Origin of the sequence: Stenotrophomonas sp. GD03930, from assembly GCF_029839665.1 — a bacterium.
Classification (GTDB): Bacteria; Pseudomonadota; Gammaproteobacteria; order Xanthomonadales; family Xanthomonadaceae; genus Stenotrophomonas; species Stenotrophomonas forensis.
Genome location: NZ_JAOCAV010000001.1, coordinates 1,327,501 through 1,385,171 on the forward strand (window position 1 = coordinate 1,327,501; position 57,671 = coordinate 1,385,171).

Sequence of the window (57,671 nt, forward strand, 5' to 3'; positions counted from 1 at the left end):
CTCATATGTATCCTCTCGGGGGTAGAGCACTGTTATGGCTAGGGGGTCATCGCGACTTACCAAACCATTGCAAACTCCGAATACCGAGACGGACTGTATGGGAGACACACGGCGGGTGCTAACGTCCGTCGTGAAAAGGGAAACAACCCAGACCCACAGCTAAGGTCCCAAATTTTGTGCTAAGTGGAAAACCATGTGGAAAGGCACAGACAGCCAGGAGGTTGGCTTAGAAGCAGCCACCCTTTAAAGAAAGCGTAATAGCTCACTGGTCGAGTCGGTCTGCGGGGAAGATTTAACGGGGCTAAGCACAGAACCGAAGCTTGGGGTGCATAACTTTGTTATGCGCGGTAGAGGAGCGTTCCGTAAGCCGTTGAAGGTGGATTGAGAAGTCTGCTGGAGGTATCGGAAGTGCGAATGCTGACATGAGTAACGATAATGCGGGTGAAAAACCCGCACGCCGAAAGCCCAAGGTTTCCTTGCGCAACGTTAATCGGCGCAGGGTGAGTCGGCCCCTAAGGCGAGGACGAAAGTCGTAGTCGATGGGAAGCAGGTTAATATTCCTGCACCTCGCGTAAGTGCGATGGAGGGACGGAGAAGGTTAGGTGTACCAGGCGTTGGTTGTCCTGGGGAAAGGCGGTAGGTTTGGATCTTTGGCAAATCCGGGATCCTTCAAGACCGAGCACCGAGACGAGCCTTTATGGCGAAGTCACTGATACCACGCTTCCAGGAAAAGCTCCTAAGCTTCAGCTTACGCAGACCGTACCGTAAACCGACACAGGTGGGTAGGATGAGAATTCTCAGGCGCTTGAGAGAACTCGGGTGAAGGAACTAGGCAACATGGCACCGTAACTTCGGGAGAAGGTGCACCCTTTTTGGTGGCTCGTGCGAGCTATAGCTGAAGAGGGTCGCAGTAACCAGGCCGCTGCGACTGTTTATCAAAAACACAGCACTCTGCAAACACGAAAGTGGACGTATAGGGTGTGACGCCTGCCCGGTGCTGGAAGGTTAATTGATGGGGTCAGCCGCAAGGCGAAGCTCTTGATCGAAGCCCCAGTAAACGGCGGCCGTAACTATAACGGTCCTAAGGTAGCGAAATTCCTTGTCGGGTAAGTTCCGACCTGCACGAATGGCGTAACGACAGCGGCGCTGTCTCCACCCGAGACTCAGTGAAATTGAAATCGCTGTGAAGATGCAGCGTTCCCGTGGCAAGACGGAAAGACCCCGTGAACCTTTACTATAGCTTTACACTGAACGTTGAGTTCGTCTGTGTAGGATAGGTGGGAGGCTATGAAACTGTGGCGCTAGCTGCAGCGGAGCCATCCTTGAAATACCACCCTGTCGTGCTTGACGTTCTAACCTGGGCCCATTATCTGGGTCGGGGACCGTGTATGGTGGGTAGTTTGACTGGGGCGGTCTCCTCCTAAAGAGTAACGGAGGAGCTCGAAGGTACGCTCAGCGCGGTCGGACATCGCGCACTGTGTGCAAAGGCATAAGCGTGCTTGACTGCAAGATCGACGGATCAAGCAGGTAGGAAACTAGGACTTAGTGATCCGGTGGTTCTGTATGGAAGGGCCATCGCTCAACGGATAAAAGGTACTCCGGGGATAACAGGCTGATACCGCCCAAGAGTTCATATCGACGGCGGTGTTTGGCACCTCGATGTCGGCTCATCACATCCTGGGGCTGTAGTCGGTCCCAAGGGTATGGCTGTTCGCCATTTAAAGTGGTACGCGAGCTGGGTTCAGAACGTCGTGAGACAGTTCGGTCCCTATCTGCCATGGGCGTTGGAGATTTGAGAGGGGCTGCTCCTAGTACGAGAGGACCGGAGTGGACGAACCTCTGGTGTTCCGGTTGTCACGCCAGTGGCATTGCCGGGTAGCTATGTTCGGAAGCGATAACCGCTGAAAGCATCTAAGCGGGAAGCGCGCCTCAAGATGAGATCTCCCGGGGCACAAGCCCCCTGAAGGAACCATGTAGACTACGTGGTTGATAGGTCAGGTGTGTAAGTACAGCAATGTATTGAGCTAACTGATACTAATGATCCGTGCGGCTTGACCATATAACCTCAAGTTGCCTTGGCTTTACGACAGCGTCGTAAGAGCATCCAAGTGCACGCTACGTCACAAGAACTATGCGAGGCTGGCGCCTTGTCCCATCGGGACGAGTGCGACTCTCCAAAAGCCTCCCTGGTGAAATTAGCGCTGTGGAACCACCCGATCCCATCCCGAACTCGGAAGTGAAACGCAGCTGCGCCGATGGTAGTGTGGCTCAAGCCATGCGAGAGTAGGTCATCGCCAGGGTTTACACCCAAAACCCCGCTGCTCACGCAGCGGGGTTTTTCTTTGTGCGCAGGAAAATGCATTGGCCGGAATGCACCGGTAGATCCACGCCACATGTGGAGTGCTGCCGACCATGGTTGGCGGCTACCGATGAGATGGTCCGTGCGGGGTACCTCGTGGTGGCTGTCGGTAGACCCACGCCATGCGTGGCTGTGTGACGTGGGCCTGCGCAATGCGCATGCCGTGGTTGCCGGCCAGCGGCCGGTACTACCGATGGATCGATGCCGTCCTGCGACGCCCATCGAACGGGCCCTTCCCGTGATCCGTCACGCAGAGCACTTAAAAAAAAGACGGCGCCCTGCGGGCGCCGTCTCCAATCGATCCGGTTGCACGTTCCTATCAGGCGACCAGAGCGACCTCGCGCGCTTCCTGCTGGCGGAACACCGAGACCGCCTCAGTCAGCGTTCCCGCCTGCGACCGCAGTTCACGCGCGGCAGCAGTGGCTTCCTCCACCAGTGCCGCGTTCTGCTGCGTGGCCTGGTCCATCTGCACCACGGTCTGGTTGATCTGCTCGATGCCGATCGACTGTTCCTGCGAAGCGGCTGAGATCTCGCGCATCAGGTGGCTGACGCTCTCGACACCACCGACGATGCCCCGCATGCGCTGGCCAGCATCGGCCACCAGCTGCGCACCTTCACCCACCTGGCGGCCGGCTTCGTCGATCAGTTTCTTGATTTCCTGCGCAGCTGCGGCGGAACGCTGGGCCAGCACGCGCACCTCGCTGGCCACCACCGCGAATCCGCGGCCCTGCTCGCCGGCCCGCGCAGCTTCCACCGCTGCGTTCAATGCCAGGATGTTGGTCTGGAACGCGATGCCATCGATGACGCCGGTGATATCGCCGATCCGCTTCGACGCGCCCTCGATCGCCTGCATGGTGTCGACCACCCGCTGCATGGCGGTGTTGCCGTCACTGGCGGCATTCTGCGTGGAGGCGGCCAGCTCACTGGCCTGGCGGGCATGGGCCGCGTTCTGGCGAACGGTGGCAGTCAGTTCCTCCATGGATGCTGCAGTTTCCTGCAGGTGCGCGGCCTGGCGCTCACTGCGTTCGGACAGCGCGCCATTGCCGGCGGCGATCTCGCTGGCGGCGGTACTGATCGAGATGGAGCACTGCTGGATGCGGCCGACCATGCGCGCCAGTTGCCCGGCGGTGGCGTTGGCATCACGCTGGATCGCGGCGAAGGCGCCTTGGTATTCGCCGTGCATGCGCCGGTCCAGATCGCCATTGGCCAGCGCAGAAAGCATCTGTCGCACTTCGTCGACGGTGCTGCCCAGCGTATCGAGCAGCTGGTTGATGCCACCGGTCAGACCCTCCAGGAAGCTGGCACCTTCGCCCGCTTGCAGACGCTGGTCGAGATCGCCTGCGGCGGCGGCGGCAACGATGCCGGCTACAGCATTCTCAAGCGACAGTTCGTGCGTACGGTCATGCCACTCCACGGCGAAACCGAGGCGCACGCCCTGTGCATCGAACACCGGCGTGACCACCTGGGCGAAATGCACCGGGCCGATCTGCACCTTGCCGTTGTGCGTGACCTGCAGGCCATTGAGGATCGCGCGGATGCGGTCCGGATTGGCGTGGAAACGATGGATGCTGCTACCAACGAGGCGTTCGGCGTCGAAGTCAGGGAAGGCCTGGCGCAGCGTCGCCTGCTGGTTGCGCAGCAGGGCCACCACCGAACGGTTCACGTAGCGGATCACGTGGTCGTTGTCGGCAATCATCATCGCGGTGCGCGAGGCGTCCAGGGCCTGGCGGATCTGCGCGTTCTCGGCATGCGCTTCAGCCTCGCGCCCGCGCTGGGCCTGCACGTGGCGGGCGGTATCGGCCAGCGCATGGGCCAGCGAGCCCGGTGCAAAGGCCGCGGTATCCGCATGCGCGCCCAGATCGGCACCGGTGGCGATATCGCGGGCCAATGCTGCGAGGCGGCGTGGGCCGTGGCCGAGCGCCTCGGTCTGCTGGCGCAGGCGCAACGCGACCTGGCCGAGGAACAGGGTCAGGCCGGCAAACAGCGTTGCCTGCAGCAGCGTTGGCCCGGCCGCGGCACCTTCCAGCAGCGGCTGCAACAGCGCGAGCGTGCCAACGCCACCGGCCAGCCATACCGGCAGGCGATCGCGGTGGCTGAGCAGCACGCCCAGCAGTACCGCGATCGGCAATGCCGGCGACAGGCCGACCATCGCGCACAGCAATGCCAGTTGCAGCGGCAACAGCAACGCCAGGCCATTGCGCGCGAGGCTGTGACCCGCCTGTGGGCCGGCCAGCCAGATGGCCGGCAGCACGGCGGCCGCAGCCAACGCGGCACCCGGCACGTGGGGCCCACGCAGGGCCAGAACCAGGCCAGCCACGGCCAGCGCCGCGCTGCCGATCAGCAGTCGGCGATCAGCACGGCGGGCGAGCTGCTGCAGATGCGGCAGCCGGGCGGTATCGGGGGGGCGGGAGGATGCAGCGGACATCGGCGACTCCTGGATCAACAGACGGCAGCGGCCACGCCGCGACGCACGCATGAGCGCGTGGCCTGGGCGTGGACCGGGAATTCGGGGAATGCGACGTCATCAACGCCGCGGAGACAGCGCGCCGTGACCCCATCCTGTGGGTGACGGTGCAGTAGAGCGGGCATGCGGACTTCCTTGCAGAACCAGACACACGCCGCAGGCCCGACCGGGCCCGCGTGCTGCGGACGCAGGGGCCCGCAACTGATGTATCGGCCGCAAACGCGCGGAGTGAAGCGCGCGGAGGCGCGGACTCAGTCGGCGTTGTCGTTGCTGAAGAAGTGCAGGATCACGTCGGCAACCTGTGCCGGGTCTTCCATGTGCAGGTGATGGTTGCCGGGAAACACTGCCAGTCGTCCATCGCACAGGTGCCGCAGGCGATCGCTGCGCATGGGCTCGGGGTAATAGGACTGCGCTGGCGTGGCGTAGATCACCTGCGTGGGGCAGGCGATGGCCTGCAGCAGATTGTCGATCTGGCCTTCGCTGAGGCGGATCGCGGTGGGCAGCATCAGCCGTGGATCACTGCACCACCGGTAGCCGCCTTCGACCGGTTCCACGCCACGCTCAACCAGCAGGCGTGCGCAGCCTTCGCTGAGCTGGTTGGTCATCATCCGCGCACGGATCGGCGCAGCGAGGTCGGGGAACACACGCAACTGCTTGCGTGCGAGCGCACGCGTGGCATTCACATGCTCGCGCAGGCGATGCGCGGTTTCTTCCTCCGGCCCACGCAGGCCGCCGAGTGCTTCGATCGCCACCAGCCGTTCGATGCGGTCGCTGACCGAGGCGGTGAGGCTGGCGATGCCGGCGCCCATCGAATGGCCGAGCAGGCTGAAACGGTCCCAGCCCAGTGCATCGGCCACATCAAGCACGTGGCAGATCGCGGCGGGCGTGGTGTAGCTGGCGCCGGCCGGCAGATGCGCGCTGTGGCCATGGCCGGGCAGATCGATGGCGACCAGCTGCAGCGAGGACAGGTGCGGGGCCAGTGGCACGAAGCTGGCGGCGTTGTCGAGCCAGCCGTGCAGGGCCAGCACGCGCGGACCCTCGCCGTGGTTGCGCAGGCCGGCGACGCGTGCGCCACCGACCTCGAGTTCAAACGGATGCAGGCTCATGCCAGTGAGGCCACAGCCAGCCGCGCCAGGGCGCGTGCGTGTTCCGGTTCGGCGTTGAGGCAGGGGATGTAGCGCATCGTCGCGCCGCGTTCGGCCAGCGTTTCGGTAAAGCCCATTGCCACTTCCTCCAGCGTTTCCAGGCAGTCGGTGGCGAAGCCGGGGCAGACCACGTCGATCTGCCTGACCCCGGATTCGGCCAGCGCCCACAGGCTGGGCTCGGCGTACGGCTGCAGCCAGCGCTCGCGGCCGAAGCGCGATTGATAGCCCATCTGCCATTCGTCCCTGCCCAGGCCCAGCGCGTTGGCAATGGCCTGGGCGCTGGCCTCGCACCGCTGCGGATACGGATCGCCGCCATCGGCCAGGCGTTGCGGGATGCCGTGGAAGGAGAACATCAGCTTCTGGCCACGTCCGTGCTGTTCCCAGTAGCGCTGGATGGAACCGGCAACGGCCTCGACCCAGCCCGGGTCGACCGAATAGTCGCGCACCAGGCTGACCGTCACGCCGGGGTTGCGGCGCTGCCAGGCATCGACGCGGTCTTCGACCGAGGCGGTGGTGGTGGTCGAATACTGCGGATACAGCGGCAGCACCACGATGCGACGTGCGCCTTCGGCGGCCAGGCGGTCGAGCTCGCCAGCCAGCGCCGGTTCACCGTAGCGCATCGCATGGCGAACCCTGAGCGTCGGCAGCAGTGCCTGCATGGCCTGCGCCAGTTGGCGCGTATGCACCATCAACGGAGATCCGTCGGGCAGCCAGACCTGGGCGTACTTGGCCGCCGAACGGCTGCTGCGCAGTGGCAGGATCAGCCCGCGCAGCAGTGGCTGCCACAGCAGTGCCGGAATCGAGACCACGCGGGGGTCGGACAGGAATTCAGCCAGGTAACGGCGTACGGCGGGGGCCGTCGGCGTCTCGGGCGTGCCTAGGTTGACCGCCAGCACGGCGGTATCGGGTGCGTCGAGCATGGGATGTATTGTCGCCGATCCGGTGCCGCGCCGGCATGCAGGGTTCGGATCGCGGGCATAGCGGGCATCTATATGAGCAGGCAACGCTCATTGGCGATTCATGGCAACACTACTAATTTCAGTCACTTGCTATATCTTCCTATGGACTGACTTCTGGAGCCTGCCATGCGTCGCCCGATCCAAGCCCTGCTGATCGCCGCCAGTCTGCTGTCCAGCCAGGCCATGGCCGGACCGCAGGAAGACCAGCGCGCCCGCAACGCCGTGCGTGTGCTGGCCGAAATCCAGGGAATCCCTGAACAGGGCATTCCGGACAAATTGCTCGACGAAGGCCGCGCGGTCATCGTCATTCCCGACACGATCAAGGCCGGCCTGGTCATCGGTGGTCGTCGCGGCCATGGCCTGATGTCGGTGCGCATGGCCAATGGCGCCTGGTCCAACCCGGTGTTCGTCAAGCTCACCGGTGGCAGCATCGGCTTCCAGGCCGGCGTGCAGTCCTCGGACGTGGTGCTGGTGTTCCGCAACGACCGCAGCCTGGACAACCTGGTCAACGGCAAGTTCACGCTGGGCGCCGATGCCGGCGTTGCTGCCGGCCCGGTCGGTCGCAACGCCGCCGCCGCCACCGACGGCCAGTTAAAGGCCGAGATCTGGTCGTGGTCGCGTGCCCGTGGCCTGTTCGCCGGCGTCGCCCTGGACGGTGCGGTGCTGCAGATCGACGATGCCGCCAATCTGGACGCCTACGGCAGCAACACCACGCCGCGCATGATCTTCGAAGGTCGCGCCGGTGGTTCGCCGTCGATGGATGTGGTCGCCTTCCGCGATCGCCTGGAAGAGGCCACCTACGCCGCGCGCAACAACCGCAACGGCAACGGCGGCAATGCGCCGCGTCCGGCAGCGGCTCCGGCGGTCGCCCCGGCGCCTGTTCAGGCAGCGCCGGCCGCCCCGGCCGAGGCCACCACCGCGCCGCTGCAGAACGTGCCGCAGACCCCGACGCCGCAGCAGCAGGGCTTCCAGCCGGTCAACGACGGCGAGATCCGCACGGAAACGCTGGGCGGAAACTGACTTTCGTCACGCGCGCCGGCTAACAGCCGGTGCGCTATGCTCGACAGCCTGATCACTAACGTAACGAGCGTCTTTATGGGCAGTTTCAGCATCTGGCATTGGTTGGTCGTGCTGGCCATCGTCCTGCTGGTGTTCGGCACCAAGCGCCTGACCAGTGGCGCCAAGGACCTCGGTTCGGCGGTCAAGGAATTCAAGAAGGGCATGCGCGACGAGGACAAGCCGAACGCGCAGCTGGGCGACGAGTCGCGCAGCCAGGACGCCTCGCGCACCGCGCAGGACGAGCACGACCGTAACGCTCGCTGATCCGGAGCGGTTGCGGTGTTTGATATCGGCTTCAGCGAACTGCTGGTGATTGCGGTGGTCGCCCTGGTGGTGCTCGGTCCCGAGCGCCTGCCCAAGGCGGCCCGCTTCGCCGGCCTGTGGGTGCGTCGTGCCCGCAATCAGTGGGATTCGGTGAAACAGGAGCTGGAGCGCGAACTGCAGGCCGAGGAGATCAAGCGGCAGATGCAGGACGTGCGCCAGGGCATGCAGGACACCGAGAACCAGCTGCGTGCCAGCGGCGAAGCGATCCGTCGCGAAGCCCAGCAGGCGCAGCAGCAGGGCGACGATCTGGCGCAGGAAGTCCGCGCGCCGGCACCGGCCGACCTGCCGCCGCACCTGGGCCAGCCGGTTGCCGCGGACCAGGCACCGGCACAGGGCGTCGCTGCGGTAGCGCCCAGCGCCGCCACGGCCACTGAAACCACTGCGACGCCGCCGGCGCAGAACACGGAGCGCCCCTCATGAGTGAGCAGGATTTCGGCGAAAGCTCGCTGGTTGAACATCTGGTGGAACTGCGCGGCCGCCTGGTGCGCGCATTGCTGGGCCTGGGCGTGGCGCTGCTGGCGTTGCTGCCATTCACCCAGAAGCTGTACAACGCGCTGGCCGAGCCGCTGGTCTCGCAGCTGCCCAACGGGCAGACGATGATTGCGACCAACCCGGCCGGTGCCTTCTTCGCGCCGTTGAAGCTGACCTTCTTCGTCGCCCTGTTCGTGGCGGTGCCGTGGCTGCTGTACCAGCTGTGGGCGTTCGTTGCCCCGGGCCTGTACGCGCGCGAAAAGCGCCTGGCGGTACCGCTGCTGGTGTCGTCGGTGGTGCTGTTCTACACCGGCTGTGCGTTCGCCTACTTCCTGGTGCTGCCGGCGGTGTTCCACTTCCTCACCACCTTCAGCCCGGACGTAATTGCGATCACCCCGGATGCGAACGCCTACCTGGACTTCGTGCTGGCGATCTTCTTTGCCTTCGGCGGCAGTTTCGAACTGCCGGTGGCGATGGTGATCCTGGTGCTGCTGGGCTGGGTGACGCCGCAGCAGTTCAAGGAAGGCCGCGGTTACGCGATCGTCGGCATCTTCGTGGTGGCCGCCGTGCTGACCCCGCCGGACGTGGTCTCGCAGCTGATGCTGGCCATCCCGATGTGCCTGCTCTACGAGCTGGGCATCCACGCCGCACGCTGGCTGGTGCCGTCGTCGGTAGTGAAGAAACCCGCCGCCTGAAAGAAAAAAGGGGACGGAGGGGATTAAGTCGTTAAAGGCACAAACGACTTAATCCCCTCCGTCCCCTTTTTCCGTCAGGCGTGGAAGATGTCGCTGGAGGTCGGGGTGGTCGGGATCGGCGGTGCGGCGCGGCTGCCGCGGTGCACGAACATCTGCTTCCACGCGGCATAGACCGCGCCGACGTACAGCGGCATCAGTACCGTGGTCAGTACCAGCTGGGCGATGAAGGCCGCGGCCAGCGGGCCGCCGATCAGCATCGCGATCTGGATCACGATCACGAACAGGATGTACATGCAGAACGCGGCGATCAGGCCGAGCACGGCGAACACGATCATCGCGCCGATGTTCTCGATGCAGCCCTGCAGGCTCAGGCGCAGCGCGTGCATGCCGCTCTGCTTGTCGAACACCACCAGCGCCGGCTGGGTGAACATCGCCAGTGACAGCGCGACCGCACTCAGGAACACCAGCAGCATCCACAGCGCGATGCGCTTGGCCGGCAGGTTGGCGACCAGCGCGGCGGCATCGTCCGGCTTGATCTGCTGACCACTGCGGCTGATTTCTTCCATCTTGGTCATGACTTCGCTGAAGGCGGTGAAGCCTTCGCGGCCGATCATCATGAACAGCAGCGCGCCCAGCAGCAGCACCGCCAGCACCTGGATCGCCAGCGGCACCAGCAGGTGGCTGACGCGGTGGTCGCGGATCGGCTGCAGCAGGTGCGAGGCCAGGCCCGGGCGGCCTTCGTCGATCTCGCCCACGGCATACAGCATGCCGCCGAACATGATTGGCGAAATGGCCAGGGTCATCAGCTGCACGGCCATGCCGGCAGCGCCGGGAATCAGCGTCGACAGCAGGGTCACCACCCAGCTCACCAGCAGCCAGGTCAGGCCGATCCGGGCCAGCTGCAGCGGCGCACGCCGGTACAGGGAGAACGTATCCAGCAACCACTGGGCGCCCGCCGAAGCCGGCAGCTTGCGAATCTCTTTCATGGACATCCGGGAAGGGACAGGAGGGGCCGGGCGGCTGCCCGTGGCGCCGATTATCCCTGTTTTGCCGCCGGCTGGGCTGAAGACAGCCGCGCCTGGCGGACGAAGCGGCGCAACAGCTGGCGGGCCAGCGGTGCGGCGCTGACCGCGCGCTCGATGCTGCGGGCACAGCCGCCGTGGCGGCCGATGCAGTCGGCGCGGGCACGCACGTAGCCACGCATGTGGTGGGTGGCGAATTCCGGATGGAACTGCACGCCCCATGCCTGGCGCCCCCAGCGGAAGGCGTGGCAGCCATCCAGCGGCGAGCGGGCCAGCACTTCGGCACCGTCGGGCGCGCGCAGCACGGTCTGCAGGTGGGTGGCGTGGGCGGCGAAGTGCTGCGGCAGCCCCTGGAACAGCGGGTCCTGCGCGGCCTGCGGCTGCAGTTCCAGCTCGATCGTGCCGGACTCGCGGCCGGCCGGGTTGTAGGCCACTTCACCGCCCAGCGCGTGCGCCAGCAGCTGATGGCCGTAGCAGATGCCGAACACCGGCAGGTCGTCGTGGGCGGTCTGGCGCAGCCACGCCGCGCTGCGCTCGCTCCACTCGGCGTGGTCGGTGACGAAGGCGGCCGAGCCGGTCACCAGCACGCCGGCGAAGCCGTGCGGATCGGGCAGGGCGCCACCGTGTTCGACATCGACCACCACTGTCTCGTGTTCTTCCAGCCCGGCGGCAACACGGATCCAGTGCGGGAAGCGCCCGTAGCGGCGCAGCGACGGCACCGGGCGGCCGGTTTCAAGGATCAGGAACGGAGCTGGGTTCATCCGGGGGCGGCAGCACTGACAGGACTTCCTCGATTGTAGTCAGCCCCTGCGCCACCTTTTCAAGCCCGGCCTGGCGCAGGGTTCGCAGCCCTTCAGCCCGCGCGGCGCGGGTGAAACCGGCCAGGTCCATGTCGCCGCGGATCTGCCCGCGCAGCCGCGAGCCCAATGGCAGCAGCTCATACAGGCCGATGCGGCCGAGGAATCCGGTGCGCCGGCACTCCAGGCAACCGACCGGCCGACAGGGCGTGGCGGCATCTGGATATGCAGCATGGCTATCAGCCAGCACCGCCCAGTCGGCGGCGCCAAGGCTGTGCGGCTGCTTGCAGTGCGGGCACAGGGTGCGCACCAGGCGTTGGGCGAGGATGCCGTTGAGGGTGCTGGCCAGCAGGTAATGCGGCACGCCCAGGTCGAGCAGGCGGGTGACCGCCGAGGGCGCATCGTTGGTGTGCAGCGTGGATAGCACCAGGTGGCCGGTCAGCGAGGCCTGCACCGCCATCTGCGCGGTTTCCAGGTCGCGGATCTCGCCGATCATGATGATGTCCGGGTCCTGCCGCAGCAGGGTGCGCACGCCACTGGCGAAGTCCAGGTCGATGTTGGTCTGCACCTGCATCTGGTTGAACTCGGGCGCGATCATCTCGATCGGGTCTTCCACCGTGCACACGTTCACGTCCGGTGTGGCCAGCCGCTTCAGCGTGGAATACAGGGTGGTGGTCTTGCCCGAGCCGGTCGGGCCGGTGACCAGCACGATGCCGTGCGGGCGCTCGACCAGTGCATTCCAGCCGGCGGCCTCCTGCGGGCTGAAACCGAGCTGGTCGATGCTCTTGAACGCGGCATCCGGGTCGAAGATGCGCATCACGCACTTCTCGCCGAAGGCGGTGGGCATGGTCGACAGGCGCATCTCGACTTCGCGGCCACCCGGCGAGCGGGTCTTGATGCGGCCATCCTGCGGGCGCCGGCGCTCGGCCAGGTCCATGCGGCCGAGCACCTTGATGCGGCTGACCACGGCGGTCATCACCGCCGGCGGCACCTCGAACACCTTGTGCAGCACGCCGTCGATGCGGAAGCGCATGCGTCCCATCTCGCGGCGCGGCTCCAGGTGGATGTCCGAGGCGCGCTGCTCATAGGCGTACTGCAGCAGCCAGTCGACGATGTGCACGATGTGCTGGTCGTCGGCGTTGACGTCGCCGGCACGGCCCAGCTCGACCAGCTGTTCGAAGCTGGGCAGGGTGGTGCTGGCCTCACCGCGCACATCGCCGCGGGCGCCACGCACCGAACGGGTCACCCCGTAGAACTCCATGGTGTAGCGGTGCAGGTCCAGCGGATTGACCACCGCCAGCTCGATGCGGCGCCGGGTCAGGTGCTGCAGGTCGCGGCGCCATTCCTGCACCAGCGGCTCGCTGGTGGCCACCAGCACGCGCTCGGCATCCACCGCCAGCGGCAGGAAGCGGTGGCGGCGGGCATAGGCATGCGACACCAGGGCCGTGACCGCGGCGACGTCGACCCGGGTCGGGTCGATGCGCAGATAGCGGCAGCCGGTACGCTGCGCCAGCCATTCACTGAGGCGTTCCAGGGTCAGTTCGCCGCCGCCGGTGGCCGCCAGCTTGAGGTTGGACAGCAGCACCAGCGGATGCACTTCGCTGGCGTTGCGCGCCCCCTGTGTGGAGAACCGCATGCGCTCGCGGTCCTGCTCGGCCACCAGGCCATCGGCGATCAGGGCCGCGGCGATCTGCTCGAAATGCAGGCGGCCCCAGGGCAGCGGAACGCCGCCCGACTCGCCGGGCGTGCCCACCGGCAGCCGATGTTCCATCTGCCTGCTCCTCCCGGGTACGGAATGCCCCGCAGGTCGGCCGTTATACTAGCGCACCCCCCTTGCCGGCCAAGAATCGTCCGCATGTCCGCGACCCCGACCGTTCCGATCACCTTCCAGGGCCTGATCCAGACCCTGAACCAGTTCTGGGCCCAGCAGGGCTGCGTGCTCATCCAGCCGCTCGACCTGGAGGTGGGCGCCGGTACCTTCCACCCGGCCACCTTCCTGCGTGCGATCGGTCCGGAAGGCTGGAACGCGGCCTACGTGCAGCCCTCGCGCCGCCCGACCGACGGCCGCTACGGCGAGAACCCGAACCGCCTGCAGCGCTACTACCAGTACCAGGTGGCGATGAAGCCGGCACCGGACAACATCCAGCAGCTGTACCTGGATTCGCTGAAGGCGCTGGGCATCGATCCGCTGGTGCACGACCTGCGCTTCGTCGAGGACAACTGGGAATCGCCGACGCTGGGTGCCTGGGGCCTGGGCTGGGAAGTCTGGCTCAACGGCATGGAAGTGACCCAGTTCACCTACTTCCAGCAGGCCGGTGGCCTGGAATGCCGCCCGGTGCTGGGCGAGATCACCTATGGTCTCGAGCGCCTGTGCATGTACCTGCAGAACTGCGACAACGTCTACGACCTGGTCTGGACCTACGGCCCGGACGGCCAGCCGGTGACCTACGGTGACGTCTACCACCAGAACGAGGTGGAGCAGAGCACCTACAACTTCGAATATGCCGACGTGGACGAACTGTTCCACCGCTTCGACGCCTGCGAGCGCGAAGCGCAGAAGCTGGTGGAAGTGAACCTGCCGCTGCCGGCCTACGAGCAGGTGATGAAGGCCAGCCACACCTTCAACCTGCTCGATGCGCGCCGCGCGATCAGCGTGACCGAGCGCCAGCGCTACATCCTGCGCGTGCGCGCGCTGGCCCAGGCGGTGGCCAAGGCCTATTACGAGCAGCGCGAGAAGCTGGGCTTCCCGGGCGCCAAGAAGGCCTGACCGCCGCTCTCCCCCTTACTCCGGGGCGCCGGACGCGTCGCGCGCTGCGCCCCCACCACAGGATTGAAACGATGAGCCAACTGTCCCCCCTGCTGATCGAACTGGGCACCGAGGAGCTGCCGGTCAAGGCGCTGCCGGGCCTGGCCCAGGCCTTCTTCGATGGCGTTGTCGACGGCCTGCGCAAGCGCGGCGTCGCGCTGGAGCTGGGCGATGCACGCCCGTTGTCGACCCCGCGCCGGTTGGCCGTGCTGCTGCCGGGCGTTGGCCTGGAACAGCCGGAACAGCACAGCGAAGTGCTGGGCCCGTACCTGAACATCGCGCTGGACGCCGAAGGCCAGCCGACCAAGGCCCTGCAGGGCTTCGCCGCCAAGGCCGGGATCGACTGGACCGCGCTGGAGAAGACCACCGACAACAAGGGTGAGCGCTTCGTGCACCGTGCGGTGACGCCGGGCGCGAGCACCGCCAGCCTGCTGCCGGAGATCCTGCGCGAGGCGATCGCGGCGATGCCGATTCCCAAGCCGATGCGCTGGGGCGACCACGCCTGGGGCTTTGCGCGCCCGGCGCATTGGCTGGTGCTGCTGCACGGTGGCAACGTGGTCGAGGCCGACCTGTTCGGCCTGCAGGCCGGCCGTGTCAGCCGTGGCCATCGTTTCCACCACGACCAGGCCGTGTCGCTGGCACAGCCGCAGGATTACGTGGAAGCCCTGCGCGCCGCGTTCGTGCTGGTCGACCCGAGCGAGCGCCGCGCGCGCATCGTCGCCGAGGTCGAAGCCGCTGCGGCCAAGGCCGGCGGCAGCGCCCGCATCACCGAGGACAACCTGGAGCAGGTGGTGAACCTGGTCGAGTGGCCGTCGGCGGTGCTGTGCAGCTTCGAGCGCGCGTTCCTGGCGGTGCCGCAGGAAGCGCTGATCGAGACGATGGAGATCAACCAGAAGTTCTTCCCGGTGCTGGATGACAGCGGCACGCTGACCGAGAAGTTCATCGGCATCGCCAACATCGAATCGAAGGACGTGGCCGAAGTGGCCAAGGGCTACGAGCGCGTGATCCGCCCGCGCTTCGCCGATGCCAAGTTCTTCTTCGACGAAGACCTGAAGCAGGGCCTGGCGTCGATGGGCGAGGGCCTGAAGACGGTGACCTACCAGGCCAAGCTGGGCAGCGTGGCCGACAAGGTCGCCCGCGTGGCCGCCCTGGCCGAGGTGATCGCGCCGCAGGTTGGCGCCGACGCTGCGCAGGCACGGCGTGCCGCCGAACTGGCGAAGAACGACCTGCAATCGCGCATGGTCAACGAATTCCCGGAACTGCAGGGCATCGCCGGCCGCCACTACGCCGTGGCCGGTGGCGAATCGGCCGAGGTCGCGCTGGCCATCGACGAGGCCTACCAGCCGCGCTTCGGTGGCGATGACATCGCGCTGTCGGCGCTGGGCAAGGTGCTGGCGATTGCTGAACGCGTGGACACGCTGGCCGGTGGTTTCGCCGCGGGCCTGAAGCCGACCGGCAACAAGGACCCGTTCGCCCTGCGCCGCAATGCGCTGGGCCTGGCCCGCACGATCATCGAGAGCGGCTTCGAGCTGGACCTGCGCGCGCTGCTGGCCAGCGCCAACGCCGGCCTGGCCGCGCGCAACGTGCAGGCCGACGTCGGCGAGCTGTACGACTTCATCCTCGACCGCCTGAAGGGCTACTACGCCGACAAGGGCGTGCCGGCCACGCATTTCAATGCGGTGGCCGAGCTGAAGCCGGCCTCGCTTTACGACTTCGACCGCCGCCTGGATGCGATCGGCACCTTTGCTGCGCTGCCGGAAGCCGAGGCGCTGGCCGCGGCCAACAAGCGCATCCGCAACATCCTGCGCAAGGCCGAGGGCGACATTCCGGCCCAGATCGACACGGCGCTGCTGCAGGAAGACGCCGAGCGCGCGCTGGCTGAAGCCGTCACCGCGGCCATCGACGACACCGGCGCCAGCCTGCAGCACAAGGACTACGTGGCCGTGCTGGCCCGCCTGGCCCGGCTGCGCCCGCAGGTCGACGCCTTCTTCGATGGCGTGATGGTCAATGCGGAAGATCCGGCGCTGCGTGGCAACCGCCTGGCGCTGCTGACGATGCTGGGCGAGCGCCTGGGCAAGGTCGCGGCGATCGAGCATCTGTCGAGCTGATGCCGGTACCGGTAGTGCCGGCCGCTGGCCGGCATTGCCCCCGCGCATCGGGTCGATCTGTGGGTTGCCGGCCAGCGGCCGGCACTACCGGATAACCGCCGGCGGATGTCCATCGGGGTCATTGCCGGCATCGCGCACGATGCCGGCATCCTCGGCTGCGATCACGATGATCGCCACAAAGGCGCGTATTTTGACCGCCACTTAACAACCGATCCCGAATGACGTGATGCATTTCGCATCGTCACCTCCGGTCGGTATGCTGTGCCGCATGCAGCCAAAGAAATACGCCCTGCCGCTGATGGTCCTGTCGTTGGCCGCCACTTCCGTGGCCCACGCGCGCGGCACCATCGACAAGGTGGACATCAAGGGATTGGACAAGGGCGACGACGCCGCAATCATCGAGAACATCCAGGAATCGCTGTCGCTGTACGACACGATCGGCAAGGAGCAGGGCGAGTCGCGCCTGGAGTACCTGTTGTCGCAGGCCGAGCGGCAGACCCGCCAGGCGCTGGAACCGTTCGGGTACTACAACCCGGTGATCAAGGTTGAAGCACCGCGCGAGGATGAGCACGTGCGGGTGCTGATCCATGTCGACAAGGGTGCCCCGGTGACCGTGCGTCGCGAGCACATCGACATCACCGGCCCGGCGATCTACGACCAGTACCTGCAGGACGACCTGGCCGCGTTCAAGCCGCGCAAGGGCCAGCGCTTCGAGCACACCCAGTACGAAGCCAGCAAGATCACCATCACCCGACGCCTGGCCGAGCGTGGCTACTTCGATGCCGACTACACCCAGCGCCAGGTGCAGATCACACGCGCCGACAACGCCGCAGACATCGACCTGACCTGGGACAGTGGCCGCCGCTACAACATGGGCCCGGTGCGTTTCGTACAGGACTACTTCGTCGACAAGCTGTTCGACCCGCTGGTGTACTGGGACCAGGGCAGCTACTACCACGAGGGCAAGCTGGATCGCCTGCGGCAGTCGTTGACCAAGCTGGACTATTTCAGCGTGATCGACATCCAGCCGCGTCCGGACCAGGCCGACGCGAACGGCGACGTGCCGGTGGACGTGAAGCTGACCCGCGCCAAGCGCACCATCTACACCGCCGGCCTGAGCTACGGCAGCGAGAGCGGCCCGGGTGTGCGCGGTGGCATCGAGCGGCGGTTCCTGAACAACCGCGGCCACAAGATGAACACGCAGCTGGACTATGCGCAGAAGCGCAAGAGCCTGGTCACCAGCTACCGCATCCCGGCGTTCAACTGGCTCGACGGCTGGTACACCTTCGCCGCCAGCGCGTATGACGAGCAGACCGATTACATCGACCTGCGCAACTTCAAGCTGATCGCCAGCCGCAGCGGCGAGATCAACGAGCACTGGACCGCGATCGCCTCGGTCAACGCGCTGCGCGAGCGCTGGCGCTACGCCTCCGGCACCGAATTCACCGATGCGGTCTACAACACCTCGACGCTGGTGTACCCGCAGATGGTGGCCGACTACGTCAACGTCGACGACCAGATGTTCCCGCGCAAGGGCATCAGCGGCACCGCGACGCTACGGACCGGCATCGAGGGCGTCGGTTCGGATACCAGCTTCGTGCAGGCCAATGCCGTGCTGCGCTGGTACATCCCGGTGGGCGAAAGCAACCGCCTGATCCTGCGCGGCGAGGGCGGCACCACCTGGACCAGCGACCTGGTGGCGATGCCACCGAGCCTGCGCTATTTCGCCGGCGGCGACCGCAGCATCCGCGGCTACGCCTACCGCGAGGTCGGCCCGCGTACGCCGGCGCCGGACAAGTACGCACTGGGCGCCAAGAACCTGGTGATCGGCTCGGCCGAGTACGAGCACTACTTCAATGGCGGTCCATGGGGCGCGGCGGTGTTCGTCGATACCGGCAGCGCCTTCGACAACACCATTGATCTGCACACTGGCGTCGGCTTCGGCGTGCGCTGGAAATCGCCGGTCGGCCCGGTACGCATCGACGTGGCGCACGGCCTGAACAACCCGGATTCGCAGTTCCAGCTGTACCTGAACATCGGAGCGGACCTGTGAGCACGCCCGCACCCACGCCGACCCCGAACACGCCGCCGCGCGTGCGCTTCTACCGCCGCCGCCGCTTCTGGGCATGGTCCGGCGCCGGCGTGATCGGGCTGGTGCTGCTGGCCCTGCTGGCGGTGTACTGGCTGCTGCAGACCGTGGCCGGCCGCGATGTGCTGCTGGCGCAGGTGGTGGCGCGGCTGCCGGTGGGCGCCAGCTTCACCTGGGACAAGGTGGACGGCCCGGTGGCCGGTCCGCTGACCCTGTACAACGTCGACTTCCGCTATGACGACATCCATTTCCACGCCGAGCGCGCGCACCTGGAGCCGGACCTGCGCCCGTTGCTGGGCCGCAAGCTGCTGCTGGACAAGCTGGAACTGACCAACGCGACGTTGAACCTGGCCAAGAGTGACGAGCCGTTCAAGCTGCCGTCGTGGCCGGATTCGCTGCCGCAGATCGAGATGCCGCTGGCGATCCAGGCCGACGCCATCGCCATCGATGGCTTCCGCATCAGCCAGGCCAACGAGCCGGTGATCGACATCAGCCGCGTGCGCGGTGGCATCGAAATCGCCAACGGCGAATTCCAGGCGCACAAGCTGGTCGTGGACAGCGACATGGGCAATTTCACCGCCCAGGGCCGCTACATCCCGGCCAAGGACTACGACACCGACGTGACGGTCACGGCGGTGCTGCCGGCCCCGCGTGGGCGCACTGCAGCGACGGTGGGGCTGGTGGCACGCGGCGACCTCGCCCACATGGAGGTGGCGCTGGCCGGGCGTGCACCGAAGCCGCTGCACGCGATGCTGGTGTTCGACGGGCGGACCGACCCGACCTGGAACGCCAGCGTGCGCAGCGACGAACTGGATCTGTCGCTGCTGTCGCCGGCGCTGGCGAGCTCGGCGATCGCACCGTTGGCACTGGACTTCACTGCCGCTGGCAAGGGCGGCAACGCCAACCTGCATGGCAAGGTGAAGCAGGGCGACCAGGAACTGGAACTGGCACCGTCGGTGGTGTCGCTGCAGGACCAGGTGCTGAAGGTTTCGCCGTTGCTGGTGAAGGGCCTCGGCGGCGAAGCGCGGCTGGAAGGTACGGCCGATTTCAGCCAGGAAGACCAGCAGAAGCTCAATTTCTCGGTGGTCGCACGCGATCTGACCTACGTGCCGGCCGCGGACCCGAACACCGCCGGCAGCGCGCCGGTACCGGTGACGCTGAAGGAAGCGCGCTTCGGCCTGGCCGGCACGCTGAAGGCGTGGGCGGCGATCGGCCGCGCCGAGGTCGAACGCGAAAAGCAGAAGGCGCAGCTGCGCTTCGACGTGCGTGGCAATGACCAGGCCGCGTCGATCCATCAGCTGCAGGCGCAGACCCCGGGTGGCCAGCTGCAGGTGGAAGGCCAGGTCGCTTGGGCGCCACAGCTGGACTGGGACGCCAAGGCCACGCTGAAGGACTTCGACCCCGGCTATTTCGTGCCGGGCTGGAATGGCCGCCTGTCCGGCAACCTGGCCTCCAAGGGCCGCCAGCTGCCGCCGCCGGCCAACGCCGCACCGGGCACGGCCGGTACGTTGGAAGCCACGGTGGACCTGCCGTCGCTGAAGGGCGTCCTGCGCCAGCGCAACCTCGACGCGCAGGGCAAGTTCGCACTGCAGGGCGATCAAGGCCAGGGCGACCTGAAGCTGTCGCTGGGCAGCAGCCGGGTCACCGCTTCGGGCAAGGTCGGTGATCGCCTCGACATCGACGCACGCTTCGAACCGCTGCAGCTGAGCGATCTGCTGCCGGGCGCCGACGGTGGCCTGCGTGGCCAGGTGCAGGTGAAGGGCCCGCGCGATGCGCCGGACATCACCGCCGACCTGATCGGCAACAACCTCAACTGGGATGGCTACGGCGCCGAGAGCGTAAGCATCAAGGGCCACCTGCCGTGGCGCGGCGACAGCGGCACGCTGGCGGTGCAGGGCCAGCAGGTCAACGCCGGCATGCTGCTGGAACGGCTGAACATCGACGCGCAGGGCAGTGTGTCCAATCTGCGGCTGGCCGCGCAGACCCGCAACGACATGGGCGCGATCGAGCTGCAGGGCAGCGTGCGCCAGCAGGGCGCGCAGTGGCGTGGCGAGCTGGCATCGCTGCGCATCGCACCGGTGAAGGGCGATGCCTGGTCGCTGCGTGCGCCGGCCGCGTTCGCGATCAACGGCAGCACCTACACCCTGTCCGAAGCCTGCCTGGCCGCCGCCAGCAGTGGCGCGCTGTGCGCCCAGGCGAACTGGCCGCGCGAGGGCCTGGTGGTGCGCAGTGATGCGCTGCCGCTGGCGCTGGTGCAGCCGTGGCTGCCGCCGCAGTCCGGCCGCCGCATCTACCTGCGCGGTGATGTCAGCCTGGACGCGCAGATCCGCCCGCGCGGCAATGCCTGGGAAGGCCATGTGGAAGCGCGCTCGAAGGAAGGCGGCGTGCGCCTGGGCGAGAACCGCACCACGGTGGGCGATGCGTCCCGTGGCGAGCTGGTGCGCTATGACCAGTTCTCGCTGAAACTGGACATGACCCCGGCCAGCATCAAGGGCTACCTGGGCATGGGCTTCCAGGGCAACGGTTTCGTCGATGCCAAGATGCAGACCGGCTGGGAAGCCAGTGCGCCGTTGAACGGCGAGCTCTACCTCAACATGTCGCGGCTGTACTGGCTGGAGCTGTTCTCGCCGGACATCGTGCGCCCGACCGGCCTGATCGAAGGCCACGTCAGCCTGCGCGGCACCCGTGGCCAGCCATCGCTGGGCGGTGACGCGCAGCTGAGCAACTTCAAGGGTGAATTCCCGGCGCTGGGCCTGACCTTCGACCAGGGCAAGGGCAGCTTCGTGGCCCAGCCTGATGGCTCGGCCAGGATCACCGCGCAGGCCAATTCCGGCCAAGGCACGCTGTACGTGGATGGCGGCCTGTCGTGGTTCGGTGATGCACAGCCGCTGCAGCTGAAGATCCACGGTGACAACGTGCTGCTGTCCAACACCAGCGAACTGCGCATCGTCGCCAATCCCAACCTCGATTTCACCCTGGCCAAGGCGGCAATGGAGCTGCGTGGAACCGTGCATGTGCCCGAGGCCGATATCGACCTCGAACGCCTGGACCGCGGCACCTCGGTGTCCGAAGACGTGGTGGTGCTCGATCCGGTCGATCCGGAAGAGTCGCGCACCTCGCCGTTGGACATGGACCTGACGGTCAGCCTCGGCGACAAGGTGAAGATGACCGGCTTCGGCCTGAAGGGCGCGCTGACCGGCAAGATGCAGGTCTGGGCCAAGCCCGGCCGCGAGATGACCGCCAACGGTGGCCTGGAAGTGAGCGGGCGCTACAAGGCATATGGGCAGGACCTGACCATCACCCGCGGCAACCTGACCTGGAACTACAACGCGGTCTCCGACCCGCGCATCAACATCCGTGCCGAGCGCCGGGTCGGTGATGTCACGGCGGGCATCGACGTCACCGGGCGCGCGCAGCAGCCGCGTGCGGACGTGTGGTCCGAGCCGGCGATGTCGCAGTCCGAGGCGCTGGCCTACCTGGTGCTGGGCCGCAGCCTGACCGGCGCCAGCAGCGACCAGACCCAGCAGGTCAACGCGGCCTCGGCGGCACTCTCTGCAGGCAGTGGCCTGCTGGCCTCGCAGCTGGGCGCCAAGCTGGGCCTGGACGACGCCGGCGTGAGCCAGTCGCGCGCGCTGGGTGGCTCGGTGATCGGCGTCGGCAAGTACATCTCGCCCAAGCTGTACGTCGGCTACGGCGTGTCGCTGGTTGGTGCAGGTTCGGTGATCACGCTGAAGTACCTGCTGCGCCGCGGCTTCGACGTGGAAGTGGAATCGAGCACGGTGGAAAACCGCGGTTCGATCAACTGGCGACGGGAGAAATAACGATCTGGTAGTGCCGGCCGCTGGCCGGCAGCTGCACCGTAGCTCCCGGGTTGCGTGGGTTGCCGGCCAGCGGCCGGCACGACCGTGCACGTCGACCCAACCATCGGCCGTTGCCCCGGCCGCCCCCAGCGGCTATGGTCCCGGGCTGTTCTGTCGTACCGGATTGCCCCATGTCACCACGCAAAGCCCTTCCCACCGCCCTGGCCCTGGGCCTGACCCTCGCCGCCGGTGCCCACGCCGATGAAGGCATGTGGATGCCGACCCAGCTGCCGGAACTGGCCAAGCCGCTGCAGGCTGCGGGCTTCAAGGGCAATCCGGCCGACCTGGCCAACGTCACCGCGCCGCCGCTGAGCGCCGTCGTGCGTGCCGGTGGTGGCACCGGCTCGTTCGTGTCCGCCGACGGCCTGCTGCTGACCAACCACCACGTGGCGATGGGGGTGATCCAGTACAACAGCTCGCCCGAGCACAACCTGATCGACAACGGCTTCATCGCCAACGGCCGCGCCGATGAGCGCCCGGCCAACCCGGACTTCCGCGTGCTGGTCACCGTCGGCTTCGACAAGGTGACCGACCAGGTGCTGGCGCAGGCGCGCGGCAAGACCGGCCGTGCCTACTTCGATGCGGTGGATGCGGCCAGCAAGCAGATCGTGGCCGAGTGCGAGAAGGACGGCAGCGTGCGTTGCTCGGTGGCCAACATGTACTACGGCACCGACTTCTACCGCATCGCCCAGCTGGAACTGAGCGACGTGCGATTGGTCTACGCGCCGCCGCGTGCGATCGGCAACTACGGCGACGAGATCGACAACTTCATGTGGCCGCGCCACACCGGCGACTTCACCCTGCTGCGCGCCTACGTCGGCAAGGACGGCAAGCCGGCCGCCTACAGCAAGGACAACGTGCCCTACCAGGCACCGGCACACCTGCAGATGTCGGTGGAAGGCCCGAAGGAAGGCGACTACGCGATGCTGGCCGGTTACCCGGGCATCACCTACCGCCACCGCACCGCCGCCGAATTCGCCGGCCAGATCGATGCCGTGCTGCCGCGCCGCGTGTCGGTGTTCCAGCAGATGATCGACACCATCGAAGCCGCCAGCGCCAAGGATGCACAGGCGCGTACCCGCTACGCCTCGCAGCTGCAGTCGCTGAAGAACAACCGCAAGCGCGCCGCCGGTGAACTGGAAGGCCTGCTGCGCAGCGATGCCAAAGCCCAGCGCGCCGCCGACGAAAGCGCGATGCTGGCCGCCACCGACCGCAGGTACCAGGGTGATATCAAGGCGCTGCTGGCCAACCTGTCGCAGGGTGCGGCGGTGGGCGAGCGTGACCTGCTGCTGGACCAGATGGCGATGCAGAGCCAGCTGCTGCGCACGGCATTGCTGCTGGAGCGCCTGCGCATCGAGTCGGCCAAGCCCGACGCGCAGCGCGAGAGCGGCTACCAGCAGCGCGACCAGGCGATGATCGAAGGCGTGCTCAAGCAGGTGCAGCGCCGCTATGCGCCGGAGGTCGAGAAGGCGCTGCTGACCACCCTGCTGACCCGCTACCAGCAGCTGCCGGATGCGCAGCGCGTGGCCGAGTTCGACGCCGCCTTCGGCCGCACCCCGCAGCAGCTGGCCAAGGCATTGGACACCCTGTACGCCGGCACCCAGCTCGGTGACGAGGCGCAGCGCCTGTCACGCTTCGCTGCCGCCCGCGAAGGCAAGGCGCTGGCCGCCGATCCACTGATCGCCGTGGCCGGCCCGCTGGTGGCCGCGCAGCTGCGCATCGAGAACGAGAGCAAGACCCGCGAAGGCGAGCAGCTGCGCCTGCGCCCGGCCTACATGCAGGCGCTGTTCGCGTGGCGTGCCAAGCAGGGCCGTGCGGTGTACCCGGATGCCAACCGCACCCTGCGGATCAGCTACGGCAAGGTGGAAGCATTGCATCCGCGCGATGGCGTGACCTACTCGCCGGTGACCACCGTGGCCGGCATCGTCGAGAAGAACACCAACGCCTATCCGTTCGATGCACCCAAGCCGTTGCTGGCGGCGATCGCCAAGGGTGACTTCGGCAGCACCGCCGATCCGGCGCTGAAGACCCAGACGGTCAACTTCCTGACCAACCTGGACACCACCGGTGGCAATTCCGGCTCGCCGGTGCTCAACGCCAAGGGTGAACTGATCGGCCTGAACTTCGACAGCAACTGGGAGTCGGTCAGCGCCAGCTGGTGGTTCGACCCGCGCTACAAGCGTGCCGTGCACGTGGACATGCGCTACCTGCGCTGGCTGCTGGCCAAGGTCTACCCGGCGCCCGAGCTGCTGAAGGAAATGGGCGTGCCGGCCCAGTAAGAAGCCGGCCACGACCAACGGTCGTGGCCCGCACCGCGTAGGCCCCCACCCTGTTGGGGGTGGTTGCCCCCAACGAGCCCGTGCACCCGGCCATGCCTGGCCTACACTGCGGGTTCCTCCGACGGAAACACGCGCGTGGTCTCCAGCTGGATCCTGCTGCTGGTCTCGGTTGCCTATGCCGCGCTGCTGTTCGGCGTGGCGTGGTGGGGTGACCGCCGGCCGATGTATCCCGACCGGCCATGGCTGCGGCCGGTGGTCTACAGCCTGGCGCTGGCGGTGTACTGCTCGTCGTGGACCTTCTACGGCGCGGTGGGCACCGCCGTGCGCAACGGTGTGGGCTATCTGCCGATCTATATCGGCCCCTTGCTGCTGCTGCTGTTCGGCTGGCGCATCATCGAGCGCCTGGCGCTGATCGCGCGCAGCCAGAACGTGGTCTCCATCGCCGATTTCATCTCTTCGCGTTTCGGCCGCTCGCGGCGGCTGGCAGCGCTGGTGGCGATCATCGCGCTGATCGGCATCATTCCGTACCTGGCCCTGCAGTACAAAGCGGTGGCGATGAGCCTGCAGGTGCTGACCGGCAACACCGGCCCGACCGGCTTCTTCAGCGACCCGGCGTTGTACGTGGCCCTGTTGATGGCGCTGTTCGCCACCCTGTTCGGTACCCGCCAGGTCGATGCCACCGAGCATCACCACGGCATGATGCTGGCCATTGCGCTGGAGTCCGTGATCAAGCTGGTGGCGATGGTGGCGGTGGGCGTGTTCGCCTACGTCTGGCTCAGCGACCGCAACGAAGCGGTGGTGGAGTCGGTGCATACGCTGTTCACCGGGCTGCCTCCGGTGGGCTTCCTGTCGCAGACGCTGCTCAGCTTCCTCGCCATCATCTGCCTGCCGCGCCAGTTCCACGTAGCGGTGGTCGAGTGCGGGGATGTGCGCGACGTACGCCGTGCGCGCTGGATGTTCGGCGGCTACCTGGTGCTCATCTCGGCGATGGTGCTGCCGATCGCCACCGCCGGTGTCAGCCTGTTCGGTACCGGCAGTGGCGTGGCCGATGACTCGATGGTGCTGGCCCTGCCGCTGGCGGAAAGGCGCAACACACTGGCGTTGATTGCTTACATCGGGGGCTTCTCCGCGGCGACCGGCATGGTGATCGTGTCCTCGATCGCGCTGGCCACCATGGTCAGCAACGACCTGGTGATGCCGGTACTGCTGCGCCGAAGTGGTGATCACCAGGAAGCCGCCGACGTCGCCTCGCGCGTTCTGTGGATCCGCCGGCTGGCGATCCTGCTGCTGGCGCTGATGGCCTACAGCTACTACCGCAGCAGCAGCAATGACAGCACCCTGGCCAGCTACGGCCTGATGGCGTTCGCTGCCGTGGCGCAGTTCGCACCGGGGCTGATCGGCGGCCTGTACTGGCGTGGCGCCAGCCGCCGCGGCGTCGAGGCGGGCATGCTGCTGGGCTTCGGCACGTGGTTGTACACGCTGCTGCTGCCAGCGATGACGATGGCCGGCTGGATGGACGCCGGCTGGGTGCAGAATGGCCCGTTCGGCATCACCTGGTTGCGCCCGCAGCAGTTGTTCGGCATGACCGGTTGGGACCCGCTGACCCATGGCACGTTCTGGTCACTGCTGGTCAATGCGGCGACGATGATGCTGGTGTCCGCGCGCTGGCGACCGGGCGTGGACGAGCGGCTGCGCGCCGCGCCATTCCTCGATCCGTATGCCGAGCGCCCCTCGGTGGCCGGTGGCTGGCCCGGTCATGTGCACGTGGGCGACCTGCTGGCACTGGCCTCGCGTGTGGTCGGTGAACGCCACGCGCGGCGCGCCTTCTTCGAGCAGGCGCAGTCGCTGGGGCGCGAGCTGCAGTCCTCGGCACCGGCCGACCGGCCCTGGGTGCAGTTCACCGAGCGCCTGCTGGCCGCATCGATCGGCGCGGCGTCCGCGCGGCTGCTGCTGACCAGCCTGCTGCGCGGCTCGGGCATGGACCTGGGCGAAGTGGTGGCGGTGCTGGATGAAGCCGGGCAGGAGCTGCGTTTCAACCGCGAGATCCTGTCGACCACGCTGGAGAACATCAGCGCCGGAGTCAGCGTGGTCGATCCGGACATGCGCCTGACCGCCTGGAACCGTCGTTACCAGGACATGTTCGGTTACCCCGACGGCATGCTTTACGTGGGGCGCCCGGTGGCGGACCTGATCCGCTACAACGCCGAGCGTGGCGAGCTTGGCGAGGGCGACATCGAGATCCAGATCAACCGCCGCATCGGCTACATGCGCGCCGGTTCACCACACGTGTTCGAGCGCACCCGCAGCGACGGCAAGGTGATCGAGATGCGTGGCCAGGCGCTGCCCGGTGGCGGCTACGTCACCAGCTACAACGACATCACCGATTACAAGCACGCGGAAAAAGCCCTGCTGGAAGCCAACGAGACGCTGGAACAGCGCGTGGCCGAGCGCTCGCACGAGGCCGAGGTCGCGCAGCAGTCGAAGACCCGCTTCCTGGCGGCGATCAGCCACGACGTGCTGCAACCGCTGAATGCCGCGCGCCTGTTTGCTTCCGCGCTGCGTGACAGTGACCACGTCAGTGACGAGCAGAAGCATCTGGCCGAACGCGTGGACGCCTCGCTGCGTGCCGCCGAGGAACTGCTCGATGGTCTGCTGGATGTATCGCGGCTGGATGCCGGTGGCCTGCACCCGGTGATCGGCGAGTTCGACGTGAGCGCGCTGATGCGGGAGCTGGCCGCGCAGTACACCCCGGTGGCCGCGGGCCGTGGCCTGCGCCTGGACCTGTTCGCGCGCCCGGCGTGGGTACGCAGCGACCGCCGCCTGTTGCGCCGCGTGCTGCAGAACTTCCTGGCCAACGCGCTGCGCTATACCCGCCAGGGCCGCATCGTGCTGGCAGTACGCCACCGTGGTGACGAAGTGGAGCTGCAGGTGTGGGATACCGGCCCCGGCATTCCCGAGCACCACATGCGGCAGATCTTCGACGAATTCCACCGCTACCAGCAGCCGTTCGACTGGGGCGAGCAGGGCCTCGGCCTGGGCCTGTCGATCTGCCAGCGCATCTCGCGCCTGCTCGACCATCGGTTGAACGCACGCAGCCGGGTCGGCAAGGGCTCGATGTTCTCGATCATCCTGCCGCGGGTGGCGCCGCTGCCCGGATACACCGAGTTGGCCACGCCGGCACAGGCCGTGGCCGCACCGGTACGCAGCGATTCGCTGGCCGGGCTGCGCGTGCTGTGCGTGGACAACGACGAGGAAATCCTCGACGGCATGCGCGCGCTGCTTGGCCGCTGGCAGGTGCAGGTGATCACCGCCGCGACCGTCGACCAGGCGCTGGAGAAGATCGCCGAGCGTCCGCAGGTGATGCTGGTGGACTATCACCTGCACGACCGCATGGACGGCCTGGATGCACTGGTGGCCCTGCGCGATGCGGCGGGCTACCCACTGCCCGGTGCGCTGCTGACCGCCGACGGCCGCGATGAACTGAAGCGCATGGCGCGCGAGCGCGGCTACCGCGTGCTGACCAAACCGATCAAGCCGGCCTCGCTGCGCGCCTTCCTGGGCGCGCTGCGCGATGCGCAGTAGTGCCGGCCGCCCGGCAGTAGATTCGCGCCATGCGTGGATGTGACGTCTGGTAGTGCCGGCCGCTGGCCGGCAACCACGCAATCGCGGGCGCGTTACCCCACGCCATGCAGGTGTTCGTACAGGATCGTCGCACCGATGATCACCAGGATCACGCCGCCGATGATCTCGGCGCGCTTGCCGACCATGCTGCCCAGCACGCGGCCGAGCATGATGCCGGCAGTGACCATGGTCAGCGTGCACAGGCCGATCACCGCAGCCATCACGCCGATATGCACGTCCATGAAGGCCAGGCCGATGCCCACTGCCATCGCGTCGATGCTGGTGGCAAAGCCGGTCAGCGCAAGCTTCCAGAAGCCGTGGTGCTGCGAAGGATCTTCTTCTTCCCCGGCACTGTCCGGGCGCAGGCCGTTGTAGATCATGTGGATGCCCAGCGCGCCGAGCAGGCCGAAGGCGATCCAGTGGTCGAAGGCTTCGACGTACTGCAGGGCGGCACGGCCGAGCAGCCAGCCGATGATGGGCGTGATCGCTTCGATGACGCCGAAGATGATGCCGGCGCGCAGCGCATCGCGGAACACCGGCTTGCGCATGGCGGCACCCTTGCCGATCGCCGCAGCGAAGGCATCGGTGGACATGGCGAAGCCGATCAGGAGGATCGAAACAGGAGACATGGCGGCAGCGGAAGGTCGGGCTAGGACGGACGCACGGCCTGCGCTCGCGCCCAACCTGGTGTTGCGCGCGCGGGCCGCTGGTCTCGCCAACCATCATGGTTGTCCACGCCACGGCGCACTGGCCGAGTATGTTGACGTGGACGATTCCTGCGAAGGAATCCGGCTACTCCCCAAGGGGACGCGAAGCTTAGCACCGCGATCCGCGCGTGGCGCGTTTCCAACGAAACGCGCAGGCAGGGCTGGTTTGTATAGCGATGGCTATACCGCGAGCACAGCGGTGCCTGGTAGTGCCGGCCGCTGGCCGGCAGGTGCAACGTCAAAAGCGTGCCAAGCAAGCTTGGCACCTACCGGAGCGGTTTCATGCGTCTCGCGCGTTTCAGGGAATTGCCGGCCAGCGGCCGGCACGACCGTCAATCCTCTTCCGGCGGCAGCACGATGGCGTCGTCGTCGATCGCCAGCTTGCCGGCCATCAGCACGGCCTGGGTGCGGTTGGTCACGCCCAGCTTGCGCAGGATCGCGGTGACGTGCGCCTTGATCGTTGCTTCGGAGACGTTGAGGTCGTACGCGATCTGCTTGTTCAAGCGGCCGGCGCCGAGCATCTGCAGCACGCGGAACTGCTGCGGGGTCAGCTCGCGCAGGCGCTGGCCCACCTCGCGTTCCTCGCTGCCGGTGGGCGGCACGTTGTGCGCTTCCGGCGGTGCCCAGGTCTCGCCATCGAGAATGGTGCCCAGTGCATGGCCGATGGTGTCCGAGTCGGCCGACTTTGGAATGAAGCCGAGCGCGCCGTGGTCGAGCGCGCGGCGCATCACCGTGGCTTCCTCGCGCGCGGACACCACCACCACCGGCAGGTGCGGGTGCAGCGAGCGCATGTGCACCAGCGCGTTGAAACCCTGCGCACCGGGCATGTTGAGATCCATCAGGACCAGGTCGGCGTCGTTGTGCTGGTCGGCCAGCGCGTACAGCGCTTCCACGCTGTCGGCTTCGAACAGCTGCACGCCCGGGATGACCCGCTGCACCGCCCCACGCAGGGCTTCGCGGAACAGCGGGTGGTCATCGGCAATCAGGAGGGTGGTCATGGGTCGAGCTTATCGATCAGGAAAAAGAGCGACGTGATGGCAGGTGCAGGACGGGTCGGACGGGGCCGGGTCCCTCCTCCCGGCCACGTCCCTGGCGCGTCCTGCACCTGCAGTCACGCCATCAGCGCACCTTGCGCTCGTCCACCAGCGACGCCACCACCGACGGATCGGCCAGGGTAGAGGTGTCACCGAGCTGGTCCGGCGCGTTCTCGGCGATCTTGCGCAGGATGCGGCGCATGATCTTGCCCGAGCGGGTCTTCGGCAGGCCCGGTGCCCACTGCAGGTGGTCCGGCGTGGCGATCGGTCCGATCTCCTTGCGCACCCAGGCGACCAGTTCCTTCTGCAGTTCGTCGCTCGGTGCTTCTTCGGCCACCAGGGTCACGTAGGCGTAGATGCCCTGGCCCTTCACGTCGTGCGGGAAACCGACCACGGCCGCTTCGGCCACCTTCGGGTGCGAGACCAGCGCGCTTTCCACTTCGGCGGTGCCGATGCGGTGGCCGGACACGTTGATCACATCGTCGACGCGGCCGGTGATCCAGTAATAGCCGTCCTCGTCGCGGCGGCAACCGTCGCCGGTGAAATAGCTGCCGGGGTAGGTGCGGAAATAGGTGTCGATGAAACGCTGGTGGTCGCCGTACACCGTGCGCATCTGGCCCGGCCAGGAATCACGGATGATCAGGTTGCCCTCGGTCGGGCCGTCCTGGATCTCGCCATCGGCATTGACCAGCGCCGGCTGCACGCCGAAGAAGGGCAGGGTGGCCGAGCCCGGCTTGAGGTCCATCGCACCGGCCAGCGGCGAGATCAGGATGCCGCCGGTTTCGGTCTGCCACCAGGTATCGACGATCGGGCAGCGGCTGTCGCCGACCACCTCGTAGTACCAGCGCCAGGCTTCCGGATTGATCGGCTCGCCGACGCTGCCAAGCAGGCGCAGCGAGGCGCGCGACGTCTTCTTCACCGGCTCCTCGCCCTCGCGCATCAGCGCACGGATGGCGGTCGGAGCGGTGTAGAAGATGCTCACCTTGTGCTTGTCGATCACGTTCCAGAAGCGCGAGGTATCCGGATAGTTCGGCACGCCTTCGAACATCAGCGAGGTTGCGCCGTTGGCCAGCGGCCCGTACACGATGTAGCTGTGGCCGGTGACCCAGCCGACGTCGGCGGTGCACCAGTAGATGTCGTCCTCGCGCAGGTCGAACACCGCTTCATGGGTGTAGGCCGCGTACAGCAGGTAGCCGCCGGTGGTGTGCAGCACGCCCTTCGGCTTGCCGGTGGAACCGGAGGTGTAGAGGATGAACAGCGGGTCTTCCGCGTTCATGCGCTCGGGTTCGCAGGTGGCCGGCTGGCTGTCCACCACGTCGTGGAACCAGCGGTCGCGCGGCGCCTGCATGTCCACCGCGCCGCCGGTGTGGCGCACCACCAGCACGGTTTCCACGGTATTGGTGCCGGGCAGCTTCAGCGCGGCATCGACGTTGGCCTTCAGCGGAATCTTCCGGCCGCCGCGCAGGCCTTCGTCGGCGGTGATGATCAGCTTGCTCTGGCAGTCGCTGACGCGGTCGGCGATCGAGTTCGGCGCGAAGCCACCGAACACCACCGAGTGGATCGCACCGATGCGCGCGCAGGCCAGCATGGCCACCGCAGCGTCGACGATCATCGGCAGGTAAATGGTGACCCGGTCGCCCTTCTTGACGCCGAGGTTGCGCAGCGCGTTGCCGAGGCGGCAGGTGCGCTCGTACAGCTCGCGATAGGTCACGTGCTGGGCCGGCGCGTCGGGACCATCCGGTTCGAACAGCAGCGCGGTCTTGTCGCCGCGCGTGTCCAGCTGGCGGTCCAGGCAGTTCACGCTGGCATTGAGCTCGCCATCCTCGAACCACTTGATGTGGAAATCGGACAGGTCGTAGCTGACGTTCTTGATCTTCGTCGGCTTGCGCATCCATTGCAGGCGCTCGGCGGCCTTGCCCCAGAAACCATCCGGGTCGGTTACCGAAGCCTGGTACTGCTGTTCGTACGACGTCTTGTCGATGCGTGCCTTGGCGGCGAACTGCGGATCGACGGGGTAGATATCAGCCATGGCACCCTCACTTGCACGTTGACTTTGTATGTGCAGTCGCAGCATCGCGGCGACCGATTCCCCTCAGTTTGCCCCATCCACCCCCGGCCGCGTCACCACCCTGGTTAGACCATGGTCGAAAGTGAGCGCCCAGCAGGGCCGGGTTCGACCAATGGCGAATAGCCGCTGTGCGCGAACGCCCCGCAGTCTCGGCTCGACCGTGCCCCACGCGCGGCATCACCTTGCCACTTGGGAGAGAGGGCAACATGAGCCACCGTACGTTGAAAGCCGTGCGCACACCTTTGGCGGCCTGCCTGTTGGTCGCCCTGGTCGCACCGGGCATGGCGTTCGCAGAGACCGCCAAAGAGAAAGCGCTGGAAGCACGCGTTGCCGAACTGGAACGCCAGGTCCAGCTGCTGCTGTCTTCGCAGCAACAACAGCAGACCCAGATCAGCCAGACCCAGCAGGCGGTGACCGAAGTCCGCACCGTGCAGGCCGGGCAGAAGCCGGTCGCACAGGTGCCGGCCGGGAAGCAGCCGATCCAGGTCACCACCATCACTCCGGGCGCCGCGCCGGGCACTACGGTCAAGATCGGCGGCTTCATCAAGGCCGACTTCCTGGCCACCCAGACCAGCGATGGCCAGCTGGCCGACGATGCCACCGGCCGCTCGCTGTACCTGCCGGGCCAGACCCCGGTGGAGGGTGCCGGCGGCACCGGCAAGCGTTCGGGCACCGACCTCAACGCCCACGCCAAGTTCTCGCGCTTCAACCTGGGCATCGACAACGTGAGCGAGTCCGGCAACAAGGCCGGCGCGTTCTTCGAGATGGACTTCTTCGGCAATTCGCTGGGCAACCAGACCGCCACCAACACCTATGGCGTGACCCTGCGCCACGCCTACATGTACTGGAACAACTGGCTGGCCGGCCAGACCTGGTCCAACTTCATGGACGCCGCCGCGCTGCCGGAAGCGGTCGACTTCGTCGGCCCCACCGACGGCGTGATCTTCGTGCGCCAGGCCCAGGTGCGCTACACCCAGGGCGGCTTCAGCGTCGCGCTGGAGAACCCGGAAACCACCACCCTCACCGGTACCCGCAACCCGGTCACCGGCGCCTGGACCAATGCCAGTGCCAACTCCGATCGTGGCAGCCTGCCCGACCTGACCCTGCGCTATGGCTGGAAGGGCGACTGGGGCACCTTCGGTGTCGGTGGCATCGTCCGCCAGCTGAAGGTCGACAACCAGGCCACCGGCGCCAAGGCCGACAAGGTGGCCGGCGGCCTGACCCTGGGCGGCAAGTGGGTGATGGGTGACAGCGATTCGCTGCACTACCAGCTGACCGGCGGCGAAGGCATCGCCCGCTACATCGGCCTGGGCATCACCGCCGACAGCGCCTTCGACGTGGCCCGCGACGAGCTCAACCCGACCGGCGTGCTTGCCGGTTATGTGGGCTGGCGGCATGCGTTCTCGCCGAAGCTGCGCACCAACCTGATCTACGCGCGCAGCGACTACGACAACGACAGCGTGCTGGGCCCGCTGGTGACCAAGAGCGTGCAGAGCGTGCGCGGCAACATCTTCTACTCGCCGCTGCCCAAGGTCGATATCGGCGCCGAGCTGATGTACGGCCGTCGCGAGATCGAGAACGGCAACAAGGGTGACATCACCCGATTGCAGTTCACCACCAAGTACAGCTTCTAAGAGCGTGCCGGCCAGCGGCCGGCACCTACCGAGATGGGGTGCCGACCAAGGTCGGCACCCACCGAGATTGAATGCCGGCCAAGGCCGGCATCTACAGAGGGAAAACGTCCCATGTCCAGCACTGCATCAAGCCCGCACAATCCAGCGGGCACCCTGACCCAGGGCCACAAGAAGGTCATCTTCGCATCGAGCCTCGGCACGGTGTTCGAGTGGTATGACTTCTTCCTGTACGGCTCGCTCGCCGCCATCATCGCCAAGCAGTTCTTCAGTGGCGTCAATGAAACCACGGGCATGATCTTCGCCCTGCTGGCGTTCGCTGCCGGCTTCTTCGTGCGTCCGTTCGGCGCGGCCTTCTTCGGCAGCCTCGGCGACCGCATCGGCCGCAAGTACACCTTCCTGGTCACCATCCTGATCATGGGCATCTCGACCTTCCTGGTCGGCGTGCTGCCCAACTACGCCACGATCGGCTTTGCTGCCCCGGTCATCCTGATCGTGCTGCGCCTGGCCCAGGGCCTGGCGATGGGTGGTGAGTACGGCGGTGCCGCCACCTACGTGGCCGAGCACGCGCCGGACGACAAGCGTGGCCTGTACACCAGCTTCATCCAGTGCACCGCGACGCTCGGCCTGTTCATGTCGCTGCTGATCATCCTGGCCTGCCGCTATTTCCTCGGCAATGAAGCCTTCGAGGCCTGGGGCTGGCGCATCCCGTTCCTGGTCTCGATCCTGCTGCTGGGCATCTCGGTGTGGATCCGCCTGCAGCTGAGCGAGTCGCCGCTGTTCCAGCAGATGAAGGCAGAGGGCAAGGGGTCCAAGACGCCGTTCCGCGACAGCCTGAAGGGCGGCAACCTGAAGCTGATGCTGCTGGTCCTGCTCGGCGCTGCGGCCGGCCAGGCCGTGGTCTGGTACGGCGGCCAGTTCTACGCGCTGTTCTTCCTCAGCAGCATGCTGAAGGTCGATGCCACCACCTCCTACCTGCTGATCGCTGCCGCGCTGGCGCTGGGCGTGCCGTTCTTCATCTTCTTCGGCTGGCTGTCCGATCGTATCGGCCGCAAGAAGATCATCCTGGCCGGCTGCCTGCTGGCTGCCGTCACCTACATCCCGATCTTCAAGGGCCTGACCCACTTCGCCAACCCGGCCATCGAAGAAGCCCGGACCAACTCGCCGGCACTGGTCATTGCCGATCCGAACACCTGTTCCTTCCAGTTCGACCCGGTCGCCGTACGCAAGTTCACCAGCTCCTGTGACATCGCCACCGCCGCGCTGACCAAGGCCGGCGTGCCGTACGACGTGCAGCCTGCCGCTGCCGGCTCGCTGGCGATGGTGAGCGTGGGCAGCAGCCAGGTCACCTCGTATGAAGGCGCTGGCCTGAGCAAGGAAGACGGCAAGGCAAAGGCCGATGCGTTTGGTGCGGAGCTGAAGACCGCCCTGACCACGGCGGGTTACCCGGCCAAGGCCGATGGTGCACGCATCAACATCGCCGGCACGATCTTCATGCTGTGGCTGCTGGTGCTGTACGTGACCATGGTCTACGGCCCGATCGCCGCCTACCTGGTCGAACTGTTCCCGACCCGCATCCGTTACACCTCGATGTCGCTGCCGTACCACATCGGCAACGGCTGGTTCGGTGGCTTCCTGCCGGCGATCTCGTTCGCGCTGGTGGCCGGTACCGGCAACCTGTACTACGGCCTGTGGTACCCGATCGGCATCGCGCTGATGTCGGTGGTGGTGGGTGGCCTGTTCCTGCGTGAGACCAAGAACGTGGATATCACCAAGTAACCGGCGTGCCGACCAACGGTCGGCACCCACCGGGTTTCAGGGGCCGCGGTGCAGACCGCGGCCTTTCTGTCTGGTAGTACCGGCCGCTGGCCGGTAATGACTGCTCGCCCGCAGCAAATGCAAGGCTGCCGGCCAGCGGCCGGCACTACCATTGCGTTGCGCAGCACCCCGTATAGTCGGCCCATGACCACCACCACGCCGACCGAGCTCCCCACCATCCTGCACACCCTGCGCAGCGCGTGGCAGGCTAAGCGCCCCACCCTCGACCAGCGTGAAGCCGACCTGCGCCGCCTGCGCGAGGCGCTGAAGCCGCGCCTGGACGAGATGGCGCAGGCCATCGCCGAGGACTTCGGCCACCGCGCCCACACCGAATCGAAGCTGGCCGATGGCATGAGCGTGCTGTCGGCCATCGACCACCTGCGCCGCCACCTGCGCCGCTGGTCGAAGCCGCAGCGGGTCGGCGCCGGTTGGCGACTGTGGCCGGCGCGCGCGCAGCTGCGGCCGACGCCGCTGGGCGTGGTCGGGGTGATCTCGCCCTGGAACTACCCGGTCACGCTGGCGCTGGTGCCCTTGGCTACAGCCATCGCCGCTGGCAACCATGTGCTGCTGAAACCCTCCGAACACACGCCACGCACCAGTGCTTTCCTGGCCGATCTGCTGGCCAGTGTGTTCCCGCCCGATCGCGTGGCGGTGGTGCAGGGCGGGGCGGACGTGGCCGCGGCGGTGTCCTCGCTGCCGCTGGACCATCTGCTGTTCACCGGCTCGACGGCGGTGGGCCGCAAGGTGATGGCTGCCGCGGCTGAGCATCTGGTGCCGGTCACGCTGGAACTGGGCGGCAAGTCGCCGGCCATCGTCTGCCGCGATTTCCCACTGGACAAAGCCGCAACGCGGCTGGCCACCGGCAAGTGGTTCAACGCCGGGCAGACCTGCATCGCGCCGGACTACGTGTTGATCGACACCGTGCGCCAGCGCGAGTTCGTACAGGCATTGCAGCAGCAGGTACGCGAGCGCTACGGCGATTTCAGCGATGCCGAGGATTACACGCGCATCATCAACGAAGGCCAGTACCGGCGCCTGCAGGGCTATCTGGCGCAGGCGCGCGAACGCGGCGTACCGGTCATTCCGCTGGCGCAGGTGGATGAGGCACGTGCCGACCGTGAGCGCCTGCTGGTGCCGACCGTGGTGCTGGACCCGCCGGACGACCTGGAGCTGATGCGCGAGGAGATCTTCGGCCCGATCCTGCCGGTACGGGCCTACCCGGATCTGGATGCCGCGTTGACCGACGTGCTGTCCCGCGATCGGCCGCTGGCGCTGTATCCCTTCAGCCATGACAAAGCGACGGTGGAGCGCATCCTCGGCCAGGTGGTGGCCGGTGGGGTGACGGTCAACGACACGCTGCTGCATTTCGCGGCCGATGGCCTGCCGTTCGGCGGGGTAGGGGCAAGCGGCATGGGCGCGTACCACGGCCGGGCCGGGTTCGATGCGATGAGCAAGCGGCTGCCGGTGCTGTGGCAGTCGCGCTGGGCGGCCAGCGATCGGTTGCGGCCGCCGTACTCGAAGATTGCCGGGTTGCTGAAGCTGCTGCTTCGGTAGTGCCGGCCGCTGGCCGGCAACTGCAGGGTCTTGCCGACGGTTCAAGGGGTTGCCGGCCAGCGGCCGGCACTACCGGTAGGTGCCATGCGCCAACCAAGGTTGGCGTCTACCAAACCCGGGCCGGGTAGAATGCCCCCCATGAAGATCGCCTCGTGGAACGTCAATTCGCTCAATGTCCGCCTGCCGCACCTGGAGCAGTGGCTCAAGGCGTTCGGCCCGGACATCGTCGGTATCCAGGAAACCAAGCTGGAGGACCACAAGTTCCCCGATTCGGCGCTGATCGCCGCCGGCTACCGCAGCGTGTTCGCCGGCCAGAAGACCTACAACGGCGTGGCGCTGCTCTCGCGTGAGCCGGCGCAGGACGTGCAGATCGGCATTCCCGGCTTCGAGGACGAGCAGAAGCGTGTCATCGCCGGCACCTTCGGCGACCTGCGGGTGATCAACCTGTACGTGGTCAACGGCCAGGACATCGGCACCGACAAGTACGACTACAAGCTGCGCTGGCTGGAGGCCGTCCATGCCTGGATCGCCGAAGAACTGCAGCGCCACCCGAAGCTGATCGTGATGGGCGACTTCAACATCGCCCCGGACGCGCGCGACGTGCACGACCCGGAGGTGTGGAACGAAAACCACATCCTGACCTCCACCGCCGAGCGCGGCGCGCTGAACAAGCTGCTGCAGCTGGGCCTGCACGATGGCTTCCGCCTGCACAACGACGAGGCGGGCACCTTCAGCTGGTGGGACTACCGTGCCGCCGGCTTCCGCCGCAACCTCGGCCTGCGCATCGACCTGACCCTGGTCTCCGACGCGCTGAAGCGCAGTGCGGTGGCCTCGGGCATCGACCGCGAGCCGCGTACCTGGGAACGCCCGAGCGATCACGCGCCGGCGTGGGTGGAAGTAGCGTCGAGCTTGCTCGACTGATCTCCCATGCAGTCGAGCAAGCTCGACTCCACAGAACGGGGCCCGACGATTGCCGGGCCCCTTGTGATGCGTCTGCCGGCCAGCGGCCGGCACGACCACCGCGTCAGCGTATGCTCTTGCGGGTGAACAGGTTGACGATCGCCAGCAGGATCACCGCACCGATCAGCGAGAACAGGAAGGTGCGGATGGTGATCGCTTCGTTGATGCCGCCGCCGAACAGCCAGCCGGAAATCAGCGCGCCGACGATGCCGACCACGATGTTGAGGATGATGCCCTGCTGGGCGTCGCGCTTCATGATGATGCTGGCCAGCCAGCCTACGATGCCGCCGACGATCAGCCAGATGATGATGCCCATGATCGAACCTCCGGTGGGGAACTGTGACCAGTTGACGCGCATGGCTGTGAACCCGTCGTGCAATTGCGTGATGGGCGCGTGCGGATGAGCCTGCCAGCCACCCTCGACGGCCCGTGGCGCTTCGGCCCGGTGACGGTCTGGCGGCGCACCCACGTGCCCGGCCACCGCGGTGAACCGCAGGCGCGGCAGGTGCTCGCGCAGGCGCTGGGGGCCGAACCGGAGGCGCTGCCGCTGGTGCGCGACGGCAAGGGGCGGCCTGAACTGACCGGCGCACTGGCCCATTACGGCACCGGCTGGAGCCACAGCGGCGAGGTGCTGCTGGTGGCGCTGGGCGAGGGGGTGCGGCTGGGCGTGGACCTTGAGCTGCTGCGGCCGCGACCACGCCTGCTGGAGATCGTGCGGCGCTTCTTCCACCCCGAGGAAGTGGCCTGGCTGGAACGCCTGGACGAGGCCGGGCGCGAGCACTGGTTCTTCCGCGTGTGGTGCGCCAAGGAAGCGATGCTGAAGGCCCACGGCCAAGGCATCTCGTTCGGCCTGCACCGGCTGCAGCTGGCCCCCGGCAATGACGGCGCCCTGCACCTGCGTTGGTGCGACCCGGAACTGGGCGAGGCCGCGCGCTGGCACCTGCACGAATGGCAGGCCAGCGGGCAGTTCCGCGCGGCATTGGCCTGGTATCCGCACTGAAGCGGGGAATCAGCGCGCAAAACCGGCGATAATGCCGGCATGAGCGAACACCCACTTCCCGCCAGCGTGACTGCCACGCTGGAACAGGGCCTGGCCAGCATGGGCCTGGATGCCGCGCTGGCACCACCGCTGCTGCGCTACCTGGCCCTGCTGCACCGCTGGAACGGCACCTACAACCTCACCGCCATCCGCGACCCGCAGGAGATGGTCACCCGCCACCTGCTCGACTCGCTGGCGATGCAGCCGTTCGTGGCCGATGGCAGCCTGGCCGACCTCGGCACCGGCCCCGGGCTGCCCGGCATCCCGCTGGCCATCGCCTGCCCGGGCCTGCAGGTCACCCTGGTCGAGAGCAACGGCAAGAAGGCGCGCTTCATGCGCGAGGCCGTGCGCCAGCTCGGCCTGGGCAACGCCCGCGTGGCCGAATCGCGCGCCGAGGCGCTGGACGAGGCCGGCCGTTACGACCAGCTGACCGCGCGCGCGATGGACACCCTGGCCGGCATCGTCCGCGTTGGCGGCCACCTGCTGCGCCCCGGTGGCGTGTTGCTGGCCATGAAGGGCGTCTATCCCCATGAAGAGATCGCGGACCTGCCGGAAGGCTGGCAGGTGCGTGAGGTGACCCCGCTGAGCGTGCCCGGCCTGGCCGGCGAACGCCACCTGGTCACGGTTACAGGCCCCTGATTACCGCCGCCAGCCCCTTGTGGAACAACGGGTTGGCGATTCACGATTTCCGCAAGGGGCCGGTTGTACGCATAATGACCGGTCCCAGCACACGTCGACGAGGCACACCCGCATGGCCCGCATCATCGCCATCGCCAACCAGAAGGGTGGCGTCGGCAAGACCACGACCGCCGTCAACCTGGCCGCTTCCCTGGCCAACGCACCCAAGCGCGTGCTGCTGGTCGATCTGGATTCGCAGGGCAACGCGACCATGGGCAGTGGCGTGGACAAGCGCGAGCTGGCTGCCTCCACCTGCGATCTGCTGCTTGGCGAGAACAGTGCTGCCGACGTGCGCGTGCAGGCCGCCGAGGGCTATGACCTGCTGCCCGGCAACATCGACCTGACCGCTGCCGAGATCCAGCTGATGGGTGAGAGCGAGCGCGAGCAGCGCCTGAAGCGCGCGCTGGCGCCGATCCGTGACGAGTACGACTACATCCTGATCGACTGCCCGCCGGCGTTGTCGCTGCTGACGCTCAACGCGCTGGCCGCCGCCGATTCGGTGATCGTGCCGATGCAGTGCGAGTACTACGCGCTGGAAGGCCTGAGCGCGCTGGTGGAAACCATCGAGGCGCTGCGCACCAGCCTGAACCCGGCGCTGGAGATCGAAGGCGTGCTGCGCACCATGTTCGATGTGCGCAACAACCTGGCCAACGCGGTGTCGGCCGAGCTCACCGAGCACTTCGGCGACCGCGTGTTCCGCACCATCGTGCCGCGCAACGTGCGCCTGGCCGAGGCGCCCAGCCATGGCCAGAGCATCGTCGGCTACGACCGCGCCTCGCGCGGTGGCGTGGCCTACCTGGGCCTGGCCGGCGAGATCATCCGCCGCAACAACGAACGCAACAAGGCCACCAAGGCCGTGGAGACCGTCTGATGACCAGCAGCAAGCCGGCAGCCAAGAAGCGAGGCCTCGGCCGTGGCCTGGATGCGCTGCTGGGACCCAAGGGGGCGGTCAGCCAGGTGCAGGCCACCACCGCGGTGATCGAGCCCCTGCCGGGTGAAGTGCTGCGCAAGCTGGCCGTCGGCCAGCTGCAGCCGGGCAAGTACCAGCCGCGCCGCGAGATGGACGAGGGCAAGCTGTCCGAGCTGGCCGATTCGATCAAGTCGCAGGGCGTGATCCAGCCGATCCTGGTGCGCCAGCTGCCGGCGGGCAACTACGAAATCGTCGCCGGTGAACGCCGCTGGCGCGCCTCGCAGCTGGCCGGCCTGGACGAAGTGCCGGTGGTGGTGCGCGAGCTGGAAGACCGCACCGTCATCGCGATGGCGCTGATCGAGAACATCCAGCGCGAAGACCTCAACCCGCTGGAAGAAGCCGAAGCGCTGCAGCGCCTCATCAGTGAATTCACCCTGACCCATGCCGAGGCCGCCGAGGCCGTCGGCCGCTCGCGTGCGGCGGTGTCCAACCTGCTGCGCCTGCTGGAGCTGCCGGTGGCGATCCGGCTGCTGCTGGAAACCCGCCGCCTGGAAATGGGCCACGCCCGCGCACTGCTGACCCTGGCCCCCGAGCTGGCCGGCAAGCTGGCGCAGGAAGCGGCCGACGAAGGCTGGTCGGTGCGCGAGGTCGAGCGCCGTGCGCAGGCCTTCGCCGCTGGCAAGGTGCCGAGCAACCGCCCGGTGGCCACGCCGAAGGTGCAGCAGGCCGACATCGCCTCGCTGGAAACCGAGCTGTCCGAAGCGCTGGGTGCCAAGGTGGCGATCAACCACGGCCGCGGCGGCAAGGGCAAGCTGATCATCCATTACACCGATCTGGACACCCTGGACGGCGTGCTGGAAAAGCTGCGCACGCGCCAGGGCTGAGCCCGGCGCAGCAACGGGGGACGCGGCCCGTTCCTGCCGTGTCCCGTGAATGACAGGGAACGCACCGCCGCGCGCGCCGGGGCCTGCACTGTGCTCTGGCCCGTGGCCTCATCCAGGGAGCAGGACATGAGCAACGCATTCGACGACGTCAGCCCGGGCGGCAGCCCGATCATGGTGCACAGCCGCCAGAAGGACTTCACGCCGGCGCAGGGCGAAGAACACATCGAGGCGATCAGCGCGCACATCGAGCGCCATCTGGGCCCGGTGTCCGGCGTCTTCCACGAGATCATCTCCGACCTGGTGCACATCGACGTGCACGTGGTGCCGGCCAATGAGCAGTTCCCTTACCTGCGGCTGGTGACCTCCGGCATGAGCGACCTGCCGATGACCGTGCCCGCCGAGGTGGACGCGGACGTGCCGCGCTACATGGAGCTGATGGTGACCCTGCCGGCTGACTGGCCGATCTCGCAGGACGCCTTCGAGGACGAGCGCAACTACTGGCCGGTGCGCCTGCTGAAGGGAATGGCGCGGCTGCCGCACGAGTACGACACCTGGCTGGGCTTCGGCCACACCATCCCCAACGGCCACCCCAGCGAGCCCTATGCGCCGGGCGTGGGTTTCGACGGTGCCATCGTGCTGCCGCCGGTGACCACCCCGGAAGACTTCGCCGAGCTGGTTCTTGAGGATGGCAAGACCATCGCCTTCATGGCCCTCATGCCGCTGTACCCGGAAGAGATGGACCTGAAGCTGAAGAAGGGCGCCGAAGCACTGCTCGACCGCTTCGATGCGAAGAACATCCAGGACGTGATCGAACCCGGCCGCAGCAATGTGGCCAAGAAGCGTTTCGGGCTGTTCTGAGCCCGCAGCGTATCGTCTGCACCTGTACTCATTGGATTTCCAGGCAACTGCAATGACCATCCTGCTCACCGGCGCTGCCGGCTTCATCGGTGCCTACACCGCCCGCGCGCTGCTGGAGGCGGGCCAGCCGGTGGTCGGCCTGGACAACTTCAACGACTACTACGATCCGCAGATCAAGCGCGACCGCGTGGCCGCGCTGTGCCCGGCGCTGGACCTGCGCACGCTCGACCTGACCGACCGCGACGGCCTGGCCGCGCTGTTCGACGAGGTGCAGCCGACCGCGGTGATCCACCTGGCCGCGCAGGCCGGCGTGCGCTATTCGCTGGAAAACCCGCACGCCTACGTCGACAGCAACCTGGTCGGCTTCGTCAACATGCTCGAACTGTGCCGCCACCGTGGCGTGCAGCACCTGGTGTATGCGTCGAGCAGCTCGGTCTATGGCGACTCGGCCACGCCGCCGTTCTCCGAAGACCAGCGCGTGGACCAGCCGCGTTCGTTGTACGCGGCGACCAAGGCCGCCAACGAGCTGATGGCCTACACCTACGCGCAGCTGTACGGCCTGCACGCCACCGGCCTGCGCTTCTTCACCGTGTATGGGCCGTGGGGCCGGCCGGACATGGCGCCGCTGCTGTTCTCGCGCGCGGTGCTGGCCGGGCGGCCGATCGATGTGTTCAACGAAGGCCGCATGCAGCGCGATTTCACACATGTCTCCGACATCGTGGCCGGTATCCTTGGCGCCCTCGCGCATCCGGCCGACGGTCCGGTGCCGCACCGGGTGTTCAACCTCGGCAACCATACGCCGGTCGAGCTGGAGCGCTTCATCGGCGTGATCGAGCAGGCTGCCGGCCGCCCCGCGCAGAAGGTCTACAAGCCCATGCAGCCCGGCGACATGGTGCGCACGATGGCCGATACCCGGCGCGCCCATGACGCCTTCGGCTTCGACGCGGTGACCCCGATCGAAGTGGGACTGCCACCCGTCGTGGAATGGTGCCGCGAGTACTTTGGTGATCGCGCCTGAGGACGGATCCTCACGCCGCCGGGTTCATCTTCGGATAACCTCGGTTTCGGAGAATGCGCGGTCTTTGTCCCCCTTTGGCCGAGTGCCTTATGAGCCAACCCGAGCTTTCCGTTGTCGTCCCCGTGTTCAACGAGCGCGACAATGTCACCCCGCTGGTCACCGAAATCACCGCGGCGCTGCGTGGCCGGGTACCGTTCGAGATCGTCTACATCGACGATCACTCGCGCGATGACACCCTGGCCGTGCTGCAGGGGCTGAAGGCCACCACGCCGGAACTGCGCGTGCTGCACCATGTGAACCAGAGCGGCCAGAGCACCGCGGTGCGCACCGGCGTCAAGCATGCGCGGGCGCCCTGGATCGCCACCCTGGATGGCGATGGCCAGAATGATCCCGCCGACATCCCCAGGCTGCTGGCCGCGCGCGATGCGGCCGAGGCGCAGGTGAAGCTGTTTGCCGGCTGGCGCGTCAACCGCCAGGACAGCGGCAGCAAGCGCTGGGCCAGCCGCTGGGCCAATGCCATCCGCGCGCGCATGCTGCGCGATGACACGCCCGACACCGGCTGCGGCATCAAGCTGTTCGAGCGCAACGCCTTCCTCGACCTGCCGTACTTCGACCACATGCACCGTTACCTGCCGGCGCTGATGCAGCGTGCCGGCTGGAAGACCATCAGCGTGCCGGTCAACCACCGCCACCGTACCGCCGGCGTGTCCAAGTACAACAACCTGGGCCGCGCGCTGGTCGGCATCCGCGACCTGCGCGGCGTGGCCTGGCTGATCACCCGCAGCAAGCGCACCGCGGTGGAAGAGCGGTGATGGGCCTGGCACTGCACTGGCTCGACCAGCCGCTGACCTGGCTGTACTGGACCGGCCTGCACGTGACCGGCTGGAAGCTGATCGGCTATACCGGCGCGCTGATGTTCGGCGGCCGCTGGCTGGTCCAGTTCATCGCCTCCAAGCGCGCCGGCAAGCCGGTCATCCCGCGCCTGTTCTGGTACATGAGCGTGGTCGGCAGCCTGATGACGCTGAGCTACTTCCTGTTCTCGGCCAAGCAGGACTCGGTGGGCGTGCTGCAGAACCTGTTCCCGGCGTTCACCGCGCTGTACAGCCTGCAACTGGACATCAAGCACCGGGGCTGGAAGCGGGACAGGGCTAGCCACTGAGGCTGCCGGGGCTCCCATCCGGTAGGTGCCGATCTTGGTCGGCACATGTGTATCCGGACCCGGGATATCCACGCATGGCGTGGATCTACTGCTTGCCCTGCGGAAGAGCAGCCGACTAACGGTCGGCTCTACCACGCGCCTTCGGCGCTGGGGCCCCGGCCTGCGGCCGGTTCCCGGTCATGCCTGCGTTGCAGGCAGGACCTTCGTCCCATGCCACGGGCGGTGGGCGGTGCCATGATCGGGGTCTGCCTTCCCGGGAACCTGTGCTCGTGAAAACCCGTCTTGCCGTTGCCCTGCTGATTGCCCTGTCCGCCCCCGCCGTGGCCCTTGCCGCGCCGCCCGCCACCGCTGCACCGGCCAGCGTGGCCACCGAATCGCCCGCCGACGCCGCCTTCCGTGCGGTGTACGAGAAGGAATGGAAGTGGCGCCAGGACGGCGGCGGTGAGGCCAGCGAAGACGAAGATGCCCCGGCCAATGCCACCCGCATGCCTGACGTCGGCCCGGCCGCGCAGCAGGCACGCCTGAAGGTGTGGGACGAGACCCTGGCCGCGCTGAAGAAGATCGACCCGAAGACCCTGTCGGCCGACAACCAGGTCAACTACGCGATCTACCGCGACCAGGTGTTCAACCTGGCCGAAGAGGTGCGCCTGCGCGGCTACGAGATGCCGTTCAACGCCGACTCCTCGTTCTGGTCGAACCTGTCCTTCATGGCCCGGCGCGAGATGAAGACCGTGCAGGACTACCAGAACTACATCGCACGCCTGAATGACGTGCCGCGCTACTTCGGCCAGCAGACCGAGAACATGCGCGCCGGCCTGAAGCGTGGTTTCAGCGTGCCGCGTGCCGTGCTCGATGGCCGCGAGGTCTCCATCGCCACCGTCGCCGAACTGAAGGACCCGACCGAGTCGCCGCTGTACGCGCCGTTCAAGAAGCTGCCCAACAGCATCCCGGCCGCCGAGCAGGCCAGGCTGCAGGCGCAGGCGCGCGAAGCGATCAGTGGCAAGGTGGTGCCCGCGTTCCAGCAGCTGCGCACCTTCTTCGTCAGCGAGTACGTGCCGCAGGCGCGCACCACGCTGGCTGCCGAAGCGATGCCGGACGGCAAGGCGTACTACAAGCAGCAGATCCACGAGTACACCACGCTGGACCTGTCGCCGGACGAGATCCACCGCATCGGCCTGGGCGAAGTCGCTCGCATCCAGGGCGAGATGAACGACATCATCAGGCAGGTGAAGTTCAAGGGCAGCTTCGCCGAGTTCCTGACCTTCCTGCGTACCGATCCGCAGTTCTACGCCAAGACCCCGGAAGAGCTGCTGTCGCGCGCGGCGTGGATCTCCAAGCGGGCTGACGGCCAGCTGGGCAAGTACATGACGCTGCCGCGCGCGCGCTTCACCATCGTGCCGGTGCCGCCGGACATCGCGCCGTTCTGGACCGCCGGCCGTGGTGGCATGGGCACCTACTGGCTCAATACCTACAACCTGCCATCGCGCCCGCTGTACAACCTGCCGGCGCTGACCCTGCATGAATCCGATCCGGGCCACGCGCTGCAGGGTGCCATCGCCGCCGAGCAGAAGAACCTGCCCGAGTTCCGCCGCAACGCCTACATCTCCGCCTATGGCGAAGGCTGGGCGCTGTACTGCGAGAAGCTGGGCGTGGAGATGGGCATCTACGAAACCCCGTACGAGGATTTTGGCCGCCTGACCTACGAAATGTGGCGCGCCGCGCGCCTGGTGATCGACACCGGCGTGCACAGCAAGGGCTGGACCCGTGAGCAGGCACTGGCCTACCTGCGTGACCACACCGCGCTGAGCGAGCATGAAGTGACCACCGAAGTGGACCGCTACATCTCCTGGCCGGGCCAGGCGCTGAGCTACAAGCTGGGCGAGATCGCCATCGTGCGCCTGCGCGCGCAGGCCGAGAAGGAACTGGGCGACAAGTTCGACATCAAGGGCTTCCACGACACCCTGCTCAAGCAGGGCTCGGTGCCGCTGCCGGTGCTGGAACAGCAGATCCAGGCCTACATCGCCGAACGCAAGAAGGCCTGACCGCTCCAAGGTAGTGCCGGCCGCTGGCCGGCAACCTGCACGCACTGCAATCGTTCGACATTGCCGGCCAGCGGCCGGCACTACCGGGGATCGGAGAACGGGGTCGGATCGCAGGATCCGACCCCGTCATGTTTCACCCCACCGCCCTTGGCTTGGCCACTCGTGCCGCGAAGGTCGGCAGCACCAGCAGGGTCAGCACGGTGGCGGTGATCAGGCCACCGATCACCACCGTCGCCAGTGGCTTCTGCACCTCCGCACCGGAACCGCTGGCAATCGCCATCGGAATGAAACCGACGATCGCCACCAGCGCCGTGGTCAGCACCGCGCGGATGCGGCTCGACGCACCGTTGATCGCCGCCTGCAGCGGCAGGTCACCGGCATCCAGGCGCTCGCGGATCGCCTGCATCAGCACCAGACCGTTCAAGGTGGCCACGCCGGAGACGGCGATGAAGCCGACCGCCGCCGACACCGAGAACGGCATGCCACGCAGCAGCAGCGCGAGAATGCCGCCGACCAGCGCCAACGGCACGCAGCTGAACACCAGAATGGCTTCCTTGCCGCTGCGCAGGGCCATGAACAGCAGGCTGCCGATCAGCAGGAACACCACCGGCACCACCGTCGCCAGCCGCTTCTCGGCACGCTGCAGGTTCTCGAACTGGCCGCCCCAGGTCAGGTAGGCACCCGGCGGCAGTGCCACGTCGGCCACCGCGGCCTGTGCTTCACCCACGAAGCCACCCAGGTCGCGGCCACGCACGTTGGCCTGCACCACCACGCGGCGGCTGCCGTTGTTGCGGCTGATCTGGTTCGGCCCTTCGCTGACCGTGATGCGTGCGACCGACGACAGCGGAATCACCAGTCCCGACGGCGTAGCGATCGGCAACGAAGCCAGCTGGTCCGGATCGTTGCGCGAGGCATCGTCCAGGCGCACCACCACGTTGAAGCGGCGATCACCTTCGAAGATCTTGCCGGCTGCCGTACCACCAATGCCGGTGGACAGCGCATCACTCACATCCGCCGCGGTCAGCCCGTACTGCGCCGCCGCCACGTGGTCGATGGCCACGTTCAGCGTGGGCAGGCCGGAGATCTGCTCCACCCGCACGTCAGCCGCGCCCTCCACTGCACGCAGCTTCAACGCCACCTGGTCGGCCACCTTCTGCAGCTGGCTGAAGTCATCACCGAAAATCATCACCGCCAGGTCGGTACGCACGCCGGAAATCAGTTCGTTGAAGCGCAGCTCGATCGGCTGGCTGAACTCGAAGCTGTTGCCCAGCTGCTGCCCGGCCAGCGTTTCGAAGCGCGCCACCAGCACATCCTTGCCCAGCGTCGGATCCGGCCAGTCCTTGCGTGGCTTCAGCACGATCACGCTGTCGGAGATGTTGGTCGGCATCGGGTCGATGGCCGCCTCGGCGGTACCGGTGCGCGAGAACACGGTTTCTACTTCCGGCTGCTTGGCAATCGCCTTTTCCAGTGCCAGCTGCATCGCCAGCGACTGCTCCAGCGAGGTCGACGGCACGCGCAGGGCCTGCATCGCCACGTTGCCTTCGTCCAGCGTCGGCATGAACTCGCGGCCCAGCAGCGAGAACGAACCGATGCCCACCACCACCATCATCACCGCACCGGCCAGCACCGTGCGCGGATGCGCCACGGCCTTGCGCACCACCGGCTCGATGCGTGCGCGCAGCACGCGGATCAGCTTGGTCTCGTGCTCGCCATCATCGGCATGCGCATCGCCGTCCTTCACCTTCGGCTCGCGCACCAGCAGCGCGGCCATCGCCGGCACGAAGGTGAAGGAGAAGATGAAGGCACCGACCAGGGCCAGCATGAAGGTGGCCGCCATCGGGTGGAACGTTTTGCCCTCCACGCCTTCCAGGGTGAGGATCGGCGCGAACACCAGCAGGATGATCAACTGGCCGAACGCCGCAGGGCGCGCCATCTTCATGGCCGAATCGGCGGCCACGCGCAGGCGTTCCATCGCGGTCAATGCACGGCCCAGTTCGGTGCGGCGCTGGCCCAGCATCAGCAGGGTCGATTCGACCACGATTACCGCGCCGTCCACCAGGATGCCGAAGTCCAGTGCACCCAGGCTCATCAGGTTGCCGCTGATGCCGAAGCGGTTCATGCCGATCACCGCGAACAGGAACGACAGCGGAATCACCAGCGCGGTGATCGTCGCCGCACGCAGGTTGCCCAGCAGCAGGAACAGCACCACCACCACCAGTAGCGCGCCCTCGGTGAGGTTCTTGGCCACGGTCTTGATGGTGGAATTGACCAGCACGCTGCGGTCCAGCACCGGTGCCGCCACGATGTCGGCCGGCAGCGATGTGTTCACCTGTTCCAGGCGGGCGGCGGCGGCCTGGGCCACGGTGCGGCTGTTGCCACCCGCAATCATCAGCGCGGTACCCAGCACGGCTTCATGGCCATTGCGGCTGGCTGCACCCAGGCGCGGCGCGCGGCTCAGCTCGACCTCGGCCACATCGGCCACGCGCACCACCACGCCGTTGCGGGTGGCCACCGGGGCCTGCGCCAGATCCTCGGTGGTCAGCGCCAGGCCATCGGCACGCACCACCAGGCCTTCGCCGGCACGCTGCACGAAACCGGCACCGGCCTGCACGTTGGAACGCTGCAGCGCGGTGACCAGGTCGGCCAGGCCGAGGCCATGCGCAGCCAGCCGGGCGCTGTCCGGATGCACGCCGTATTCCTTGATGTAGCCGCCGACCGTATCGACGCCGGCCAGCCCCGGGCTGGAACGCATCTGCGGCGCGATGATCCAGTCCTGCACGGTGCGCAGGTAGGTGGCGCGTTCTTCCGGCGTGCGCAACAGGTTGCCTTCCGGCGTGCGGTAGACCTCGCCGGCCTGCCAGCCCGCTTCACCGGGCTTGGCCAGCCTGGCCGGATCGAAGGTGGTGAAGTCCACCGTCCACATCAGCACTTCGCCGAGGCCGGTGGTGACCGGCGACAGCATCGGCGACGCGCCATCGGGCAGGTCTTCGGATGCTTCGCGCATACGCTCGGCCACCTGCTGGCGGGCGAAGTAGATGTCGGTCGCATCGGTGAAGATCGCGGTGACCTGCGAGAAGCCATTGCGCGACAGCGAGCGCGTGGTGGTCAGGCCGGGAATGCCGGCCAGCGCGGTTTCCAGTGGATAGGTCACCTGCCGTTCGATCTGTTCCGGGGTCAGCGCCGGTGCCACCGTGTTGATCTGCACCTGGCGGTTGGTGATGTCCGGCACCGCGTCGATCGGCAGCTTGCCCAGCTGGAACAGGCCCACCGCAGCGATCAACGCCGCCATGAACACCACCAGCCAGCGGTGGCGCACCGCTGTTTCAATGATCAGCTTGAACATGGTCGCCTCCTCAGTGGCCGTGCTCGGCTTCGCCCTTGGCCAGTTCGGCCTTGAGCAGGAAGGCGTTGGCACCGACGATGCGCTCGTTGCCGGTCAGTCCACCGAGGATCTCGATGCGGTCGCCAGCACGGCGCCCGGCCAGCACCGGCTGCGCCTTGAAGCCGCCGTCGACGGCAACGAACACCGCGCTGCTGCCATCAAGGTTCTGCACCGCATCGGCGGGCACGCTGAGCGAACCGTCCTGGCCTTCGGTGACCACCACCGCCGAAACCGGCGAACCGGCCGGCGGCAGCGAAGCGTCCACCGGCGTGGCGCGGATCACCGCCACACCACCCTGCTGGCGCACATCGGCGGCCGAACCGGTAACGGTGGCGGTGAAGCTGCCACCCGGCACGCTCACTTCCAGCGTCATGCCCGGCGTGACCTGCGCGGCCAGCGCCGGCGGCGCGGTGAATACCAGCTCGTTCATCGCCGGATCGGCGACGTCGGCCACTGCGCTGCCGGCGGCGACCACGCCACCCGGGGTGACCTGCACGTTGCCGACGATGCCGGCCACCGGGCTGGTGATGCGCACGCGGCCACTGGCATCGGGCGCACCGTTGGCGGCGGCCTGGGCCTGCGCGGCGGCGGCCTGGGCCTGTGCCGCCAGCGAGCGGGCGCGCGAGGCTTCCAGCTCCTGGCGGGCGACCACGCCCTGGTCGACCAGTGCCTTGTCGCGGCCATAGGCCAGGCGCGCGGCCTCGGCTTCGGCCGACGCAGCCAGCGCATTGGCGCGGAACACCGCGGCTTCGCCACTGACCACGATGGCCAGCGCCTGGTTCTGCTTCACCGCCGTGCCCGGCGCGACCAGCACGCGTTCGACGCGGCCGGTCACCGTGGAGGCGACCGAGGCACGTGCGCCTACCGACGGTTCGACCCGGCCGGACAGGCGGGTCGAACCGCCGCCGCCGCGGCCGACGGCGACCACCTCGATACCGGACGCCTTGATCTGTTCCGGGGTCAGCTGCACTACGCCTTCATCGGCGTCGGCGGGTGCTTTGGCCGCTTCTGCCTTGGCTTCCTTGCTGTCGGCGGCGTGGCCGTGGCCATCGTCGGTACCGGCCTTGGCGGCGGTGGCGTCGGCCGCTTCGGGCGTCTGCGCATTGCCGGCGCAGCCGGCCAGGAACACGGTCAGCAGCAGGCCGCCGATCAGGGGGAAGGAACGGGAGAGAGTCATGGGGCCTCCACAAAAGGTGCGCGCCCTTCCAGGCGGGCAAGATCGATTTCCGCGCCGACGCGCGACAGGCGCGCGTCCACGGCGGTGCCGCGGGCGGCGATGAGGGCGCTGCGCGTGCTGCGCAGTTCCAGCTGCGAGATGCGTCCGGCATCGAAGCCGACGCGTGCGAGGCGATACGCCTCTTCGGCGGCGACCACGCTTTCATCGGCGGCGCGGGTGCGGCTGCCGGCCGCCTTCAGCCCGGCCACGGCGGACAGGCGTTCGGCCTCGCTGTCGCGGCGCTGCTGGTCCAGGCGTGCCTCGGCCGCGCGCTGGTCGGCATTGGCGGCGCGGATGCCACCGCGGTTGCGGTCGAACAGCGGGATGCTGAGGCTGACCCCGAGGTTGTAGGCACGCTCGCCGCCTTCGCGGAAGCGGGTCTGCGCTGCAGTGACGCTGAGGTCGGGCAGGGCGCGCTTGCGCTCCACCTCGACCAGCTTGCCGGCCGCATCGGCTTCCGCTTCGGCGATACGCACCGCCAGTGCGGCGTCGGTGGCGCCACGCGGCAGCGGCGGGGCGCGGTCGAGCAGGCTGTTGTCGATCGACTGCACCGGCGCATCCAGCAACGCGGCACCGGCCAGCCGCGCCAGCGCCGCGTCGCGGAACGCCTGTGCTTCATCCAGCGACGCGGTGGCATTGGCCACTTCGCTCTGCGCCTGCACCGCGCGCAGCTGCGGTTCGCGGCCCTGCTTGACCATCGCGTTGACGGCGGCCGCATCATCGCGGGTCAGGGCGAGCGCTTCGCTGGCGAGGGTGTAACGACGCAATGCACTTTCCGCCTGTGCGTAGACCACCGCCAGTTGACTGGCGACATCACTGCGGCTCTGCGAACCACGCAGGGCAGCGGCCTGTGCCTCGGCCCGGGCGGCACGGACGCGTGCGCCACGCTGGCCCCAGACCTCCAGCGGCTGGGACAGGGTGAGCACGGTGTCGGCCTTGCCCATGCCGCCATAGGAGCCGGTGCCCCAGGCATTTTCGGCCGAGTAGGAGAGGGAAGGGTTGGGCAACGCACGGGCCTGGTCGGCGCGCGCATCGGCGGCCTCGGCCAGTGCCGTGCCCACACGGGTGCCGGGCAGCTGGTCCAGGCGTTCAAGCAGGGTGTCGTAGGAGGGGGCGGCTTGCGCCATCACCGATGCGGCCGGGGCCAGGCCCAGCAGCACAGCGACGACCAGCCCGGCCGCGCGCGGCGACCGAGGTGTCAGGATCGACATAGGGGGATTCCGGTTGTGAGTGAAACGGGAGCCCGCAATCGCGGGACGCGCTCAACTCACGCCCGGGGAGGACGCGTCAATTCATCCTGGGCGACCGCATAGGTCGCCGCATCGCCTGCATTCATCCAGCGCGCCGGCAGTGGCGCGCCGAAGGCGGCAAGCGTGTGTGCCGGCAGGCTCAGGTTGGAGTGGTGGCAGTGGTTGTGGCCACAGGCACCGACATGCTTGCCATCGATATCGCCATCGGAATCCGGCGCGGATTCCACGTGCACCGTGCTGGCGTGCGGTTCCACCGTGCACGCCAGCGCGTCGGCCACCGGCACGACCACGAACGCCGCCATCAGCAGCATCAGCAGGTACGAGCGAAGGTGGCGGGAGATCCGGCGCATGAAGGGGAGGCTAGCAAGCGGTTTTCGCCGGATACAATATCAATGGCCGCTTCGGGAATCCGTCGGAATCTCCCGTTCAGGTGGCGCGGCCTGGGGGGCTTTCTGCCTTGGTGGGTGCCGACTTCCTGCCCTGGTGGGTGTCGACCTTGGTCGACACGCCTTTCGATGCTGCCGGCCAGCGGCCGGCACTACCGCCGGTCTGCAGGCAGCTTCGCGATCACTTTGATCTCGAACTGGAACCCGTACAGCCAGGTCACGCCGATACCGGTCAGGGTCGGGTGCGGGGCCTCGCCCCAGTACTCGGGCACGATCGCCCACGCCTTCTCGAAGTTCTTCTCGGGGTCGACCAGGAACACGGTCACGTCGATCACGTCATCGAACGTGCAGCCCGCGGCAGCCAACACCGCGTTGAGATTCTCGAAGGCGCGGCGCACCTGCGGTTCGAAGTCCGGCTCGGGCGAGCCGTCCTCGCGGCTGCCGACCTGGCCGGAAACGAACAGGAAGCCATTGGAACGGATCGCCGGCGAGTAGCGGTTGCGCTCGTACAGGGCCTGGCGGCCGGTGGGGAAAACGACATCACGCTGTGACATGGGAAGGAATCGGTTGGGAAGAACGCCATCGTCCGCCCCTTCGCTGTCTGGATAAACCGCGATGATCGGCCTAGATTGGTTGCCAATCCCAAACAATAACGGCCTGTCATGGACCGCTTCGAGGCGATGCGGGCGTTTGCCCGGGTGGTGGAGACCGGCAGCTTCACCCGTGCCGCGCTCACGCTTCAGGTCAGCCGCACCACGGTCACCCAGCTGGTACAGCAGCTGGAGGCGCACCTGCGGCTGCGCCTGCTCAACCGCACCACCCGGCGGGTCAGCGTCACCGCCGATGGAGCGGCCTATTACCCGCGTATCGCCCGCCTGCTGGCCGAGCTGGAAGAGGTGGAGGGCGGGCTGGGCGATGCGGCCATCCAGCCGCGTGGGCGCCTGCGCGTGGATGTGCCCGGGCCCTACGCGCGGCTGCGGCTGGTGCCGGCGCTGCCGGATTTCCAGGCGCGCTATCCGGAGATCCAGCTGGATATCGGCGTCAGTGATCGCGAAGTCGATGTCATCGCCGACAACGTCGACTGCGTGATCCGTGGCGGCACCCCGGCCGACCCGGCACTGGTGGCGCGGCCGCTCGGCGCGCTGCCGATCGACTTCCATGCCAGCCCGGGCTATGTGCAGCGTTTCGGTGTGCCGGCCGACCCGCGCGCGCTGGAGGGGCCGGACCACCATATGGTCGGCTTCCTTAGTCCGCGCAGTGGCCGTGCCCGCGTGTTCACTGCACAGTGCGGCGATGAGCGCATCGAGGTGCAGGGCCGCTACACGATCGGCTTCGACGACGGCAACGCCTATCTGGCGGCGGCGTTGGCGGGGCTCGGCGTGGTCGCGCTGCCCAGCTACATGGCCGAACCGCACGTGACGCGTGGTGAGCTGCTGCCGGTGCTGCAGGAATGGCAGCTGCCATCAATGCCGATGCACGTGATGTTCCCGCCGAACCGGCACATGAGCCAGCGGCTGCGGGTGTTCATTGATTGGGTGGTGGAGGTGCTGGGGTGAGTGCATCGGTCGCGTGCGAAAATCGGGCTGCACGTACTGGAGAACGCACACCCTGATGAGCCGCATCGTCGCACTGGATACCGAAACCACCGGCATCTCCCACCGCCTGGGGCACCGGGTGATCGAGATCGGTGCCGTCGAACTGATCGACGGCCAGCTCACCGGCCGCCAGTTCCACACCTACCTGCAGCCGCAGCGCAAGGTCGACTGGGGCGCACAGCGTGTGCATGGCATCAGCGATGCGATGCTGGTGGGCAAGCCGCTGTTCTCCAGCAAGGCCGCCGAACTGCTGGCGTTCCTGCGCGGCAGCGAAATGGTCGCGCACAACGCCACCTTCGACGTGGGTTTCCTGGACAACGAGCTGCGCCTGTCCGGCATTCCCGGCACGCTGGCCCAGCACTGCCGCATCACCTGCAGCCTGAAGCTGGCGCGCGGGCGCTGGCCCGGCCAGGGCAACAAGCTGGACGATGTACTGCAGCGCCTGCGCATTCCAGGCAACCGCGGCCTGCATGGCGCGTTGAAGGATGCCCATCTGCTGGCGCAGGTCATCCCGCACCTTCGTTGAGGCCTGCCGCCGGGCGCGTTCAGTCCCGGCCTGTGGGTAACTTGCGCAAGTGCTTGAACCCGTGCATAATGCGCGGCTCGCTGTGTCCGGTTTTCTACCGGGCGGCGCCCCCGGGAGCACGTCCCCGGCCGCCCAACGCCAGCGTAACCCTTTGATTCTCTTGACGTGTGGTGGGCAACCACCGAGGCCGCCGTCTCCCGGGCTACGGGCTGACACAACTTACTATCGAGGTGCGCCATGTCCCGCGTATGCCAGGTTTCCGGCAAGCGAGTGCAGACCGGTAACAACGTCTCGCACGCCAACAACAAGACCCGTCGTCGTTTCCTGCCCAACCTGCACGAGCGCCGCTTCTGGGTTGCCAGCGAGAACCGCTGGGTGAAGCTTCGTGTTTCCGCGCATGCACTGCGCACCATCGACAAGAACGGCATCGATTCCGTTCTGGCTGAGCTGCGTGCGCGCGGCGAAAAGGTCTGAGGAGTAGACGATCATGGCAGGCAAGCGCGATAAGGTCCGTATGATTTCGACCGCCGGTACCGGTCACTTCTACACGACTGACAAGAACAAGAAGAACACCCCGGGGAAGATGGAATTCTCCAAGTACGATCCGGTCGTGCGCAAGCACGTCCCGTACAAGGAAGGCAAGATCAAGTAATCCGCAAGGATTGCTGGTCCCCGCGAAGAAACCCGCCCTTGTGGCGGGTTTTTTCATGCCCGGCATTTCCTGGTGGCTGCCGACCGCTCCGATACTGATGTGGTGGGTGCCGACCGTTGGTCGGCACGCTGTCCCCACACCCGGTAGGTGTCGACCTTGGTCGGCACACTGTCCCCCACACCCGGTAGGTGTCGACCTTGGTCGGCACGCTGGTTCAAAGCAGTCGAGCAAGCTCGACTCTACACACCCTGCTGGGCAGAATGGCCCATCACCTCCCGACGGGCGACGCGATGCTGTTCGAGTGGTTGCTGGGTTCGTACCTGCTGCTGATCGACTGGCTGATCCGGCTGGTCGCGCTGTGCTGGATCCCCACCCGCACCACGCCGGGGGCGGCGCGCAGCTGGCTGCTGCTGGTCGGCTTCGTGCCGCTGCTGGGCCTGCCGCTGTACCTGCTGTTCGGCCACCCGTGGCTGTCGCGCGAGCGCATCCGCCGCCAGGCCGAGGCCTCGCAGGTCATCCGCGAGGAACAGGCACTGCAGCACCGCCTGCGCTGGACCCCGCAACCGGATACCGCCTGCGCCGAGATCGTGCCGCTGGTGCAGCGCCAGGGCGATTTCATGCCGGTGCACGGCAACGCGGTGGACCTGCTGACCGACTACGACGAATCGCTGCACACGCTGATCGCCGACATCGACCAGGCCGAAGACCGCGTGCACCTGCTGTACTACCTGATGTTCGACGACGCGGTGGGCGAGGCGGTGGTCGAGGCACTGCAGCGTGCGGCCGCACGTGGCGTGCAGTGCCGCGTGCTGCTCGACGCGGTGGGTGCCAAGCGCGGCCTGCGCGCCTATCGCAAGCGCCTGGAAGCGCGCGACATCGAAGTGCGCGCGATGCTGCCCGGTGGCCTGCGCTGGCGCCGCAGCGGGCGCATGGACCTGCGCAACCACCGCAAGATCGCGGTGATCGACAACGAAGTGGCCTACGTCGGTTCGCAGAACCTGGCCGGCCCCGGCTTCGTGCCCGGCCACCCGAACCGCGAGCTGGTGGCGCGCGTGCGCGGCCCGGCGGTGGCGCATCTGGAAGCGGTGTTCGCCAGCGACTGGTACATGGAAACCGGCCAGCGCCTGGACGTGATCGCCGATGTGCCCGAGTGCAGCGACGACATCGCAACCCAGCTGCTGCCCAGCGGCCCGGCCTACCCGTACAGCAACGCGCGTGATGCGGTGGCAGCGCTGATCCACCTGGCGCGGCGCAGGCTGGTGATGGTCACCCCGTACTTCGTGCCCGACGAAGCCACGCTGAGCGCGCTGCGCATCGCGGCGCTGTCCGGCGTGGAGGTGCAGCTGATCCTGTCGGCCAGCAACAACCAGCGGCTGACCTCGTGGGCGCAGGAGGCGTACTACGACGAGCTGCTGCGCTGTGGCGTGCGCATCGCCCTGTACGAACCGCAGTTCCTGCATGCCAAGCACATGAGCGTGGACGAGGACATCGCCGTGCTCGGCTCGATCAACATGGATATCCGCTCGTTCGCGCTGAATGCCGAAATCGGCCTGATCTGCTACGACCGCGCGCTGGTCCAGCAGCTGTGCGCGATCGAGGACGGCTACCTGCGCGAGTCGCGGCAGCTGGACCTGCGGCAGTGGCGCAGCCGCCCGACGTGGCGGCGCAGCCGCGAAGGCATCGCACGCTTGGCCGATGCGTTGATGTGAGGCCGCAGTAACCGCCCGCTTCGGCACGCCGGCCTGTCATCGCCGATGGCCTACAATCGGCACATGACTGATTCACCGCGTAATGGCGAACTGGACCTGGCGATCATCGGTGGTGGTGCGGCCGGGGTGCTGGTGGCGATCCAGGTATTGCGCCAGGCCCGTGCGCCGCTGGCGCTGGCCATCTTCGAGCCGGCCTCGCAGCTGGCGCAAGGCATCGCCTATGCCACGCCGTGGCCGGAGCATCTGCTGAACGTGCCGGCGGCGAAGATGAGCGCGTTTGCCGACGCGCCCGGCGATTTCCTCGACTACCTGATGGCCGCCAATGCCTACCCGGGCGAGGCGCGCGAGGTGCTGGGCGAGCGCTACGTGTGCCGCCACTACTTCGCCGCCTACCTGCAGCAGCGCCTGCAGGATGCCGCCGCGGCCAGCCCGGCGCAGCTGCAGGTGATCGCGCAGCCGGTGCTGGGCCTGCAGCCGGATGACCATGGTTACCAACTGCAGCTGGGCGATGGCCAGACGCTGCACGCCGCACAGGCG

The 57,671-nt window shown here is 67.3% G+C and carries 44 protein-coding genes, 2 rRNA genes and 1 riboswitch (2 of these 47 only partly in view); of the genes, 31 read left to right on the plus strand and 15 right to left on the minus strand.

Going from position 1 to position 57,671, the window contains the following annotated elements; all coding sequences use genetic code 11:
* Positions 1-2,059: ribosomal RNA gene (locus tag N5C18_RS05975) — 23S ribosomal RNA — on the plus strand (it extends 821 nt beyond the left edge of the window).
* Between the two features lie 126 nt (positions 2,060-2,185).
* Positions 2,186-2,300 (plus strand): 5S ribosomal RNA (gene rrf / locus N5C18_RS05980).
* Positions 2,301-2,678: 378 nt separating this feature from the next.
* Here the strand turns inward: rrf and N5C18_RS05985 are convergent.
* The 3 genes from N5C18_RS05985 to hemH all read right to left on the minus strand — a co-directional run bounded on the left by N5C18_RS05985 (position 2,679) and on the right by hemH (position 6,888).
* The gene (locus N5C18_RS05985) at positions 2,679-4,784 is read right to left on the minus strand and encodes a methyl-accepting chemotaxis protein (RefSeq protein ID WP_279944048.1); all 2,106 of its coding nucleotides are present in this window, start codon (positions 4,782-4,784) and stop codon (positions 2,679-2,681) included.
* A gap of 290 nt (positions 4,785-5,074) precedes the next feature.
* On the minus strand, positions 5,075-5,929 hold the full coding sequence (locus tag N5C18_RS05990) for an alpha/beta hydrolase (RefSeq protein WP_164240825.1): 855 nt from the start codon (positions 5,927-5,929) through the stop codon (positions 5,075-5,077).
* Positions 5,926-6,888, minus strand: coding sequence for a ferrochelatase (gene hemH / locus N5C18_RS05995; RefSeq protein WP_006477610.1), 963 nt, complete (start codon positions 6,886-6,888; stop codon positions 5,926-5,928). Before hemH ends, N5C18_RS05990 begins: the two co-directional genes overlap by 4 nt.
* A 165-nt stretch (positions 6,889-7,053) precedes the next feature.
* Here hemH and N5C18_RS06000 point away from each other — a divergent pair, with 165 nt between their 5' ends.
* The 4 genes from N5C18_RS06000 to tatC all read left to right on the plus strand — a co-directional run bounded on the left by N5C18_RS06000 (position 7,054) and on the right by tatC (position 9,476).
* Positions 7,054-7,947: a YSC84-related protein gene (locus N5C18_RS06000; protein WP_279944049.1), complete on the plus strand. Its 894-nt coding sequence runs from the start codon at positions 7,054-7,056 to the stop codon at positions 7,945-7,947.
* Positions 7,948-8,022: 75 nt separating this feature from the next.
* Positions 8,023-8,250: a Sec-independent protein translocase subunit TatA gene (tatA, locus tag N5C18_RS06005; RefSeq protein ID WP_005420453.1), complete on the plus strand. Its 228-nt coding sequence runs from the start codon at positions 8,023-8,025 to the stop codon at positions 8,248-8,250.
* Between the two features lie 15 nt (positions 8,251-8,265).
* Complete coding sequence (gene tatB, locus N5C18_RS06010; RefSeq protein WP_279944050.1) at positions 8,266-8,730, plus strand: Sec-independent protein translocase protein TatB; 465 nt, start codon at positions 8,266-8,268, stop codon at positions 8,728-8,730.
* Positions 8,727-9,476 carry a twin-arginine translocase subunit TatC gene (gene tatC, locus N5C18_RS06015; protein ID WP_008267959.1) on the plus strand — a complete coding sequence of 250 codons (750 nt, stop codon included), beginning with the start codon at positions 8,727-8,729 and terminating at the stop codon, positions 9,474-9,476. Before tatB ends, tatC begins: the two co-directional genes overlap by 4 nt.
* A 74-nt stretch (positions 9,477-9,550) precedes the next feature.
* Here the strand turns inward: tatC and N5C18_RS06020 are convergent, their stop codons facing one another.
* From N5C18_RS06020 to N5C18_RS06030, 3 genes are read right to left on the minus strand one after another with little or no spacing between them, the layout of a single operon-like run.
* Positions 9,551-10,462, minus strand: a complete 912-nt coding sequence (locus N5C18_RS06020; protein WP_049455838.1) for a BPSS1780 family membrane protein — start codon at positions 10,460-10,462, stop codon at positions 9,551-9,553.
* A 50-nt stretch (positions 10,463-10,512) separates the two neighbouring features.
* Positions 10,513-11,259 (minus strand): glutamine amidotransferase, encoded by a 747-nt coding sequence (locus tag N5C18_RS06025; protein ID WP_053510505.1) that lies wholly within the window; start codon positions 11,257-11,259, stop codon positions 10,513-10,515.
* On the minus strand, positions 11,231-13,066 hold the full coding sequence (locus N5C18_RS06030; RefSeq protein ID WP_279944051.1) for a GspE/PulE family protein: 1,836 nt from the start codon (positions 13,064-13,066) through the stop codon (positions 11,231-11,233). Before N5C18_RS06030 ends, N5C18_RS06025 begins: the two co-directional genes overlap by 29 nt.
* 84 nt (positions 13,067-13,150) lie before the next feature.
* Here N5C18_RS06030 and glyQ point away from each other — a divergent pair, with 84 nt between their 5' ends.
* The 6 genes from glyQ to N5C18_RS06060 all read left to right on the plus strand — a co-directional run bounded on the left by glyQ (position 13,151) and on the right by N5C18_RS06060 (position 28,019).
* Complete coding sequence (gene glyQ, locus N5C18_RS06035) at positions 13,151-14,062, plus strand: glycine--tRNA ligase subunit alpha (protein WP_053451179.1); 912 nt, start codon at positions 13,151-13,153, stop codon at positions 14,060-14,062.
* A 71-nt stretch (positions 14,063-14,133) separates the two neighbouring features.
* Positions 14,134-16,209: a glycine--tRNA ligase subunit beta gene (glyS, locus tag N5C18_RS06040; protein ID WP_164087129.1), complete on the plus strand. Its 2,076-nt coding sequence runs from the start codon at positions 14,134-14,136 to the stop codon at positions 16,207-16,209.
* 256 nt (positions 16,210-16,465) lie between these two features.
* Positions 16,466-18,262, plus strand: a complete 1,797-nt coding sequence (locus N5C18_RS06045; protein WP_279944509.1) for an autotransporter assembly complex protein TamA — start codon at positions 16,466-16,468, stop codon at positions 18,260-18,262.
* Positions 18,259-22,119 carry a translocation/assembly module TamB gene (locus N5C18_RS06050; protein ID WP_279944052.1) on the plus strand — a complete coding sequence of 1,287 codons (3,861 nt, stop codon included), beginning with the start codon at positions 18,259-18,261 and terminating at the stop codon, positions 22,117-22,119. The genes N5C18_RS06045 and N5C18_RS06050 overlap by 4 nt, the downstream gene beginning before the upstream one ends.
* 170 nt (positions 22,120-22,289) lie before the next feature.
* Positions 22,290-24,437, plus strand: coding sequence for a S46 family peptidase (locus tag N5C18_RS06055; RefSeq protein ID WP_279944053.1), 2,148 nt, complete (start codon positions 22,290-22,292; stop codon positions 24,435-24,437).
* A 135-nt stretch (positions 24,438-24,572) separates the two neighbouring features.
* Complete coding sequence (locus N5C18_RS06060) at positions 24,573-28,019, plus strand: PAS domain-containing hybrid sensor histidine kinase/response regulator (RefSeq protein ID WP_279944054.1); 3,447 nt, start codon at positions 24,573-24,575, stop codon at positions 28,017-28,019.
* Positions 28,020-28,111: 92 nt separating this feature from the next.
* Here the strand turns inward: N5C18_RS06060 and N5C18_RS06065 are convergent, their stop codons facing one another.
* From N5C18_RS06065 to acs, 3 genes are all read right to left on the minus strand, one after another.
* Entirely contained in the window at positions 28,112-28,687 is a 576-nt protein-coding gene (locus N5C18_RS06065; protein ID WP_053510497.1) for a manganese efflux pump MntP family protein, read from the minus strand.
* Positions 28,688-28,775: 88 nt separating this feature from the next.
* A riboswitch (yybP-ykoY riboswitch) is annotated at positions 28,776-28,865 on the minus strand.
* Positions 28,866-29,097: 232 nt separating this feature from the next.
* Positions 29,098-29,763: a response regulator transcription factor gene (locus tag N5C18_RS06070; RefSeq protein WP_006477308.1), complete on the minus strand. Its 666-nt coding sequence runs from the start codon at positions 29,761-29,763 to the stop codon at positions 29,098-29,100.
* Between the two features lie 121 nt (positions 29,764-29,884).
* Complete coding sequence (gene acs / locus N5C18_RS06075; protein ID WP_049455828.1) at positions 29,885-31,828, minus strand: acetate--CoA ligase; 1,944 nt, start codon at positions 31,826-31,828, stop codon at positions 29,885-29,887.
* Between the two features lie 245 nt (positions 31,829-32,073).
* On the opposite strand from acs, the gene N5C18_RS06080 reads away from it, so the two are divergent.
* The 4 genes from N5C18_RS06080 (at position 32,074) to xth (ending at position 37,791) form a co-directional block, all read left to right on the plus strand.
* Entirely contained in the window at positions 32,074-33,501 is a 1,428-nt protein-coding gene (locus N5C18_RS06080) for a DcaP family trimeric outer membrane transporter (protein ID WP_279944055.1), read from the plus strand.
* A 111-nt stretch (positions 33,502-33,612) separates the two neighbouring features.
* Positions 33,613-35,277, plus strand: a complete 1,665-nt coding sequence (locus N5C18_RS06085; RefSeq protein WP_053451172.1) for an MFS transporter — start codon at positions 33,613-33,615, stop codon at positions 35,275-35,277.
* Positions 35,278-35,460: 183 nt separating this feature from the next.
* Positions 35,461-36,870, plus strand: coding sequence for a coniferyl aldehyde dehydrogenase (locus N5C18_RS06090; protein ID WP_279944056.1), 1,410 nt, complete (start codon positions 35,461-35,463; stop codon positions 36,868-36,870).
* Between the two features lie 138 nt (positions 36,871-37,008).
* Entirely contained in the window at positions 37,009-37,791 is a 783-nt protein-coding gene (xth, locus tag N5C18_RS06095; protein ID WP_279944058.1) for an exodeoxyribonuclease III, read from the plus strand.
* Positions 37,792-37,894: 103 nt separating this feature from the next.
* Here xth and N5C18_RS06100 read toward each other — a convergent pair whose 3' ends face one another.
* Positions 37,895-38,146, minus strand: a complete 252-nt coding sequence (locus tag N5C18_RS06100) for a GlsB/YeaQ/YmgE family stress response membrane protein (protein ID WP_005411656.1) — start codon at positions 38,144-38,146, stop codon at positions 37,895-37,897.
* 84 nt (positions 38,147-38,230) lie between these two features.
* Here N5C18_RS06100 and N5C18_RS06105 point away from each other — a divergent pair, with 84 nt between their 5' ends.
* The 9 genes from N5C18_RS06105 to N5C18_RS06145 all read left to right on the plus strand — a co-directional run bounded on the left by N5C18_RS06105 (position 38,231) and on the right by N5C18_RS06145 (position 46,418).
* Positions 38,231-38,830: a 4'-phosphopantetheinyl transferase superfamily protein gene (locus N5C18_RS06105; protein ID WP_053451168.1), complete on the plus strand. Its 600-nt coding sequence runs from the start codon at positions 38,231-38,233 to the stop codon at positions 38,828-38,830.
* A gap of 39 nt (positions 38,831-38,869) precedes the next feature.
* Positions 38,870-39,508 (plus strand): 16S rRNA (guanine(527)-N(7))-methyltransferase RsmG, encoded by a 639-nt coding sequence (gene rsmG, locus N5C18_RS06110; protein ID WP_008267674.1) that lies wholly within the window; start codon positions 38,870-38,872, stop codon positions 39,506-39,508.
* A gap of 112 nt (positions 39,509-39,620) precedes the next feature.
* Positions 39,621-40,418 carry a ParA family protein gene (locus N5C18_RS06115; protein ID WP_049455821.1) on the plus strand — a complete coding sequence of 266 codons (798 nt, stop codon included), beginning with the start codon at positions 39,621-39,623 and terminating at the stop codon, positions 40,416-40,418.
* Positions 40,418-41,341, plus strand: coding sequence for a ParB/RepB/Spo0J family partition protein (locus N5C18_RS06120; protein ID WP_008267278.1), 924 nt, complete (start codon positions 40,418-40,420; stop codon positions 41,339-41,341). Before N5C18_RS06115 ends, N5C18_RS06120 begins: the two co-directional genes overlap by 1 nt.
* Positions 41,342-41,467: 126 nt before the next feature.
* On the plus strand, positions 41,468-42,199 hold the full coding sequence (locus tag N5C18_RS06125; protein WP_053451167.1) for a suppressor of fused domain protein: 732 nt from the start codon (positions 41,468-41,470) through the stop codon (positions 42,197-42,199).
* A gap of 52 nt (positions 42,200-42,251) precedes the next feature.
* Entirely contained in the window at positions 42,252-43,217 is a 966-nt protein-coding gene (locus N5C18_RS06130) for an NAD-dependent epimerase/dehydratase family protein (protein WP_053511247.1), read from the plus strand.
* Positions 43,218-43,306: 89 nt separating this feature from the next.
* Positions 43,307-44,029, plus strand: a complete 723-nt coding sequence (locus N5C18_RS06135) for a glycosyltransferase family 2 protein (protein WP_279944059.1) — start codon at positions 43,307-43,309, stop codon at positions 44,027-44,029.
* Positions 44,029-44,376, plus strand: coding sequence for a lipid-A-disaccharide synthase N-terminal domain-containing protein (locus tag N5C18_RS06140; protein ID WP_006476984.1), 348 nt, complete (start codon positions 44,029-44,031; stop codon positions 44,374-44,376). Before N5C18_RS06135 ends, N5C18_RS06140 begins: the two co-directional genes overlap by 1 nt.
* 269 nt (positions 44,377-44,645) lie before the next feature.
* On the plus strand, positions 44,646-46,418 hold the full coding sequence (locus N5C18_RS06145) for a DUF885 family protein (protein WP_279935855.1): 1,773 nt from the start codon (positions 44,646-44,648) through the stop codon (positions 46,416-46,418).
* A 133-nt stretch (positions 46,419-46,551) separates the two neighbouring features.
* Here N5C18_RS06145 and N5C18_RS06150 read toward each other — a convergent pair whose 3' ends face one another.
* From N5C18_RS06150 to N5C18_RS06170, 5 genes are all read right to left on the minus strand, one after another.
* Positions 46,552-49,761, minus strand: a complete 3,210-nt coding sequence (locus tag N5C18_RS06150) for a CusA/CzcA family heavy metal efflux RND transporter (RefSeq protein ID WP_279944060.1) — start codon at positions 49,759-49,761, stop codon at positions 46,552-46,554.
* A 10-nt stretch (positions 49,762-49,771) separates the two neighbouring features.
* Positions 49,772-50,977: an efflux RND transporter periplasmic adaptor subunit gene (locus tag N5C18_RS06155; protein WP_279944062.1), complete on the minus strand. Its 1,206-nt coding sequence runs from the start codon at positions 50,975-50,977 to the stop codon at positions 49,772-49,774.
* Entirely contained in the window at positions 50,974-52,227 is a 1,254-nt protein-coding gene (locus tag N5C18_RS06160) for a TolC family protein (protein ID WP_279944063.1), read from the minus strand. Before N5C18_RS06160 ends, N5C18_RS06155 begins: the two co-directional genes overlap by 4 nt.
* A gap of 56 nt (positions 52,228-52,283) precedes the next feature.
* Complete coding sequence (locus tag N5C18_RS06165) at positions 52,284-52,616, minus strand: hypothetical protein (RefSeq protein ID WP_279944064.1); 333 nt, start codon at positions 52,614-52,616, stop codon at positions 52,284-52,286.
* A gap of 188 nt (positions 52,617-52,804) precedes the next feature.
* On the minus strand, positions 52,805-53,206 hold the full coding sequence (locus tag N5C18_RS06170) for a RidA family protein (protein ID WP_279944065.1): 402 nt from the start codon (positions 53,204-53,206) through the stop codon (positions 52,805-52,807).
* Positions 53,207-53,314: 108 nt separating this feature from the next.
* Here N5C18_RS06170 and N5C18_RS06175 point away from each other — a divergent pair, with 108 nt between their 5' ends.
* The 6 genes from N5C18_RS06175 to N5C18_RS06200 all read left to right on the plus strand — a co-directional run.
* Complete coding sequence (locus N5C18_RS06175; RefSeq protein WP_279944066.1) at positions 53,315-54,208, plus strand: LysR family transcriptional regulator; 894 nt, start codon at positions 53,315-53,317, stop codon at positions 54,206-54,208.
* A 55-nt stretch (positions 54,209-54,263) separates the two neighbouring features.
* Positions 54,264-54,773, plus strand: a complete 510-nt coding sequence (dnaQ, locus tag N5C18_RS06180) for a DNA polymerase III subunit epsilon (protein ID WP_049456343.1) — start codon at positions 54,264-54,266, stop codon at positions 54,771-54,773.
* Between the two features lie 237 nt (positions 54,774-55,010).
* Positions 55,011-55,247 carry a 50S ribosomal protein L28 gene (gene rpmB / locus N5C18_RS06185; protein WP_005411638.1) on the plus strand — a complete coding sequence of 79 codons (237 nt, stop codon included), beginning with the start codon at positions 55,011-55,013 and terminating at the stop codon, positions 55,245-55,247.
* 10 nt (positions 55,248-55,257) lie between these two features.
* Positions 55,258-55,425 (plus strand): 50S ribosomal protein L33, encoded by a 168-nt coding sequence (gene rpmG, locus N5C18_RS06190; protein ID WP_170272460.1) that lies wholly within the window; start codon positions 55,258-55,260, stop codon positions 55,423-55,425.
* A gap of 290 nt (positions 55,426-55,715) precedes the next feature.
* A complete protein-coding gene (cls, locus tag N5C18_RS06195; RefSeq protein WP_053511239.1) occupies positions 55,716-57,134 on the plus strand; it encodes a cardiolipin synthase in 1,419 nt (472 codons plus the stop codon).
* 45 nt (positions 57,135-57,179) lie between these two features.
* On the plus strand, positions 57,180-57,671 hold the 5' end (the start) of the coding sequence (locus N5C18_RS06200; RefSeq protein ID WP_279944067.1) for an FAD/NAD(P)-binding protein. 930 nt of this gene lie beyond the right edge of the window; only the first 492 of its 1,422 coding nucleotides appear in the window; it begins with the start codon at positions 57,180-57,182; its stop codon lies beyond the right edge, outside the window.

Coding starts and splice junctions, on each gene's coding strand:
- N5C18_RS05985 (WP_279944048.1), bottom strand. CDS start 4,784: ATGTCCGCTGCATCCTCCCGCCCCCCCGATACCGCCCGGCTGCCGCAT.
- N5C18_RS05990 (WP_164240825.1), bottom strand. CDS start 5,929: ATGAGCCTGCATCCGTTTGAACTCGAGGTCGGTGGCGCACGCGTCGCC.
- hemH (WP_006477610.1), bottom strand. CDS start 6,888: ATGCTCGACGCACCCGATACCGCCGTGCTGGCGGTCAACCTAGGCACG.
- N5C18_RS06000 (WP_279944049.1), top strand. CDS start 7,054: ATGCGTCGCCCGATCCAAGCCCTGCTGATCGCCGCCAGTCTGCTGTCC.
- tatA (WP_005420453.1), top strand. CDS start 8,023: ATGGGCAGTTTCAGCATCTGGCATTGGTTGGTCGTGCTGGCCATCGTC.
- tatC (WP_008267959.1), top strand. CDS start 8,727: ATGAGTGAGCAGGATTTCGGCGAAAGCTCGCTGGTTGAACATCTGGTG.
- N5C18_RS06020 (WP_049455838.1), bottom strand. CDS start 10,462: ATGAAAGAGATTCGCAAGCTGCCGGCTTCGGCGGGCGCCCAGTGGTTG.
- N5C18_RS06025 (WP_053510505.1), bottom strand. CDS start 11,259: ATGAACCCAGCTCCGTTCCTGATCCTTGAAACCGGCCGCCCGGTGCCG.
- N5C18_RS06030 (WP_279944051.1), bottom strand. CDS start 13,066: ATGGAACATCGGCTGCCGGTGGGCACGCCCGGCGAGTCGGGCGGCGTT.
- glyQ (WP_053451179.1), top strand. CDS start 13,151: ATGTCCGCGACCCCGACCGTTCCGATCACCTTCCAGGGCCTGATCCAG.
- glyS (WP_164087129.1), top strand. CDS start 14,134: ATGAGCCAACTGTCCCCCCTGCTGATCGAACTGGGCACCGAGGAGCTG.
- N5C18_RS06045 (WP_279944509.1), top strand. CDS start 16,466: ATGCTGTGCCGCATGCAGCCAAAGAAATACGCCCTGCCGCTGATGGTC.
- N5C18_RS06055 (WP_279944053.1), top strand. CDS start 22,290: ATGTCACCACGCAAAGCCCTTCCCACCGCCCTGGCCCTGGGCCTGACC.
- N5C18_RS06065 (WP_053510497.1), bottom strand. CDS start 28,687: ATGTCTCCTGTTTCGATCCTCCTGATCGGCTTCGCCATGTCCACCGAT.
- N5C18_RS06070 (WP_006477308.1), bottom strand. CDS start 29,763: ATGACCACCCTCCTGATTGCCGATGACCACCCGCTGTTCCGCGAAGCC.
- acs (WP_049455828.1), bottom strand. CDS start 31,828: ATGGCTGATATCTACCCCGTCGATCCGCAGTTCGCCGCCAAGGCACGC.
- N5C18_RS06080 (WP_279944055.1), top strand. CDS start 32,074: ATGAGCCACCGTACGTTGAAAGCCGTGCGCACACCTTTGGCGGCCTGC.
- N5C18_RS06085 (WP_053451172.1), top strand. CDS start 33,613: ATGTCCAGCACTGCATCAAGCCCGCACAATCCAGCGGGCACCCTGACC.
- N5C18_RS06090 (WP_279944056.1), top strand. CDS start 35,461: ATGACCACCACCACGCCGACCGAGCTCCCCACCATCCTGCACACCCTG.
- xth (WP_279944058.1), top strand. CDS start 37,009: ATGAAGATCGCCTCGTGGAACGTCAATTCGCTCAATGTCCGCCTGCCG.
- N5C18_RS06100 (WP_005411656.1), bottom strand. CDS start 38,146: ATGGGCATCATCATCTGGCTGATCGTCGGCGGCATCGTAGGCTGGCTG.
- N5C18_RS06105 (WP_053451168.1), top strand. CDS start 38,231: ATGAGCCTGCCAGCCACCCTCGACGGCCCGTGGCGCTTCGGCCCGGTG.
- rsmG (WP_008267674.1), top strand. CDS start 38,870: ATGAGCGAACACCCACTTCCCGCCAGCGTGACTGCCACGCTGGAACAG.
- N5C18_RS06115 (WP_049455821.1), top strand. CDS start 39,621: ATGGCCCGCATCATCGCCATCGCCAACCAGAAGGGTGGCGTCGGCAAG.
- N5C18_RS06120 (WP_008267278.1), top strand. CDS start 40,418: ATGACCAGCAGCAAGCCGGCAGCCAAGAAGCGAGGCCTCGGCCGTGGC.
- N5C18_RS06125 (WP_053451167.1), top strand. CDS start 41,468: ATGAGCAACGCATTCGACGACGTCAGCCCGGGCGGCAGCCCGATCATG.
- N5C18_RS06130 (WP_053511247.1), top strand. CDS start 42,252: ATGACCATCCTGCTCACCGGCGCTGCCGGCTTCATCGGTGCCTACACC.
- N5C18_RS06135 (WP_279944059.1), top strand. CDS start 43,307: ATGAGCCAACCCGAGCTTTCCGTTGTCGTCCCCGTGTTCAACGAGCGC.
- N5C18_RS06140 (WP_006476984.1), top strand. CDS start 44,029: ATGGGCCTGGCACTGCACTGGCTCGACCAGCCGCTGACCTGGCTGTAC.
- N5C18_RS06150 (WP_279944060.1), bottom strand. CDS start 49,761: ATGTTCAAGCTGATCATTGAAACAGCGGTGCGCCACCGCTGGCTGGTG.
- N5C18_RS06155 (WP_279944062.1), bottom strand. CDS start 50,977: ATGACTCTCTCCCGTTCCTTCCCCCTGATCGGCGGCCTGCTGCTGACC.
- N5C18_RS06160 (WP_279944063.1), bottom strand. CDS start 52,227: ATGTCGATCCTGACACCTCGGTCGCCGCGCGCGGCCGGGCTGGTCGTC.
- N5C18_RS06165 (WP_279944064.1), bottom strand. CDS start 52,616: ATGCGCCGGATCTCCCGCCACCTTCGCTCGTACCTGCTGATGCTGCTG.
- N5C18_RS06170 (WP_279944065.1), bottom strand. CDS start 53,206: ATGTCACAGCGTGATGTCGTTTTCCCCACCGGCCGCCAGGCCCTGTAC.
- N5C18_RS06175 (WP_279944066.1), top strand. CDS start 53,315: ATGGACCGCTTCGAGGCGATGCGGGCGTTTGCCCGGGTGGTGGAGACC.
- dnaQ (WP_049456343.1), top strand. CDS start 54,264: ATGAGCCGCATCGTCGCACTGGATACCGAAACCACCGGCATCTCCCAC.
- rpmB (WP_005411638.1), top strand. CDS start 55,011: ATGTCCCGCGTATGCCAGGTTTCCGGCAAGCGAGTGCAGACCGGTAAC.
- cls (WP_053511239.1), top strand. CDS start 55,716: ATGCTGTTCGAGTGGTTGCTGGGTTCGTACCTGCTGCTGATCGACTGG.